54 protein-coding genes and 1 pseudogene (1 of these 55 cut by a window edge) are annotated in these 56,167 nt (G+C 65.7%); 25 read left to right on the top strand and 30 right to left on the bottom strand.

Annotated features, from left to right (window positions below; translation table 11 throughout):
* From MRBLMI1_RS15305 to MRBLMI1_RS15285, 5 genes are all read right to left on the bottom strand, one after another.
* On the bottom strand, positions 1 to 308 hold the start of the coding sequence (locus tag MRBLMI1_RS15305) for a carbohydrate ABC transporter permease (RefSeq protein ID WP_367734316.1). 511 nt of this gene lie to the left of the window's left edge; only the first 308 of its 819 coding nucleotides appear in the window; its start codon is at positions 306 to 308; its stop codon lies off the left edge, out of view.
* The gene (locus tag MRBLMI1_RS15300) at positions 305 to 1,279 is read right to left on the bottom strand and encodes a carbohydrate ABC transporter permease (RefSeq protein ID WP_367734314.1); all 975 of its coding nucleotides are present in this window, start codon (positions 1,277 to 1,279) and stop codon (positions 305 to 307) included. The genes MRBLMI1_RS15305 and MRBLMI1_RS15300 overlap by 4 nt, the downstream gene beginning before the upstream one ends.
* 85 nt (positions 1,280 to 1,364) lie before the next feature.
* Entirely contained in the window at positions 1,365 to 2,624 is a 1,260-nt protein-coding gene (locus tag MRBLMI1_RS15295; RefSeq protein ID WP_367734311.1) for a sugar ABC transporter substrate-binding protein, read from the bottom strand.
* Between the two features lie 89 nt (positions 2,625 to 2,713).
* Entirely contained in the window at positions 2,714 to 3,706 is a 993-nt protein-coding gene (locus MRBLMI1_RS15290; RefSeq protein ID WP_367734309.1) for a LacI family DNA-binding transcriptional regulator, read from the bottom strand.
* A gap of 371 nt (positions 3,707 to 4,077) precedes the next feature.
* Complete coding sequence (locus MRBLMI1_RS15285; protein ID WP_367734307.1) at positions 4,078 to 6,792, bottom strand: NACHT domain-containing protein; 2,715 nt, start codon at positions 6,790 to 6,792, stop codon at positions 4,078 to 4,080.
* Between the two features lie 764 nt (positions 6,793 to 7,556).
* Here MRBLMI1_RS15285 and MRBLMI1_RS15280 point away from each other — a divergent pair.
* The gene (locus MRBLMI1_RS15280) at positions 7,557 to 8,303 is read left to right on the top strand and encodes a GntR family transcriptional regulator (RefSeq protein ID WP_367734305.1); all 747 of its coding nucleotides are present in this window, start codon (positions 7,557 to 7,559) and stop codon (positions 8,301 to 8,303) included.
* A 15-nt stretch (positions 8,304 to 8,318) separates the two neighbouring features.
* Here MRBLMI1_RS15280 and glpX read toward each other — a convergent pair whose 3' ends face one another.
* From glpX to MRBLMI1_RS15255, 5 genes are all read right to left on the bottom strand, one after another.
* Positions 8,319 to 9,314 carry a class II fructose-bisphosphatase gene (glpX, locus tag MRBLMI1_RS15275; protein WP_367734303.1) on the bottom strand — a complete coding sequence of 332 codons (996 nt, stop codon included), beginning with the start codon at positions 9,312 to 9,314 and terminating at the stop codon, positions 8,319 to 8,321.
* Between the two features lie 17 nt (positions 9,315 to 9,331).
* Positions 9,332 to 10,330, bottom strand: a complete 999-nt coding sequence (locus tag MRBLMI1_RS15270) for an alcohol dehydrogenase catalytic domain-containing protein (RefSeq protein WP_367734300.1) — start codon at positions 10,328 to 10,330, stop codon at positions 9,332 to 9,334.
* Positions 10,327 to 11,220, bottom strand: coding sequence for a carbohydrate ABC transporter permease (locus MRBLMI1_RS15265; protein ID WP_367734296.1), 894 nt, complete (start codon positions 11,218 to 11,220; stop codon positions 10,327 to 10,329). The genes MRBLMI1_RS15270 and MRBLMI1_RS15265 overlap by 4 nt, the downstream gene beginning before the upstream one ends.
* Complete coding sequence (locus tag MRBLMI1_RS15260) at positions 11,217 to 12,173, bottom strand: carbohydrate ABC transporter permease (protein ID WP_367734294.1); 957 nt, start codon at positions 12,171 to 12,173, stop codon at positions 11,217 to 11,219. The genes MRBLMI1_RS15265 and MRBLMI1_RS15260 overlap by 4 nt, the downstream gene beginning before the upstream one ends.
* Before the next feature lie 67 nt (positions 12,174 to 12,240).
* Positions 12,241 to 13,605, bottom strand: coding sequence for an ABC transporter substrate-binding protein (locus tag MRBLMI1_RS15255; protein WP_367734292.1), 1,365 nt, complete (start codon positions 13,603 to 13,605; stop codon positions 12,241 to 12,243).
* Between the two features lie 184 nt (positions 13,606 to 13,789).
* On the opposite strand from MRBLMI1_RS15255, the gene MRBLMI1_RS15250 reads away from it, so the two are divergent.
* A complete protein-coding gene (locus MRBLMI1_RS15250; RefSeq protein WP_367734291.1) occupies positions 13,790 to 14,545 on the top strand; it encodes a GntR family transcriptional regulator in 756 nt (251 codons plus the stop codon).
* 105 nt (positions 14,546 to 14,650) lie between these two features.
* Here MRBLMI1_RS15250 and MRBLMI1_RS15245 read toward each other — a convergent pair whose 3' ends face one another.
* The 5 genes from MRBLMI1_RS15245 to MRBLMI1_RS15225 are packed head-to-tail and all read right to left on the bottom strand — an operon-like array spanning position 14,651 to position 21,192.
* Entirely contained in the window at positions 14,651 to 16,033 is a 1,383-nt protein-coding gene (locus tag MRBLMI1_RS15245; protein WP_367734289.1) for an FGGY family carbohydrate kinase, read from the bottom strand.
* A gap of 10 nt (positions 16,034 to 16,043) precedes the next feature.
* Entirely contained in the window at positions 16,044 to 17,492 is a 1,449-nt protein-coding gene (locus MRBLMI1_RS15240) for an FGGY family carbohydrate kinase (RefSeq protein ID WP_367734288.1), read from the bottom strand.
* On the bottom strand, positions 17,489 to 18,967 hold the full coding sequence (locus MRBLMI1_RS15235; protein WP_367734287.1) for an FGGY-family carbohydrate kinase: 1,479 nt from the start codon (positions 18,965 to 18,967) through the stop codon (positions 17,489 to 17,491). Before MRBLMI1_RS15235 ends, MRBLMI1_RS15240 begins: the two co-directional genes overlap by 4 nt.
* A gap of 10 nt (positions 18,968 to 18,977) precedes the next feature.
* Positions 18,978 to 19,817: a class II fructose-bisphosphate aldolase gene (locus MRBLMI1_RS15230; protein ID WP_367734285.1), complete on the bottom strand. Its 840-nt coding sequence runs from the start codon at positions 19,815 to 19,817 to the stop codon at positions 18,978 to 18,980.
* 49 nt (positions 19,818 to 19,866) lie between these two features.
* Positions 19,867 to 21,192: an MFS transporter gene (locus MRBLMI1_RS15225; RefSeq protein ID WP_367734284.1), complete on the bottom strand. Its 1,326-nt coding sequence runs from the start codon at positions 21,190 to 21,192 to the stop codon at positions 19,867 to 19,869.
* Positions 21,193 to 21,556: 364 nt separating this feature from the next.
* Here MRBLMI1_RS15225 and MRBLMI1_RS15220 point away from each other — a divergent pair, with 364 nt between their 5' ends.
* The 4 genes from MRBLMI1_RS15220 to MRBLMI1_RS15205 all read left to right on the top strand — a co-directional run bounded on the left by MRBLMI1_RS15220 (position 21,557) and on the right by MRBLMI1_RS15205 (position 25,087).
* Entirely contained in the window at positions 21,557 to 22,291 is a 735-nt protein-coding gene (locus tag MRBLMI1_RS15220) for a TetR/AcrR family transcriptional regulator (protein WP_367734282.1), read from the top strand.
* Positions 22,292 to 22,412: 121 nt separating this feature from the next.
* The gene (locus MRBLMI1_RS15215) at positions 22,413 to 23,237 is read left to right on the top strand and encodes an NAD(P)H-binding protein (RefSeq protein ID WP_367734280.1); all 825 of its coding nucleotides are present in this window, start codon (positions 22,413 to 22,415) and stop codon (positions 23,235 to 23,237) included.
* 23 nt (positions 23,238 to 23,260) lie between these two features.
* Positions 23,261 to 24,019 carry an SDR family NAD(P)-dependent oxidoreductase gene (locus MRBLMI1_RS15210; protein WP_367734279.1) on the top strand — a complete coding sequence of 253 codons (759 nt, stop codon included), beginning with the start codon at positions 23,261 to 23,263 and terminating at the stop codon, positions 24,017 to 24,019.
* 117 nt (positions 24,020 to 24,136) lie between these two features.
* The gene (locus MRBLMI1_RS15205) at positions 24,137 to 25,087 is read left to right on the top strand and encodes an SDR family NAD(P)-dependent oxidoreductase (RefSeq protein ID WP_367734278.1); all 951 of its coding nucleotides are present in this window, start codon (positions 24,137 to 24,139) and stop codon (positions 25,085 to 25,087) included.
* A gap of 35 nt (positions 25,088 to 25,122) precedes the next feature.
* Here MRBLMI1_RS15205 and MRBLMI1_RS15200 read toward each other — a convergent pair whose 3' ends face one another.
* Positions 25,123 to 26,169 carry an alpha/beta hydrolase gene (locus tag MRBLMI1_RS15200; protein WP_367734277.1) on the bottom strand — a complete coding sequence of 349 codons (1,047 nt, stop codon included), beginning with the start codon at positions 26,167 to 26,169 and terminating at the stop codon, positions 25,123 to 25,125.
* A 185-nt stretch (positions 26,170 to 26,354) separates the two neighbouring features.
* Here MRBLMI1_RS15200 and MRBLMI1_RS15195 point away from each other — a divergent pair, with 185 nt between their 5' ends.
* Complete coding sequence (locus tag MRBLMI1_RS15195; protein WP_367734275.1) at positions 26,355 to 27,383, top strand: helix-turn-helix domain-containing protein; 1,029 nt, start codon at positions 26,355 to 26,357, stop codon at positions 27,381 to 27,383.
* An 83-nt stretch (positions 27,384 to 27,466) separates the two neighbouring features.
* On the opposite strand, the gene MRBLMI1_RS15190 is transcribed toward MRBLMI1_RS15195, so the two are convergent.
* The 3 genes from MRBLMI1_RS15190 to MRBLMI1_RS15180 are packed head-to-tail and all read right to left on the bottom strand — an operon-like array spanning position 27,467 to position 29,141.
* Positions 27,467 to 27,832, bottom strand: a complete 366-nt coding sequence (locus tag MRBLMI1_RS15190) for a DUF2255 family protein (RefSeq protein WP_367734274.1) — start codon at positions 27,830 to 27,832, stop codon at positions 27,467 to 27,469.
* The gene (locus tag MRBLMI1_RS15185; protein WP_367734273.1) at positions 27,829 to 28,251 is read right to left on the bottom strand and encodes a (R)-mandelonitrile lyase; all 423 of its coding nucleotides are present in this window, start codon (positions 28,249 to 28,251) and stop codon (positions 27,829 to 27,831) included. The genes MRBLMI1_RS15190 and MRBLMI1_RS15185 overlap by 4 nt, the downstream gene beginning before the upstream one ends.
* Positions 28,248 to 29,141 carry a helix-turn-helix transcriptional regulator gene (locus MRBLMI1_RS15180; RefSeq protein ID WP_367734271.1) on the bottom strand — a complete coding sequence of 298 codons (894 nt, stop codon included), beginning with the start codon at positions 29,139 to 29,141 and terminating at the stop codon, positions 28,248 to 28,250. Before MRBLMI1_RS15180 ends, MRBLMI1_RS15185 begins: the two co-directional genes overlap by 4 nt.
* Before the next feature lie 127 nt (positions 29,142 to 29,268).
* Here MRBLMI1_RS15180 and MRBLMI1_RS15175 point away from each other — a divergent pair, with 127 nt between their 5' ends.
* From MRBLMI1_RS15175 to MRBLMI1_RS15130, 10 genes are all read left to right on the top strand, one after another.
* Positions 29,269 to 30,318, top strand: coding sequence for a zinc-binding dehydrogenase (locus tag MRBLMI1_RS15175; RefSeq protein ID WP_367734269.1), 1,050 nt, complete (start codon positions 29,269 to 29,271; stop codon positions 30,316 to 30,318).
* Between the two features lie 68 nt (positions 30,319 to 30,386).
* Entirely contained in the window at positions 30,387 to 31,952 is a 1,566-nt protein-coding gene (locus tag MRBLMI1_RS15170; RefSeq protein WP_367734268.1) for a Na+/H+ antiporter, read from the top strand.
* 84 nt (positions 31,953 to 32,036) lie between these two features.
* Positions 32,037 to 33,491, top strand: a complete 1,455-nt coding sequence (locus MRBLMI1_RS15165) for an MFS transporter (protein WP_367734267.1) — start codon at positions 32,037 to 32,039, stop codon at positions 33,489 to 33,491.
* Between the two features lie 32 nt (positions 33,492 to 33,523).
* Positions 33,524 to 33,847: a carboxymuconolactone decarboxylase family protein gene (locus MRBLMI1_RS15160; protein WP_367734265.1), complete on the top strand. Its 324-nt coding sequence runs from the start codon at positions 33,524 to 33,526 to the stop codon at positions 33,845 to 33,847.
* 36 nt (positions 33,848 to 33,883) lie between these two features.
* Complete coding sequence (locus MRBLMI1_RS15155; protein WP_367734263.1) at positions 33,884 to 34,771, top strand: aldo/keto reductase; 888 nt, start codon at positions 33,884 to 33,886, stop codon at positions 34,769 to 34,771.
* Positions 34,772 to 34,797: 26 nt separating this feature from the next.
* On the top strand, positions 34,798 to 35,814 hold the full coding sequence (locus MRBLMI1_RS15150; RefSeq protein ID WP_367734262.1) for an aldo/keto reductase: 1,017 nt from the start codon (positions 34,798 to 34,800) through the stop codon (positions 35,812 to 35,814).
* 19 nt (positions 35,815 to 35,833) lie between these two features.
* Positions 35,834 to 36,259 (top strand): FMN-binding protein, encoded by a 426-nt coding sequence (locus MRBLMI1_RS15145; RefSeq protein WP_367734260.1) that lies wholly within the window; start codon positions 35,834 to 35,836, stop codon positions 36,257 to 36,259.
* Between the two features lie 20 nt (positions 36,260 to 36,279).
* A complete protein-coding gene (locus MRBLMI1_RS15140; protein WP_367734259.1) occupies positions 36,280 to 37,050 on the top strand; it encodes an SDR family oxidoreductase in 771 nt (256 codons plus the stop codon).
* Complete coding sequence (locus MRBLMI1_RS15135; RefSeq protein WP_367734257.1) at positions 37,047 to 37,430, top strand: nuclear transport factor 2 family protein; 384 nt, start codon at positions 37,047 to 37,049, stop codon at positions 37,428 to 37,430. Before MRBLMI1_RS15140 ends, MRBLMI1_RS15135 begins: the two co-directional genes overlap by 4 nt.
* 185 nt (positions 37,431 to 37,615) lie before the next feature.
* Positions 37,616 to 38,056: a nuclear transport factor 2 family protein gene (locus MRBLMI1_RS15130; protein ID WP_367734256.1), complete on the top strand. Its 441-nt coding sequence runs from the start codon at positions 37,616 to 37,618 to the stop codon at positions 38,054 to 38,056.
* Positions 38,057 to 38,228: 172 nt separating this feature from the next.
* Here the strand turns inward: MRBLMI1_RS15130 and MRBLMI1_RS15125 are convergent, their stop codons facing one another.
* On the bottom strand, positions 38,229 to 38,807 hold the full coding sequence (locus MRBLMI1_RS15125; RefSeq protein ID WP_367734255.1) for a TetR/AcrR family transcriptional regulator: 579 nt from the start codon (positions 38,805 to 38,807) through the stop codon (positions 38,229 to 38,231).
* Positions 38,808 to 38,903: 96 nt separating this feature from the next.
* Between MRBLMI1_RS15125 and MRBLMI1_RS15120 the strand changes: the two genes are divergently transcribed.
* Both MRBLMI1_RS15120 and MRBLMI1_RS15115 read left to right on the top strand, forming a co-directional pair.
* A complete protein-coding gene (locus MRBLMI1_RS15120) occupies positions 38,904 to 40,436 on the top strand; it encodes an MFS transporter (RefSeq protein WP_367734253.1) in 1,533 nt (510 codons plus the stop codon).
* Positions 40,417 to 40,992, top strand: coding sequence for a hypothetical protein (locus MRBLMI1_RS15115; RefSeq protein ID WP_367734251.1), 576 nt, complete (start codon positions 40,417 to 40,419; stop codon positions 40,990 to 40,992). The genes MRBLMI1_RS15120 and MRBLMI1_RS15115 overlap by 20 nt, the downstream gene beginning before the upstream one ends.
* A 126-nt stretch (positions 40,993 to 41,118) precedes the next feature.
* Here the strand turns inward: MRBLMI1_RS15115 and MRBLMI1_RS15110 are convergent, their stop codons facing one another.
* Positions 41,119 to 41,556, bottom strand: coding sequence for a DUF4913 domain-containing protein (locus MRBLMI1_RS15110; RefSeq protein ID WP_367734249.1), 438 nt, complete (start codon positions 41,554 to 41,556; stop codon positions 41,119 to 41,121).
* Positions 41,549 to 42,286 carry a type IV secretory system conjugative DNA transfer family protein gene (locus MRBLMI1_RS15105; RefSeq protein ID WP_367734248.1) on the bottom strand — a complete coding sequence of 246 codons (738 nt, stop codon included), beginning with the start codon at positions 42,284 to 42,286 and terminating at the stop codon, positions 41,549 to 41,551. The genes MRBLMI1_RS15110 and MRBLMI1_RS15105 overlap by 8 nt, the downstream gene beginning before the upstream one ends.
* A 292-nt stretch (positions 42,287 to 42,578) precedes the next feature.
* Between MRBLMI1_RS15105 and MRBLMI1_RS15100 the strand changes: the two genes are divergently transcribed.
* From MRBLMI1_RS15100 to MRBLMI1_RS15085, 4 genes and pseudogenes are all read left to right on the top strand, one after another.
* Positions 42,579 to 42,950 (top strand): hypothetical protein, encoded by a 372-nt coding sequence (locus MRBLMI1_RS15100; protein WP_367734246.1) that lies wholly within the window; start codon positions 42,579 to 42,581, stop codon positions 42,948 to 42,950.
* Positions 42,947 to 43,570: an amidohydrolase family protein gene (locus MRBLMI1_RS15095; RefSeq protein WP_367734244.1), complete on the top strand. Its 624-nt coding sequence runs from the start codon at positions 42,947 to 42,949 to the stop codon at positions 43,568 to 43,570. Before MRBLMI1_RS15100 ends, MRBLMI1_RS15095 begins: the two co-directional genes overlap by 4 nt.
* Positions 43,567 to 44,791, top strand: a pseudogene (locus tag MRBLMI1_RS15090) (CaiB/BaiF CoA transferase family protein). The gene MRBLMI1_RS15095 and the pseudogene MRBLMI1_RS15090 overlap by 4 nt, the downstream one beginning before the upstream one ends.
* Entirely contained in the window at positions 44,743 to 46,254 is a 1,512-nt protein-coding gene (locus MRBLMI1_RS15085; protein ID WP_367734243.1) for a carboxyl transferase domain-containing protein, read from the top strand. Before MRBLMI1_RS15090 ends, MRBLMI1_RS15085 begins: the two are co-directional and overlap by 49 nt.
* A gap of 61 nt (positions 46,255 to 46,315) precedes the next feature.
* Here MRBLMI1_RS15085 and MRBLMI1_RS15080 read toward each other — a convergent pair whose 3' ends face one another.
* From MRBLMI1_RS15080 to MRBLMI1_RS15045, 8 genes are read right to left on the bottom strand one after another with little or no spacing between them, the layout of a single operon-like run.
* Positions 46,316 to 47,008, bottom strand: coding sequence for a DUF4913 domain-containing protein (locus MRBLMI1_RS15080; RefSeq protein WP_367734240.1), 693 nt, complete (start codon positions 47,006 to 47,008; stop codon positions 46,316 to 46,318).
* Positions 47,005 to 48,810, bottom strand: a complete 1,806-nt coding sequence (locus MRBLMI1_RS15075; protein WP_367734239.1) for a type IV secretory system conjugative DNA transfer family protein — start codon at positions 48,808 to 48,810, stop codon at positions 47,005 to 47,007. Before MRBLMI1_RS15075 ends, MRBLMI1_RS15080 begins: the two co-directional genes overlap by 4 nt.
* Positions 48,807 to 50,450: an ATP/GTP-binding protein gene (locus MRBLMI1_RS15070; protein WP_367734238.1), complete on the bottom strand. Its 1,644-nt coding sequence runs from the start codon at positions 50,448 to 50,450 to the stop codon at positions 48,807 to 48,809. The genes MRBLMI1_RS15075 and MRBLMI1_RS15070 overlap by 4 nt, the downstream gene beginning before the upstream one ends.
* The gene (locus MRBLMI1_RS15065; protein WP_367734236.1) at positions 50,450 to 51,961 is read right to left on the bottom strand and encodes an SCO6880 family protein; all 1,512 of its coding nucleotides are present in this window, start codon (positions 51,959 to 51,961) and stop codon (positions 50,450 to 50,452) included. Before MRBLMI1_RS15065 ends, MRBLMI1_RS15070 begins: the two co-directional genes overlap by 1 nt.
* Entirely contained in the window at positions 51,961 to 53,538 is a 1,578-nt protein-coding gene (locus MRBLMI1_RS15060) for a hypothetical protein (RefSeq protein WP_367734235.1), read from the bottom strand. Before MRBLMI1_RS15060 ends, MRBLMI1_RS15065 begins: the two co-directional genes overlap by 1 nt.
* A gap of 58 nt (positions 53,539 to 53,596) precedes the next feature.
* Entirely contained in the window at positions 53,597 to 54,349 is a 753-nt protein-coding gene (locus MRBLMI1_RS15055; RefSeq protein ID WP_367734234.1) for a hypothetical protein, read from the bottom strand.
* A gap of 13 nt (positions 54,350 to 54,362) precedes the next feature.
* Entirely contained in the window at positions 54,363 to 54,638 is a 276-nt protein-coding gene (locus MRBLMI1_RS15050) for a hypothetical protein (RefSeq protein WP_367734233.1), read from the bottom strand.
* Between the two features lie 36 nt (positions 54,639 to 54,674).
* Complete coding sequence (locus tag MRBLMI1_RS15045; protein ID WP_367734231.1) at positions 54,675 to 55,286, bottom strand: DUF6668 family protein; 612 nt, start codon at positions 55,284 to 55,286, stop codon at positions 54,675 to 54,677.
* 147 nt (positions 55,287 to 55,433) lie between these two features.
* Between MRBLMI1_RS15045 and MRBLMI1_RS15040 the strand changes: the two genes are divergently transcribed.
* Both MRBLMI1_RS15040 and MRBLMI1_RS15035 read left to right on the top strand, forming a co-directional pair.
* Positions 55,434 to 55,682 carry a helix-turn-helix domain-containing protein gene (locus MRBLMI1_RS15040; RefSeq protein ID WP_367734230.1) on the top strand — a complete coding sequence of 83 codons (249 nt, stop codon included), beginning with the start codon at positions 55,434 to 55,436 and terminating at the stop codon, positions 55,680 to 55,682.
* A gap of 40 nt (positions 55,683 to 55,722) precedes the next feature.
* On the top strand, positions 55,723 to 56,167 hold a 445-nt coding region (locus tag MRBLMI1_RS15035), incomplete at its 3' end, for a hypothetical protein (RefSeq protein ID WP_367734229.1).

Genomic DNA, 56,167 nt, shown 5'->3' with positions numbered 1-56,167 from the left:
TTCAGCGACCGCCCTCCCCGCAGGTTGAGCAGAGCGATGGCGTACGCGGCCGGCGCGGAGATGACGACGGTCAGGATGACGCATCCCAGCCCGATCAGCAGGCTCGTCCCGAGGTTCGGGAGCTGCTGGCGGAAGACCGCCTCGAAGCCTTCGAAGGTCGGGTCGATGGGGAAGATGTGCGGCGGGTTCGCGCGCAGGTCCTGCGTCTTGGTGAGCGAGACGTTCACCATCCAGTACACGGGGAAGAGCATGAGCGCCGTCAGAACGACGCCGACGATCACCCTCCACCAGGAGCGTTGAAGAGTCATGAGTTCACCTCGCGGCGCTGGATGCGCAGGTACAGGAAGCCGAAGATCAGGGCGATGACGATGAGGAGGTTTCCCACGGCCGACGCGGGCGACAGGTCGGGCTGACCCGTGCCGAACGCCTCGCGGTAGGACCAGATGGCCAGAGTGGTCGACGAGTTGGCGGGGCCGCCCGTGGTCATGATCCAGATGATGTCGACGACCTTCAGGGTGTAGACGAGGCCGAGGAGCAGGGTGATCGCGGACACCGGGCGCAGAAGCGGGAACGTGATGCTCCAGAACTTCCGCCACGCGCCGGCGCCGTCGAGTGAGGCCGCCTCGTAGAGGTCGATCGGGATGTTCTGCAGCCCCGCGTAGAGGATCACGAGGTTGAACGGGATGCCGAGCCAGATGTTGGCGATGATGACGGACATCAGGGAGAAGTCGGGCGAGGTCAGCCAGTTGATCTGCGGTCCGCCGAATGCGGTTAGCACCGAGTTGATGATGCCCGAGTCGCTGTTCATCATCCACGACCAGGTGGAGGCGGAGACGATGAGCGGCAGCAGCCACGGCACGAGGAACAGTCCGCGAAGGACGCCCGCCAGGGGGAAGTTGCTGCGGAAGAACACGGCCAGTGCGAGACCGAGCACGTACTGGAAGACGAGGGAGACCAGGACGAAGACGGCGGTGTTCGCCAGAGCCGTTCCGAAGAGCGGCGAGGAGATCACGTCGATGTAGTTCTTGAGTCCGACGAACTCGGCATTGCCCTGCACGAACGCTCGGACCGTGTAGTCGTGGACGCTCAGGTCGATGCTGCGTATCAGCGGGAAGGCGTAGAAGACGAGCAGGTAGGCCACGAGGGGGGCGGCGAACGCGAACGCGGTCCATCGCGAGCCGAGCAGTCGGGCCGGCCGTCGCTTGCGGTCGTCGGGTACGACGATCGAAACGGTGTCGGACGTGGTCCGCTGCGGGTGTGTGAATGATGTTGCGGTCATGGGTCTTTTCGCTTGTCTTCGAGACGACCGGGGTGCTCGGGGCGGGCGAGGTACGCGGGCCCGCCCCGAGCGCGGGGAGCCCGGCTTACTCGCCGGTCTTGGCCGCGGCCTCTTGCTGGGCGGTGTCGAGTGCCGCCTGCGGGGTGGTCGCGCCCGAGAGAGCGCTCTGGACCGCGGTCCACAGCTGCTCGGAGATCACCGGGTACTTGGTGCCGAGGTTGTCGCTCGTGCGCCCCTTGGCCGCCTGCACGGCCGAGACCCAGGTGTCGAGCTCGGGGTGCTCGGCGAGCAGGGCCTTCTGGCCGTCCTCGGTCGGCGGGATGTAGTACGCGAAGGTGTTGGCGGTCTCGACGAAGCCGTCGGAGGTCGTCATGCACTCGATGATCTTGCGGGTGGTGTCGTAGCGCGCGGTGTCCTGCTGGACGGGCGCGATGATGAATTCACCACCGGTCGGCGCGGGGGCGGCTCCGCCGTCTTTCGCCGGCAGGGTGATGATGCCGGTCTTGAACGGCGCCTTGGCCGCGCTGTTGACCTGCCAGGTGCCGTTCTCGGCGAACGCGAATCCACCGGTCAGGAACTCCTCCCAGACGGTGTTCTGCGAGTTTGTGATGACCGAGTTGGGGGCGTACCCCTTGTCGAGCCATCCCTTCCAGAGGTTGAGCGCGTCGACGGCATCGCTCGAGTTGAGCTCGTCGAGATTGGCGCCGGCGCCCCAGAACCAGGGCAGGAACTGGAACGAGCCCTCTTCCGTGTTCAGCGCCGAGAACGTGATCCCCTTGTTGCCGGTGGCCGAGACGGCGGCCAGCGCGGCAGTGAGGTCGTCCCAGTTCTTGATCGACTGCGGGTCGACGCCGGCTGCGGAGAGGATGTCGGCGTTGTAGTACAGCGCGAGGGTGTTCGCGCCGATCGGGATGCCGTACGTCTTGCCGTCGAGCTGGCCGGCGGCGAGCAGGTTGGCGTCGATCTTCGACGTGTCCAGGCCCAGCTCGTCGGTGGTCGAGACCATGCCGGTGTCGGCGAGGGTCGACACCGCGGGGTTGTCGAGCAGGATGATGTCGGGCGAGTTGTTCTCCTGCGCGGCGAGCAATGCCTGGTTGGTGAGCGCGGTGGTGTCGTACGCGGTGCGCTGGATGGTGACTCCAGCCTCTGTGCCGCACGCCTGCACGCGGTTGGCCCAGTCGGAGCCTTCCTCGTGCTGCGGGTACGGATCCCACCAGGTGTAGGTGCCGCCGGCGTCGGTCGAGTTGGCGTCGCCGCCGCCCGTACCGGCGCAGCCGGCGAGAGCACCGACGGCGATGGCCGCGGTCGTCAGTGCGACGAGGCGTCGCAGGGGTCGGTTGATCATCAGTTCCTCCTTGAACGTGCGGCCAGACGGGTGCAGGCCGCGGTGCAGTTGTGCGGTGTGTGGTGGGGTAAGGGGCGACGGCGAAGCCGTCACGCGGGAGGGGCAGCGGTGGAACCGCGGTCCAAGATCTTCGGGGGCGTCAGGTCGACGACGTGTGCGTCGGCCTCGCCCTGGATGTGGGCGACGAGCTGCTCGACGGCGCGGCGGCCGAGCTCAGCCGCCGCGCTGTCGACGGAGGAGTAGGGCAGCGAGAAGGTGCGTGCGAAGTCGTCCGAGTAACGACCGATTACCGACAGGTCCGCGGGAACGCGCAGACTTCGTGCCGACAGCACGCTGGGGAGTGCGGCGGCGGCGGCTTCGTTATTCAGGAGCAGACCCGTGGCGTCGGGGTACGTCTCGAGGAGGTTGGCCAGGTCGCTGCCGACCTCCGGCTGGCTCGACGCGCTGTGGTGGGCGTGAAGTCGGATGCCGAGCTCATCGCCGCGCGCACGGGCGGCGTCTGCGAGGCGCCAGACGTAGGCACCGCCGCGCTCCACGACATGCTCGGGCTGCGACACGAGGATGATCTCCCGGTGGCCCAGGGAGTGAAGGTGGTCGACCATCAGCGCACCTGTCGCTTCGAAGTCGAGGTCGAAGACGTCGAGTCCTCGCGGGTCTCCGGGCAGACCGACGAGAGCGCCGGGCTGGCCGGCCTTGCGCAGCACGTCGAGTCGGCTGTCGTGCTCGGCCACGTTCAGCAGCACGAAACCGTCCACCATGCGGGAGTTGGAGATGCGCCGCAGAGCGGCGACCCCGTCGGGTTCCGTCACCAGCAGCGTGTCGTATCCGAGATCACGCGCCCGGTCGGTGACGCCGAGGATGTACTGCATCATCGCCGGAGCGAATTCGTCCGCGTAGAACTGAGCGAGGAGTGCGATGACGTGAGTCTGCGACGTGGCGAGGGCCCGCGCGCCCGCGTTCGGGGTGAAGTTCAACGACCGGATGACCGAGTCGATCTTGTCGCGGACCTCAGGTGAGATCGGTCGCTTGCCGGAAAGGGCGTACGAGACCGTGCTGCGGGAGACGCCCGCAGCCTTCGCCACATCACCGATCGTTACCACTGTCTGCTCCATCGCTGTCGAACCGGTTCTACTTCGAACCGGTTCGACCATAAGTCACGAATGTCATGAAGGCAAGACCGATATTTCGAGCGCGTCCTCTCGGTTCGACGCGGGTCTTCCAGGGCCGTTTCGCGTAGGTCGGCACTACTTATGTCAGTAACCTGACATAACTTCAATTATCGGCGATGTGACTCGGATCGAAGGGACGCCTCACATCGCCCATGCAACCACTCTTGTTCGCAGCGGAACGCGACTCTTCCTTGGAGATGTCGAGTGCATCATTGCTCTCGCGTTTAAAGAAGAGCGCTAACCCGTCTCGAGAACGCCCGAAGCTGGGGCAGTAGTCAGGTCGGTCAGATGGTTGGCCGAGACATGCGAGTCCGCAGCGCCAACGTTGCGTACCGTGCGACCTCCGGACGAGAGGATTTCAGCCGGCGGATGAGTCGCACGAGGATTTCCCGCGCGTCATCGGCCTCCAAGGCTTGCAAGAGGTCAACCGGCACCCAAACGCCCTCCGTTGAAAACGGTCGCACCCCTTCAAGCGAATCGAGGAGCGCAGTCGCTCCCGCGTTGCCGCCGCGATAAGCTTCTAGGGCAGCTCGTAAGGCGACTACCGACTCACCACCCGTCAAGCTGCGGGGTCTGACATATCTGCGCCCCTCGGAGAGGGTGATGCGAGCCTGCTTCGCAAGGTCGTCCATTCCCGTGGAGTTGTCGCTGAGCACCTTTGCCGCCAGGCTCGAAAGGTCGGCGCGAGCGTGGAGGTGGAGAGCTTCGAGAAGCATCGCTTGTTCTCGCGAGTCGCCGGTCGACTTGACAGCCTCGAGCAGCCGCCTGGGCACCGGTCCAAGTTCGGGACTTGGGTCCGAGAAGAGCGTGAGCGCGCTGGAAAGCAGCGCGCGCCTCAGACGCGGGAACTCAGTTGCGAAATTGTCGAGATACAACTCGCGGGCGAGGTCTGCTCCGACGCACGTGATCGAGGCTTCCACGCTCTCCTGGTCGAACTCGGTGATCATCTCGACCAGGGGTTCTCCGAGGTGCTCGCGTTTGCTGAGCAGCCGCTCAGCTGCCAAAAGCCAAGTGTTGCGCCAGTGACTCACGGGTAGTAACTGGCGCAGACCCGTGATGATGGCCGCGTCTTCCCCCGTTGTGAGCGCACGCGCGGCCATGTATTCCTGGAGCGATCGCACGTCGAACTCGTACTTGCCCGTTCGACGAGACACAAGCAGCACCAAGCGCTCGGTCGAAAGTCGGATCAACTTCTCCGCGAGGCTGTCCGCGTCGCTGTCTTCGAAGCCCGCGGCGCTGAGCCTGCGCGCTAGTAACTTGCGGATCTCACGTTTGGCGACTACGGGGTCAGATCCCGAGGGCCGTTGAGCCGATCGCTGCAGGCGCACTCCCGCCTCCTCGTGCAGATGATCAATGTGGCCCCGCAGCGTCTTCAGCTCGCCGACCGCTCCTGGCTTCGAGACCTCCCGGTCGTAGACGACGCGGTAATAGCGATCGAATAGTTCGAAACGATCACTTGGCAGATCGACCGCGTCCTCAGCGAGCGCTGTCATGATCGTGACTTGCAGGGGCGTCGTCATGAGCTTCTGTGTGACTCGGCCGTGGACGGCCGTAATGAGGCGATCTGTGACCTGATCAGCCAGAAATGGGTCGTCTGCCTGCCGGACTCCGGTAAGCGCCTCTGAGTAGGCCAGGGCCTCGGTTTCGGTCAACTCGACGAGGCGGAACTCGGAGCAGTCCACTGCCTCCCCAAACTCTCCGTTATAGCCCTGGGGACGACTGCTGGCGATGATGAAGAGGTCGACGCCCTCGCCTGCTGCGTCGGTTGCAAAGGCTCCGATCGCGGCTACCAGTTCCGCACGGACCCGCGAATCCGGGACTTCGTCGAGCCCGTCCAGAATGAGGCAGATGGGCCAGCTCTTCATCCAGTCAAGGAGCGAAGCGGGCGGTGTCGTTCTGCCTTTGATGTTGAGTTGCGACGCCAGGTAGTGAAGGAGGGAGAAGGTCCCCTCCTGGCGAGAAATCGCCGCGCCTACCTTGGCGAGTTCCACCAACACCGGCCATCTCCGCTTCACGGGCATACTGATTTCTGCGTGGGCGAGCCGGGACCTCAGCGCGAGGACCGCTTCCTCGGCCTTGGGGCCGAACACCGTGAGGTCCGTCTCGGCGAGAAAGGCGAGTCGGTAGGTATGGGCGACGAGCTGACAGAGCGTGCTCTTTCCCTGTCCAGGCCCTCCAACGAGGACGACCCCGGCGGGTCCTCGACCGGACACCGACGTGTACGTTGCGTTGCCTCGTGCTAGGGCTGCTGCCGCAGCCTTATAGCGCCGAACCTTAGGACCGGTAGACGGCTCTCCGATCGAGCAAGGCAAATCGACCGCGATGTCAGCCAGCCGCATCTTGGATCCGTCACCATAACCCACGTCGCCAGTGCGAACCCACTGACGGGAAGTCAGTTCGGACACCGTGTAGGCGGCAAGCCGATCTATTTCGAGTGCAGAGGGTTGTGGGAGTAGCTGTCGCAGTTCCTCTAGAAGATCTCCCGTGATGATCTGCTCTAGATACCGCTTCCGTATGTCAGTGTTGTTGTCCAGCATGGTGCGGAGCTCGGAGTAGTCCCACACATACCAGCCGCGCAGGCCAAGTTCTTGAGACCACCGCTGCATCGTTGTCTCAAACTGGTCCTTGCCTCCGACCTCCTCGACACCAGACAGCGAAACGTTGGTCGCGAAGAGCAGGTATGACGGCACGTTCTTGCTCTGCAGCTTCTTGAGTTGCCATCTCTTCAACTCTTTCTGCACTTCGCCCAGGAACCATTTGGAGTCGCTGAGGGTTCCGGCATGCTGTTCTCGATACTTGGCCTGTACGACCCCGTGACCGTTCCAGGTGCGCCCCGCCCCCACCGGAAAAGCCACTCGTCCGCGAAAATCGGCTTCTCGTTGACCGTCGCGACCCGACCCGAACGGACGAAGACCGTTCCCCAGAACATCCTTCGCAAAGGACTGCACCATGTGCTCGAACTGCTGCCAGCCCATGCGGTACATGTCGTAGTGCACCATCGCCCCCCCTGATGCGTAGTCAGACCAGCATGCACGAAGCCGTAGGTCTCTGGCGCCTACTCGCCCCCACGGCAACCCGAGTCGGTTGAGGTAGGGACCCTCACGACAGTGTTCCCCTAAGTGTTACAAGACGAGTCCTGCACCGACACGCGCTACTTCATCGCAGCGGCGCTGGGAGACCCCGGTCAGTGGGCGTTCGTCTCGGCGAAGCTTGGATCTATTCGGGGGCGGGACCACCTCGAGCACGGCCCCCCGTTAGAAACCGAGTTTCACGCTGACGAACTCATGAATGGGCGCAGAAGCTGGGGACCCCATGCAGGAAAGCATCGCGAGGCCGCGCATCTCCGGTACTGTTCTGGATGCCGCGGTAGGCTGCGGCATTCAGCTGATCCTTCGTGGACTAGACATCTCGCGGCTGCATGCGCGGTACAGCTACTCGGATCAACCGCTCAAAGTCGTTCTGGGCAACACCCTGAAGCGCATCCATGAGTGCGCACGCTCGTGCTCGACGCAGAGACGCTCGAACCGTCTCGCTGTTAGGCGCCACACCTTCGAAGCCGTAGGGCGCGCCTGGTACGACGTCGAGCTCAACCCTCAACGGTCGCTCCGCCAGGCGACGGGCGTGCCGTACCTCTCCCAGGGCTGCCTAGCGGACGTGTGTGGCGCGGACGCTCGGCGCAGAGCCATCGTTCCTTGGCGCGCCACTTGTAAAGTCGAGAGGCGCCCCCCACGTATCAGACGGGGCGCCAAATGGGAGGCTTACCGTGGCGGACAGCATCGAACGCACGTCCCCCGTTCCTTACTACGAGCAGCTTTTCATGATCCTGCGCGACCGCATCGTATCCGGGGCAGTCGAGACGGATGCAAGGCTGCCCAGCGAGTTGGAGCTGGCGCGAGACTTCGGGCTTTCTCGGGCTACCGTGCGCCAGACCATGTCACGCCTCGAATCTGAGGGGCTTGCTCGCCGGGTGGCCCGACGGGGAATGTTTGCCGCCGCGCAGGACGCCCCCACAGGCTGGACCGTACAGGAGGGGTTCCTGGAGTCTCAGGTTCGTCAAGGGCGCACCGGTGTCACCACCGAGGTCGTCTCCGCCGGAGCCGTTCGTCCACCGCACCACGTCCGCGACGCTCTTCGTCTCTCCGCCGCGGAGGAAACCTTCGCGCTGGAGCGTGTCCGCTCGATGAATGGTCGCCGTGCGATGTTCAGCACGAACTGGTTTCCCCCCTCCGTGGGCGAGATACTCGCCAGCGCTGAGGACGTGCTTGACGGCACCGCCTCAGTGAATGACACCCTTCGACGTCACGGGCTGGTCGCGAGTGGGGCGCGCAGGGTGATTCGGGCCCTGGGTGCCCCCGCATCAGTGGCGGAGCACCTCGAGATCGACCCCGGCACCCCCATCATGCGAGTCCGCTCCCTGAGCTGGGACTCGAACGACGTGCGCTTCGATTACTACGAGACGTGGGTACTCACCGACGTAATTCCGCTCGAGGTCAACGTCTCCGCGAGCTGAGCGCAGTCCTGGCGCTCAGCTGGTGCCGTGCTCCAGCCACTTCTCAGCAAGGTGGTCGGCGCTGATGCGGCGGATCGTGCCCGACCGGGAGCGAAGGACAATGCTCTCGGTGCTGATGACGCGACCGCGCCGACGCACGCCCCTCACCAGGTTGCCGTCCGTCACGCCAGTGGCGACGAAGAGCGTGTTGTCGCTGGTAACTAGCTCGTCAACCTCGTAGACGTGGTCGAGCTTCAGTCCGGCCTTGGCACCGCGTTCCGCTTCCTCCGCGTTCTGTGGGGCGAGCCGGGTCTGGATGAAGCCGCCAAAGGCTTTCACCGCGCATGCAGTGGCAACGCCTTCCGGGCTCCCGCCGATTCCGATGCAGAGGTCCAGCCGACCGTCGTAGCTGGCTGCGTCGATGCCTCCGGCAACGTCGCCGTCGAGAAGGAGCCGGGTGGCTGCGCCCGCGCGCCGGATGCGTTCGATGAGTTCCGCGTGCCGCGGGCGGTCGAGCACGCCGACCTGGAGCTCGCTCGCGTCTTTGCCTGTGGCCTTGGCTAGCAGAGCGATGTTGTGCTCGATGGGGTGACGGATGTCCAGCACACCGACCGCCTCGGCGCCGGCGACGATCTTCTCCATGTAGTAGACGCTGGAGGCATCCAGCATCGACCCTCGGTCAGCGACCGCGATCATTGAAATCGCGTTGCGGCGGCCCGCCGCGGTGAGTGATGTCCCGTCGATGGGGTCGACGGCGATGTCGCAGACGGGTCCGTTGCCGTTTCCGACGATCTCCCCGTTGAATAACATGGGAGCGTTGTCTTTCTCCCCCTCACCGATGACGACCGTCCCCGAGAAGTTGACGGTTCCGAGGAACTTCCGCATTGCATCGACTGCGGCCCCGTCAGCGGCGTTCTTGTCGCCGTGCCCGATGAACGGGCTCGCTCGGATGGCGGCGGCCTCGGTGGCTCGGACCAGTTCGAGCGCGATGTTGCGGTCGGGGTGGAGGTAGAGCTCTGCTTGTTCAGTCATGGTGGTGTGCGGCCCGGTCAGGAGACGACCTGAACCTTGATCTGGTCGGGACGTGTGGCCGCGTCCATGGCCTGCGCGTAGTCCTCCAGCTTGTAGGTGGAGGTCACCAGCGTTGCGAGTTCACCTTGCAGGTCGATCATGCGCTCGGCGGACTCCTCGTACTTCTCGGCGAGCGAGTTGGAGCCGATGATGCTGATCTCCTTGGCGAAGACGTCGTACGGGCTCAGCGCGATGGTGGCGGTGGGCGACGCCACTCCCATCTGGATGAGTCGACCGCGGGGCCCGAGCGACGAGATGGCCTGCGCGATGGCAGCTGGGTGGCCGCTCGCGTCGAGAGCGAGGTCGAATCCATCGACGTTCAGCTCGTCGGCTGAGGCGACGGCCTGCAGGGCTCCGAGGTCGGCCGCGGCCTGACGCCGAGCGGGGTTGGGCTCGACGACCCGAATGCCGCTGACACCCTCCGCACGTCCGAGGATGATGGCCATGAGTCCGATGGAGCCCGCACCGAAGATGACGAGTTCCTGCTTTGACCAGTCGGGAACGCGCTCGAGCGCATGCAGCACGCAGGCGAACGGCTCGATGAGGGGTGCCGCCTGATGGGTGATCTTCTCGCTGATCGGGTAGGTGATCCGGGCGGGTACGGACACGAACTCGGCCACGGAACCATCGACCGCGACACCAACCGGGCGGAGATTGACGCACAGATTGGTCGCTCCACGCTGACACCATTGGCAAACACCGCATGAGACGTTCGGGTTGACTCCGACGTAGTCGCCTTCCTTGAACTTCGTCACCCCCGCACCGACGGCGGTGACGTAGCCCGCGAACTCGTGCCCGGGGACCACGGGGAACCGGCCGTGGGGGTAGTCACCGGACGCGAGGTGCAGGTCCGTTCCGCAGACTCCTGTGCCCACCGGCGCGATGACGACTTCACCTTCGCCCGGGACAGGAACGGGGAGTTCCTTGATGTCGATGCCGCCGGCACCGTCGAGTACTGCTGCGCGCATGGTCGTCATTTCACTGCTCCAAACAAGAGACCACGGACAAGGGACTTTTGTGCGAACCAGCCCGCGATGATGACTGGAATGCTGACGAGGGTAGCCACGGCTGCGACCTGAGCTGTGTACAGCTCCCCGAAGCTCAAGAACTTCTGCAGGAACAGCGGCAGCGTTGAGTTGGTGGTGGTGAGGTTGGCCGCGTAGAAGTATTCGTTCCACGAGAAGACGGCGCACAACAGTGCGGTCGAGGCGATGCCGGGTCGCATGAGCGGAAGGACGATGGAATACCCCACGCGCCACGAGTTGGCTCCGTCGACGGCGGCGGCTTCCAGGATCTCGTTCGGGATCTCCTGCATGAAGGACCGCAGCATCCAAATACCGAGGGGCAAGTTCATACCCAGGTGGAGGATGACGAGGATGGTCGTGGTGTTCAGCAGATCGAGCTGGCTGGCGACGACGTAGATCGGGATGATGCCGGCGGCAATCGGCATCATCTTGGTGGAGATGAAGAAGAACAGCGAGTCCTGCGGGTTCTTGATGGCCCGGACCGAAAGTGCCCACGCGGCGGGCAACGCCAAGGCGACGACGAGGATGGTGGAGACGGCCGTCACGATGAAGGAGTTGAACGCAAACGACCAGATCCCGGCGTCGAACGCCTCGACGTAATGCTCGAAGGTGGGGACGAAGAACAGCTGCGGGACAGCTGATGCGGCCACCGTCTCCGTCTGGAAGCTCTTCAGCACCATGTAGGCGATGGGGAAGAAGAGCACGAGGCTGCAGACCCAGGCGCCCGTTGCCATTCCAATAGATGTCCAGCGCTTTCGAGCGGAGCGCGCCTGCTCGCCCTGGCGGGCTTTCCTCGCGCTCCCGGTGACCACGACGCTTGTGTGCGTCAGTTGCGTCGTCATCGACGTCCCTCCGTCTTGAAGATGCCCGACAGCAGGCGCAGCATGGGCATGACGAGCGCGATGGTGAGGATGAGCGCGACGATGCCGAGGGCCGAGGCCTGTCCGAAGTCGAACGAGTTGAATGCCGTCAGGTACACGTAGTACGTGATGTTGGTCGTGGCGAAGGCCGGGCCGCCGGCGGTGAGCAGTGCGATTTCGCCGAAGGTCTGGATGAGGTTCATCGCGAGCAGCAGCGCGGCGAGTTCGATAAAGGGTCGCAGATGCGGCAGGGTCACGTGGCGGAAGCGTCCGACGATCCCCGCACCGTCCATCTGCGCAGCTTCGAGCTGGTCCTGCGGAGCGCTCTGCAGACCGGCGATGAGGATCAGCATGGCGAAGGGCACGAAGCGCCACGTCAGGAGGATGATGAGCGCGGCCATCGGCTGCTCGGAGAGCCACGACACTGTGGGGAGCCCGAGGGTCCTCGAGACGAAGCCGAAGAAGCCAAAGCTGGGGTCGAACATGGCCGACTTCCAGAAGAGCGTCACGGCGACGGGCATCACGAAGAACGGTGTGATCGCGAGCGTGCGAGCCAGTCCTCGTCCCGGGAATGCGTGGTTGAGAAAGATGGCGATGATGAGGCCGAGGACGAGGCACGCGATGGTCGTGCCCCCCGTCATGACGACGGTGTTCACGACGGACTGCCAGAAGGTGCCGTCGGTGACGACGGAGACGTAGTTCTGGCCCCAGTTGACGGAGGTTTCTCCCGAGCCGAGCAGACGCCAGCGCTGGAAGCTAAAGATGAGCGTCAGCAGGAACGGAATCTGCGTCAGCACCAGCGTGAAGACCAGCGCGGGCAGCAGCGGCCCGCGTCGTCTCCAGGCCTCGGCCCGGGTCATTGGCGGTGCGGCGACCGGCTCGATGGCGACCACGTTCGTGGTTTCCTCGACCGGTGGGGCGGCAGTTGTGCTCATGAGTGCTCTTTCGAGGAAGGAAGGGGGTGGCTGCCCCGGTTGCCCGGGGCAGCCACCGAAAGGGGTGTTACTTCCCGTACCCGGCGTCGGAGATGATGCCGCTGGTGTAGGACTCGCTGTCCTCGAGTGCCTGGTCGACGGTCTGGGAGCCGCTGATCGCGCCGGCGATCTGCTGCGAGACGTAGTCGCCGATCTCGACGAACTCCGGGATCTGGACGTACTGCACGCCGCTGTACGGGACCGGGTTCTCGGTCGGCTGCTGGGGGTTGGCCGCCTCGATGGACCTCAGCGTCAGGTCGGCGTACCGTGCGGCCGCTTCCTGGTACTCGGGGATCTCGTACGTGGACTTGCGCGAGCCCGGAGGAATCGCGTCCCAGCCAGCCTTCTCACCGGCGAGCTTGATGTAGTCCTTGCTGGTTGCCCACGAGATGAACTTCCATGCAGCGTCGGGGTTCTGGCTGGACTTGGTCACGGACAGACCCCAGGACCAGAGCCAACCCGACGCGATGTCCGCGGGCCCGGTGGGCGCCATCGCGAAGGCGATGTTGTCGGCGATCTCGGGCGTGGCCGCCTGGTCGATGGCGGAGCCGGCGAAGACTGTGTCGTCGTACCACATCGCCGACTTGCCCTGGCTGAAGGACTGCAGGCAGCCTTCCCAGCCCTGGGCCGCGGCGTCGGGCTGACCGTAGTCACGCAGGAGGTCCACGTAGAACTGGACCGCGTCTTTCGTCTCGGGCGAGGTGAGTTCGGTGTCCCAATTCTCGTTGAACCACTGTCCGCCGAAGGTGTTAATCACGGTGGTGATCGCGGCGAGGTTCTGACCCCATCCGGGGAGCCCGCGGAGGCAGATGCCCGAGACACCGTCGGCGTCGTCGTCCATGGCTTCGGCCGCGGCCCGGATCTGATCCCAGGTGGGGTTCTCGGGGATGGTGACTCCGGCCGCCTCTGCCAGGTCCTTGCGGTACATGAGGAAGGAGGATGAGCCGTAGAAGGGTGCCGCGTAGAGGGTGTCGTCGGCGGAGACGATGTTCTTGATGGGTTCGGTCAGGTCAGCCTCGTCCCAAGCGGTGTCGGCGCTGGCGTAGTCGTTCAGCGGCACGATCCAGCCGCGCTCGGCCCAGATCGGGACCTCGTAGCTGCCGATCATCGCGACGTCGTACTGCCCCGCGTTGGTGGAGACGTCCTTCGTCACGGCCGGGCGAAGTTCGTTCTCCGGCAGGACGGTGAAGTTGACCTTGATGCCGGGGTTCTTCTCTTCGAAGTCCGAGATGAGGGACTCCGCCGTCTGCATCTGCGGGTTGGCCGCCAGGGCGACGGTGATCGTGACGTCCCCGTCGCCGGACGCGCCGTTGCCGCCCCCGCTGCATCCGGCGAGGACGCCGGCTGACAGACCCACGACGCCGACGGCGGCGAGTCCCTTTTTCCAGTTCACGTGGACCACGTGCAAACCTCCTCGTTTGACTGCTGGATCGCTCTCGGTGCTGAGTGCGATGTGCGTGCGCCGGTGGCGCGAAATTGAAGGTAGCGCACACAGACCGGTATGTCTAGGCTGTACGTACATACCGCAACGATTCGTCGATTTGCGAGGTGTCTCCAACACGCAAAGGAGTGTGACGGTGTCCGACACCATCGAGCGACAATCGCCCGTCCCGTACTACGAGCAGCTCGTGAGCATCCTGCGAGGGCAGATCCTCGAGGGCCACTACCTCGCGGATGAGCGCCTTCCCAGCGAGCTGGAACTCTGCCGCGCGTTCGGCCTGTCCCGCGCAACCGTCCGCCAAACGATGCAAAGCCTGGAGAAGCAGGGGCTAGCGAAGCGCGTGCCCGGGCGAGGCGTCTTCGCCACCGTGCCAGGGGAAGCGCTGGGGTGGACCGTGCAGGACCATCAGGGCTTCCTCGAGAACCAGGTGCGCCACGGCCATACCGGTGTCGCGACAGAAGTGCTCGACGCGGCCTTCGTTTCACCGGCAGAGCACGTCAGAGTCGCCTTCGGCATCGACCCGCGGGAGAAGGTCTTCGCCCTGACGCGCGTGCGCTCCCGGGACGGCAGTAAGGCGATGTTCAGCACGAATTGGTTCCCGCGAGAAGTGAGTCCGGTCGTCACGAACGCCGCGGACGTGTTGAACGGCAACGGATCGGTGAACAGTGCGCTGCGCCAGGCGGGGTACATCCCCCACCGTGCACGTCGCGTCCTCGACGCCCTGGCCGCGCCGACGGACGTGGCCTCGCATCTGGGCATCCCGGTCGCGCACCCCACTCTCCGCATCCGCTCCTCATCGTGGGACCAGAACGGACTGTGTTTCGACTACTACGAGACGTGGGTCCTCACCGACGTGGTGCCCCTCGAGGTCGAAGTCAGCACTGGAGTCTGACGAGCTCCACACAGCGGCTAGACGTTGAACGCCAAGTGCTCCCGGGTCTCAGGCAGCTGGGGTTTGCGCCGGCCAGCCGCGGAGGCTCCGCGGACTGAGTTGGAGCTAGGCGCCGGAAAAGATCATCTTTGGATCGGGCGACCAGCCGAGGGCGGTCGCCGCGAGTAGCGCCGCACTGGCGGCCGTGACTTCCGGCTCGCCGACGGGCACGGCCGCGTAGCCGCTAACTGACTCCTTGATTCGAAGCCAACCCGGCGACCTCGACCACCCGCCTGCTGATCGTACGACGGGCACTGTCGTTGCCTCCGCTCGAACAGCCTCTACCGCTTCGGCGCCGGCAATTGCCAGGGCGCCGAGCACGGCGGACGCTCGCGCATGTGCGTCACGCGGAGCGTCCAGGGAATAGGACGGCCGGCCGCCCCCACGACCACCCGGCCGAAAATGCCTCGCCTGCAAGACGGAGGCGGGCTTAAGGCCCCCATCGATCAGCGCGCGGATACACCGCCCGACGTCTGGATCTTGTGACGCCCATGCCACGTTCCTGCTGAGCTCCTCGACGCGCATCAGCGTCCGGCCGTCGGAGCGAATTCCCGGGGCGAAGTCGACACCCTCTTGTCGATGATGCTGCTGCTCCGGCGCCTGCAGGACGACGACTTCTGCTGTGCCCATGGAGTCCAGCACCGCACCTGGGCTCAGCTGGTGGACACCCCACCCGCCGATGGGATGATCGTGCCCACCTGCCACCACCAGAGCCGAATCGACGACAACCCCGGCGGCCAGCAGCGAAGGTATGCGGAGGTTACCGACAACTTCCCCCGCAGCTAAGACCGGCGGGAGGAGGCTCATGGTGCCGAGTGTCAGCTCTACGCGTTCGCGGTCCCAGCTCCGGTCGCTGGTGCGCCACGCGCCGGTCCGAGAGGCCAGAGTGTCGCTCATGAAGGCTCGACCCGACCATCGGCTGCCGGGGAAGTCTGTCACCGCCAACCAATGTGTTGCGGCTGCGTCGAGCTGCTGCTCACGCGACCATTTCCATCCCGTCATCGTCCGTGCGGGGTCTGTGTAGGCGTCGAAGAGCTCATCGTCGTGCAGTGCCCGCTTGAAGCTGCGGAAGATGCGCTTGCGGCGAGGGTCGAACCACGAAAGCGCGTCCGTGAGTACCCGCATGCTGCCGTCGACCAGGACGCCGTCCTCACCGATGCCGGCAACACTCACTGCGGCGACTGCGTAGGCGTCGCCGCAGGCGGCAAGGATCATCTCCTCGAGGCTTCGCATCAGTGCCGCGGTGTCTATAGACAGGCCAGCGGCGTCTCTCGGTGTCGCCACTCGTGCACGACGAACAATGGTCCCTTCATCGTCAAGGAGCACTACCTTGAGATTGGTGCTGCCGATGTCGACGCCGCAGGCGACCGTTCCGCGCAGTCCGCTTCCCACTGATGCCTTCCTTAAGGGGCTGCTCTTATTCTCGGCATTCTGTTGCAGCCACGCCACTCGCTGCGCTCTACGTCAGCGGCGCTACCTCTCTCGACGACTCGATGTATCCCATCGTCTTCTTCGCATTGCGGTGCTGCAGAGCGATCTGCTCCTGATGCGGCTCCCGCGGAAGCGCGGAGAGATGCGACTCCCATTTCGGGAACTCCCCATCGACAGTGACGGCCGCTTGCATCGCCGCTCCCTTCGTCACGTACTCGTCCGGCTCGGGTACGGAGATGGGGACGTCCACCATTTCGCTCAGGACGCGCTGGACAGCGAGGCTCTGGGCTGCTCCCCCGATGAGAATCAGCTCATGCGTCTCGACGTCCCGCGATGCGAGGGCCTCGAGCATGTACACCTGGCTCGCAATGGTTCCCTCGATCACGGCACGGGCGAAGTTCGCTCGCGTGAGGTTCTCCAGCGACGCCTCGAGAAGCGACCCTCGTGCTCGCGGTAGGTCGGGCGTTCGCTCGCCTTCAAAGAACGGGAGGAGGGTGAGCCCGCCGGCACCTGGTTGAGCTTGAAGGGCGAGCGCGGACAGCTCGGCGTGGCTACATCCGAGGAGACGGGAGCCGACATCGAAGTTGCGGGCGGCGTTGAGGGTCGCCACCAGCGGGAGGTGGTCGCCCGTGGCGTCTGCGTAGCTGCAGACATAGCCGCCGAAGTCGTGGACGGTGTGTGGGGATCTGGCGTACACGACTCCCGACGTGCCGAGGGAGAGGACGGTCTGACCCTCCTCGATCCCGAGGGCGAGAGCCGCCGCGGCATTGTCGCCGCTGCCCACCCCGATGGGGATACCGGCGGGGATACCGGGCAGCCCCCGCGCGGTGAAGCCCGCGGTGTCTTGCGGACCGAGGATGCGAGGGAGGACTGCGGACTTGCCGAGCGCGAGTTCGAACAGGTCGTCGCAATAGTCGTTGGTGTCCCCGGACCAGTAGGCCGTGCCGCTGGCCTCGGAGCGATCCGTGACCAGCCGGTCGATGCCGCCCGTTCCGGGGCCGAAGCCCATCAGCCGCCATGTCAACCAGTCGTGCACAACGGCCACCGCCGCCGTGTGCTGCGCAGCGAGGGGGTTCGTGTCTCGAAGCCACCGGAGCTTCACGACCGTGTCGGACAGGGTGAGTGGAAGGCCTGTGCGGCGAATCCACTCGTCCGCGCCGAGCTCCTCGTTGAGGGCGAGCATGTGGGGGTGGGACCCGACGTCGTTCCATAGCGGCGACGGGCTCACAGCATGGCCGAGGTCGTCCATGAAGATCGGTGTGTGCTGCTGACCGCTGACGGAGATCGCGGAGACGTCTTCGAGCCCGCCAGCGTCTTCGACGGCTGCGAGGAGGGCGTCCCACCACACGTTCGGGTCGACGACGGTGAGCGGCGGGTGCGCGGCTTTCCCGCATCGCACTTCACGGCCGGTCTCGATGTCGCGGACGGAGACCTTGCAGGATTGGGTCGAAGAGTCGATCCCAGCTACCAGCGTCATGTGACCCTCCTCAGCAGGGGTGCGGGCTCGCTGACAACAGGGGTAGCGAGAAGATGGTTCCACACCGGCCGGTGTCGGCGCGCCCAGGACGCCAGCGCTTGGTGTCGGTGTGCGTCGGGCTCGATGTGGAACGGTTGCAGATCGCTCCAGGACACGGTTCGCTGCGTAGCGAGGAGCTGTGCGCCGCGCGACACGACTTCTGGGAAGCGGGACGCGGCGAGTGAGACGCCGAGGAAATCTGCTTTGAGTTGCATCCACAGTCTGTTGCGGCTCGCCGGCCCGATGACTTTCACCAGCCGGGGCTCGATACCGAAGAGGTCCAGGACGTCCGCGAACTGCATGACGAGTCCAAGGAACGTTGCGAAGACGAGGTCGCGTTCCGATGTGTCGGAGTGCACGCCGGCGATAAGGCCGCGCGCGAGAGCGTTCTTGGTCGGCGGCGGCGCGCCGCGGAACTGGGGGACGACGACGGGGATGAGCTCGAGCTCGATCCGTCCTCCGAGGTAATCCTCGAGGAGCTCATCCATTAGGGCGATCAGGTCGCTCTCGCTCAGGTTCGTCAGGCTCTGGAGCGTCGCGAAGGCCGAACCGCCCGTGGGGATGGACGCGAAGAGGGTGTTCGATTCTGCGGTGCAAGCAATGCCGTTGGCGAGCTTGCTCTCCTCGAACGTCTTCTCGAGCGAAGCCCGCTCCTGAAGGACGAGTATCCCCTCTGTGGTGCCCGTCGAGTTGAGAACCTCGCCCCGACTCAGTTCGGCCGCGACGGCTCCGACCATGTGATCATGGCCGGCCACGTGCACGTGGGTCTCAGGGTGCAGGCCGAGCTCGGCCGCCACATGCTCGAGCAGCGGCGCGCCGTAGCTCGCGGGTCGGATCTCGGGGAAGTCAGCAACGGACAGACCGAACAGGGCGCATACGGCGTCAGACCACGTTCGTGTCCGGAGATCCAGTGCCAGGGTGCGGCTAGCGAGCGACCATTCCGACCAACGTTGACCGGTGAATGACGCGGCCATGTACTCGGCCAGATTCATCCACAGGGCACCATCAGCGTCGACGGCGTGCTCGTGGGCCCACGCCGCTTTGGAGATGCCGTAGTTTGCGTTCGCAGGCAGCCCGGTCACCCGGTAGATGAGTGATCGGTCCTGGGGGCGGAGAGTGGCGAGGTAGTCCGCACCGCGGTGGTCGTGCCACAGGATCATCGGCGATGCGAGAGAGATGTCTTCTCGCACCAACCCGCCCGACTCGCCAGTCCCCGCGAAGGCGATCCTCCGCACCTCCGCCCGCAGGGTCGCTCCAAGACCGCCCACGAACACCTCGAGGAGCTCGAACAGTGCGGGGAGGTCGTACACCTCCCCCCACGCGTCTCTCCTTGTGGGAGTGGGGTGACTGTCGGAGGCCAGCACGGCGCCATCTTCTGCGAACACACAGAGCTTGACGCCCGTGGTGCCCACGTCAACGGTGACGGTTGCGGTCATGTCCCTTGCCTCAGGAGATGCGCGGGTTCAGCATGTGGATACGACGCTCGACCACGTCAGTGATCGCTGCAACGGCGTCTTTCGACACCCGGATGAGCGACACCTCGTTGGGGTTAGCAACATAGGCCTCCCCGAACGTCTTGATCATGGCGTTTCGGAGGTCGCTGGCGACGTTGACCTTCACCACGTTGAACTCGGAAAGTCTGCCGAGCTGCTCGACGGGCAGCCCCGACCCGCCGTGGATGACCAGGGGGACGGCGCTCGCATCGCGCACCTGCGCCAGCAGGTCGAAGTCGATACGGGCGTCCGGCGCGAACCCGTGGACGTTGCCGACCGACACAGCGAGCATGTCGGGGCGAACGGCTCCGACAAAGTCGGCTACCTGCGACGGGTTCGTGCTGAGCTCCTGCTCGGGCCCGTGGTCGTCTTCTTTGCCGCCGATGCTGCCCAGCTCGGCCTCGAGCGCGAGGGACCCAGGCGTCAGTTCTCGGGCGATCTGCGAGATCCGCAGGTTCTCTTCGTAGGGCTCCTCGGAGGCGTCGATCATGATCGACGTGAACTCGGCTGCCAGTGCACCCTCGACCGATTCGAGCGTCTTTCCGTGGTCGAGGTGCAGGGCGACGGGCACGTTCGTGTCCGCGAGACGTCGGCTGACCATGTCGTAGATGTACTCGTAACCCGACAGCGCGACATTCGTGGGGGCGACTTGGATGAACGTGGGCACGTTCGTGCGCTCTACGGCTGCGATGATCCCCATCGTCGTTTCGATGTTGGTGGTGTTGAACGCACCGGCGACGAGGCCGCGTGAGGTGCAGTCGTTGATGACGTCGAGTCCGCTGACGAGAGGCATGTGTGTTCCTTGTCGAGTGTGTCGTGGGCGGCTTGGCGAGGTTTGACTCTTAATTGGTGTCGCCGGCGATGGGGGCCTGTAACGGCTGGCCCGCGTCGATGAACTCCTGTGCGTCCTCGGGGACCCTCAGCCAGCGAACGGCGACACCGGCGAGCACGTACAGGGCCGCGAAGATGATGGTCACGCCCGCTCCGCCGACAAGGTTGAGGAAAAGAGCGACGATGAGAGGCCCGACGAAGGTCGCTGCGCCGGCGCCGAGGTTGAGCACGGCGATGGCGTTGCCCTTCTGTCCGGGGGCCATGAGGGACATCAGGACGGAGATGGGGGTGAAGCCCGCGAGGGAGACACCGAACAGTGCCGCGCAGAGGACCGAGACCCAGTACTGGTCGCCGGCGACCTGGGGGAGGAAGTAGAACATGAGCACGCTGACCGCAGAGCCAATGCAGCCGAACCAGCGAAGCGTGCGGTGCCAGCCGAGGCGGTCGCTGAGGACGCCGAAGAAGAGGTTGGCAAAGATGTTCGCTGCGCCGAGGACGAAAACCAGCTGAAGCCAGCCGGACGTCCCGAATCCAAGGTCTTCGGCGAAGATCGTCGGGAAGAAGACGAAGAGTCCGAACTGCGGCGCGGTGTTCACAACGCGCACCAGGCACCCGAGTCCGACGCGCGGGTTGGTGAAGGCGATGGCGACGCTGTTGATCAGGCTGCGTCCGGTCGAGACGTCGGGCGCTGCGAGACGGCCTCCGCCTTCTGCTTTGCGCAAACCGACGAGGGTGATGATGCCGCCGAGGATGACGAGACCGAGCGCCACCCAGAACGTGAGGTACGGCCCGATCAGGGGGACCGACCCGCTGGCGACGAGGGAGCCGAGGGTCGGAAGGCCGCCCGTGAAGGCGAAGTAGAACCAGCCGACGGCGGAACCGAGTCGGTGGGCAGGGCTAGCCCCCAGCACCCAGACGAGGAAGCCGTAGGCGAAGAGCGGGTAGGCGATTCCGCGCAGACCGTAGATGACGAGCATCAGGGTGAAGTTCTGTGTTGGCAGCGCGATGCTGAGGAAGAGGACCTGCAAGACCGCCCACAGGCCGAGTCCGATGATCATCACCCGGCGCGGGCCCCAGACGTCTGAGAGCGCCCCAGCGAGCCAGGAGCCGATGGTGACCAGCAGACCGTAGACGGAGATGATCACGGCCGCATTGGTTGCGGATCCGGCGCCGTTGTCCGCGAGGTAGGGGGCAATGTAGCCCGACTCCACCCCGTCGCCGATCATGAACAGCAGGAGCCCGACGAAGCCCCAGAGGAGAGCGCTCGGCAACCCGAGCTTCTCAATCAGCCGGTTCTCGCGCGGCCGTCCTCTACGGATGGTGGTCGTCGTCGACATATTGTTGCTCCTCGCATCTCCGCGACATCCGCCGTCGATGGCGGTAGCCCGCGCCATGAGGCGCTGGACATACTGTACGTGTTGTACGTACCAGAAGCAACGCCGTCAGTCTAGAACTGCGCCGCCGCAACAGTCATCGAGTCGTTGATCCCCTGCTGTCCTGCGCTCGTAGGCTCAGATCCCGCCCCGTTCGCTGATGAATAGGTCGGGCTGAATATTCGTCCGGGGTGGCGACGGTATGGCAGAGATTGGCCAGGGCGGTTCTCGTCTATGAAGCCCGAGAATGGACCGCCTGGGGGAAGAGTCGCCTTGACAAGTAATTGCACGCGTGCAATATTGCACGTATGCAAATCGGTGTTCTGGGGTGGCGATCTTGACTGGGATGCGCGCGGTCAGGCGCGAGACGACGGCGCTGAGGGTGCAGCAGATTGCCGTTGATATGGCGCTTGCCCGCGGCAGCGACGCTGTCACGGTCGAAGCGGTCGCCGGGCAAGCATCGATCTCAGTCAGAACGTTTTATAACTACTTCCCCTCGAAGGATGCGGCTGTCCTCGGGGACGCGTTGAGTGGCCCCTCCCCGGCCGCAGCGAAGGCGTTCGTCAGCGGAAGTGCGGGCGACCTTCTCACGGAGATCATTGGGATATGTGCGCGGGACGCCCCACAGTCGCCCGAGCTCGCAGAACTCGCCGCGAAGCGCACATTGTTGCTACGCCAGGAGCCAGAGCTTGCGTCGCGCACCTCCCGCAACTTCGCCACCCTGATGGATGACCTAACCGAACTCGTAGCCGCCCGGCTGAAGGCACAAGGACGCGAGGCTGCGGACACGCAGGAGATCTCCGAGCTCATCGTGGCGATCACCGGCGCCGTCATGCATTGGGCGATGCTGAAATACCCGACTGCTGCTTTCGAGCGCGGCGCTGACACGGCGGACATTCGCGCCCGAGCGCGCACCGCCATGCACCTTCTCGCGGGCTTCGATGACGCCCCACCGGAGTCTTCGTCGCCATCGTCGGGGCAACCGTCACCGAGCGATGAGCGGGCACCCCGTCACGAGGTCGAGAGCCATCCTGAGGCAGACCACACCCCGCATCCAGCATGAAAGCCGCGATCCGATTGTTCGCCGGCTGTTAACCCCTAACCGTGCCCATCGCCTCGTCCACTGCGACGGGGCGCTATCCGCGCGCCCAACGAAAACGCACGCTCACCGATTGGATAAATACATGAGCAATCCCGAACACGAACTCACGCTCGTCGTAGGCGGTACCGGCAAGACTGGCGCCAAAGTCGTCGAGAGATTGACATCGAGCGGCACGCCGGTCCGCATCGCGACCCGGTCCTCCTCCCCCGCGTTCGACTGGAACGCTCAGGAAACGTGGACTGCCGTCACCGATGACGTGGCCAGGGCCTACGTCGTTCACCCTGGCGCCGGGGGTCTCGAAGACCAAGAACAGATCGCGGCGTTCATCGCACACCTCCGCAACTCCGGGGTGAAGCGCGTCGTACTGCTGAGCGTGTACGGGCCGGATTCGGTCGCTGAAGAAGCCGTCGTCCGCTCAGGAATGGAGTACACCATCGTCCGGCCGGGATGGTTCAACCAGAACTTCAGCGAGGACTTCTTCTTGAACTTCCGGGAGAGCATTCAGGCGGGCCGGCTCGAACTGCCCTTCGGGAGCACACGGTTCGCGTTCGTCGACGTCGATGACATTGCCGATGTCGCTGTTGCCGCCCTCACGGGTGCGGCGCACAACGGTAAGAGCTATGACCTGACTGGCCCGCGCCAGATGACGTTCGAGGAGGCGACCGGCGAGATCGCTCGTGCCACCGGGCGGGAGATCCCCTACACGAACCTGTCCCCCAATGACTACGCGGCGCTTCTGGTATCGCGGGGAATGTCTGTGGAGGAGGCGCAAGGATTTGCTGCCGCGTCGGACGCTCCTGATGAGCAGCTCCGCAACGGTGTGCAGGAAGCGCTGGGACGCCCCGCGACCGACTTCGGCGACTACGCGGCTCGCACCGCGAAAACGGGCGTCTGGGACGCTCGCTAAGCACTATCAGAAGGAACAGATCCATGAACGACATGAACGGCAAGGTGGCCATCGTCACCGGAGGCAACAGCGGGATTGGGGAGCAGACCGCCCGGCTTCTCATCGATAGAGGTGCGCGAGTCTTTATCACGGCTCGCCGCGAGCAGCAGGGCGTCGCGGTTGCGGCCGACCTCGGTGCAACCTTCATCCGACATGACGTCACGCAGGAGCAAGACTGGGAACGCGTCATCGAGCAGGTGATGACCGAGGCCGGGAAGATCGACGTTCTGGTCAACAACGCCGGGGTCTCGGGGGGCGCACCCATCGCTGAGGAGACCCTCGAGCAGTTCGAGCGGATTATCCGCACGAACCTCTCCAGCGCATTCCTGGGCATCAGATCCGTGATCCCCGGCATGCGGGGCGCCGGCGGCGGTTCGATCATCAACGTGGGGTCAATCACAGGACTCACCGGAGTGACGGGCGTGTCCGGGTACGGCTCTTCGAAGTGGGGTCTTCGGGGCCTAACCAAGATCGCCGCGGCCGAGCTCGGACCGGACCGGATCCGCGTCAACATCGTCAACCCCGGTGTGATCTACACACCAATGACGTCGATCCACGGGGCTCAGCCGGGAGAAGGCTCGTTCCCATTGTCACCGCTTCGGCGCATCGGTTTGGCCGAAGAGGTCGGCGAAGCGATCGCATTCCTCGCCTCCCCGGCGGCGGCGTACATGACGGGCGAAGAGATCACCGTCGACGGCGGCTGGATGGCCACCGAGGTGTCGATGACCAGCCATCAGGACTGAGCGGACCTGTCGGTTCCACCGACATGACCGGCGCGTCTTGGTAAAACGCCTCCGCCCAGGTGCCCGGAACGCACGGCCAGCAATTCACATGCAAACGGACGAGAGAAGGAAGATCCCATGACCACATTTGATGCCACCTCCACCGCCGATGACGTGCTGGCGGGCGTGGACCTGCGCGGAAAGCGTGCCCTGGTGACCGGTACGTCATCGGGGATCGGTCTCGAAACCGCGCGGGCACTCACCGCGCGAGGCGCCGACGTGATCGGCACCGTCCGCGATCTCAGCAAAGTCACCACCGAGTCCGCCCAGATCCAGGCCGCGGGTGCCGTCAACGGGGGGACATTCGAGGCGATGGAGCTGGAGTTGGGATCGCTTGACAGCGTGCGCGCCTTCACGGACCGTCTCCTGTCCGATGCGGCACCGCTGGACATCATGATCGCCAACGCCGGCGTCGGACTCCCACCTTTCGGACACACCGCCGACGGATTTGAAACCCAGTTCGGTGTCAACCACCTGGGCCACTTCGTTCTCGTGAACCGGCTGGTGCCCCTCATGCATGAGGGCACGCGTGTGGTTGTGCTCTCTTCGGTGGCGCACCGTTTCGCCGATGCCGATTTCTCTGACCCGAACTTCGAGAACACTCCTTACGACCCGATGATTGCGTATGCCCGCTCAAAGACCGCGAACGCGCTGTTCGCTGTCGAATTCGACCAGCGCCACCGCGGCGAAGGGATCCGTGCGGTGTCGGTGAACCCCGGATCAGTGCAATCCAACCTCGAACGTCATCTGCCCGCCGACCAGCGAACCCCTCCTCCTGGCGAAGCACCCGAGGGCGTGATCGGCATCCGGAAGACCGCCGCGCAGGGCGCCGCGTCATCGGTATGGGCGGCCGTCGTTGCCGATATGAACGAGATCGGCGGTCGCTACTGCGCCGACTGCGCGGTCTCCCCGGTTAACGACGATCCCAACGACTTCGCCGCTGTGACGTCGGCCGCGCAGGATCCCGACCGTGCCCGCGCGCTCTGGGAGCACAGCGAAAAACTCGTGGGAGAGCGGTTCCCCCGCTGAGCATTCCCGTCAGTTGGCAGCAGCGCGGCCGTGCGTCACTGGGACAAGCCATCCTGGTCGGTGTGCGCCAGGTCCGCGCTGCTGCCACGGCGACGGGACAGATGCACCGCCTCGAAACGCCAGATCTCAGCGGCCAGCGCCGCATCCTCGGGAGTGGTTCCACCGAAGCCCCCGTGCGGCATCGCCTCGAACACGTGGAGCTCCGTTTCCACACCGGATTCCAGCAGGTGGCGGTGCATCCGAACGGTGTTCGACAGAAACACGTCGCGTGTACCGGTCTGCAGGAACGTAGGCGGGAACCCGGTGACGTCAGCGAACAGCGGCGACACGTACGGGTGTCGGAGGTCGACTCCGTTGGCGTACAGCTCATTGACCGCCATCAGCGACTCGAGAGCGTCGATCCCGTTATTGGTAGCGAACGAGTCCCCAGACTCGGTCAGGTCCAGCTCGGGTGAGATCAGCACGAGGGCGGCCGGCATCGGCAGTCCTTCGTCTCTCGCGCGCACCAGCAGGGCGGCGGCAAGATTTCCGCCCGCAGAAGAGCCGCTGACCACGACACGCGACGCACCCACGTCGGCGATTGCAGCCTTATACACCGCGAGCACATCATCCAACGCCGCCGGGTACGGGTCAGTTGGTGGCAGGCGGTAGTCCGGCGCCCACGTGATCCCGCCGCGCCCTACCGCGTACGGGGCCGCTGCCATCCACGCAAGCTCACCCTGCCCAAGATAGAGAGCCCCGCCGTGGATCTCGATGAAGACCGGCAGATCCTCCGCCTCGTCGACGTGCGAGGGGCGGATGACGTAGTTCTTCACTGGACCCACGTCCGCACTGGAGACGACGAAGGTATCCGCCGGCGGCAGGAGCGACTCCAGGTAGGGGCCCACAGCAGCATCCATCGTCTCGGCCAGCGCTAGCCATGCGGCCGTATCCGACGCTGCCGGATAAGCGGCTCCGAAAGACTGGGCTTCCACGTTCAGGAAGCGTCGCGCCTGCTCACTCACGCTCTCCGGAGCCGGCGGTTTCACCTGCTTGAGGCGGGTCTGGTTTTTGTCCGTCTCGCTCGGCTGGCTATCGGTCATGATCTCTCCTTGCCACGACACTGTGGTTTCGCAATAGTTTGCCCGCGCGTTTGCGCCCGGGCATCCGACAGATTCAACCTGTACCGAACTGCCCATCCGACATTTGTCGGGTGTTCGGTGTACTGTCGCTGCGTCGGCGCACTCCCGAGCCGGGGATCGCCATTTCGCTGACCCGAGGAGGTGTTATGCGTGAGCTGGCGGGGCGGCTTGCCGCCCTGGATCCCACATCACGTCGGGACATCCTCATCATTGAATATTTCGACCGGCTCACGACGTCGAAGGCGCCCATCGTCACATTAGTGCGGGAGGCAGCACTGCTGTCGAAATCAATCGTGGGTTATGATTCCGCCGCACAACGCTACTGTTACCTTCCCTCCGGTGTCGCTGCCGCGACCGAACCCCCACCCGCGACCCAGGACCGGACCGTCGTGGGAGCGCGAGGAACTGTGTGGCTGACGCTCACACCCGCATCCGTCCCTACCGCGCCGATGATCCTGGACAGGCTTGCGGTGGCCGTTGAGCTGGCCGACGATACCCTGCTCCGCGGTGACCCGGCACCGTCAGCCGTTGAAGTTCTGCTCACCCCGCCCCTCCCCAACGACCCCCCCGAGCAGCGACGGGGCGCAGCAGCACGACTGCGGTTAGAGCCAGAAGGCTACTTCAAAGCAGTGGCAGTTCCCCTGTCTCAGGCGCCCCCACTCGCCGGCCCACACGTTCTCATGAACACCCTCCACGGCCCGGCGTGGGGCGCCATCATCCGAGACGAGGGCGGCTGGAAAGCCGTCGGTGGGGTCGGAACCCGAGCACGGGCATCCTCCCTCCACATCTCCTGGCGGCACGCGCTAATCGCGATGCGCCTGGGAGGCTCGCAGAGCGCATTCTCCGCGGATGACCTCGGGTCGCTGCTTCTGGCCGTCGACGGTGCCTCTGAAACCACCTCGGACGTCACCAGCCTCGAAGTGAGCCGGGTGCGTCGCGCGCTCGATCACGGGTGGTCGATCAGCCAACTGAGGGCTCTCGCAGACGGCGATAGTCTGCGAAAGATCGCCTCTGCGGCACGACAGCATCATTCAACGGTCGACGCGCGACTGACGAAGCTGCCCGGGCTCCTCGGGTACGACCCACGAACACCATTAGGACGGCACCGGCTCGCCGTTGCCGTGATGCTCTACCACGTTCACACGCCCAAACCCGGCGACCGACCCTCACCCTAACCGCCTCGCGTCCTCACGTCTCGCCGTCACTGACGCGTTGTGGACAAGGCAGCCGTGCTCCGCCCCACATCGGTCAGCAGCCGTCAGCGCGGGGTGACGCGCAACGTGGTCTGTCGTGCCAGAGCACTCGTGATCGCCCGGGTCGCCGAGCCCGTACCATACTTCTGCTCGTAGGCAGCGTCGATTACGCCGTCACGCGTGGAGTCGAGTGAGAAAGTGACAGCGCGTGTCGACGATCCCCACCGCAAGAAACCCTCGAAGGAGCGGGCAACACCCTTGTACCACTGACCATCGGGGCCGTTGACCGATCGGAGGTAGAGCTGACCATCGACGACGACGTGCCAGACGATGACGAGAGTGCGTGAGGAGCCGTCGCCTCGCCGGCCCGCCACGCGCACCTCGTACGCCTGGGCCAGGTTGGACAGCTCAGCACTGGTCCACTCGGTCATCGCGTGGCCCCGTCCGCGCTGCGGCCGGCGTATTGGTCCTCGGTGATGTGTTCTTTCCAGACGGTGGTGCCCGCCGGGTCGTCTGCCGATTCGAGCATGGCAATGTGTTCCATGAAACAGTCCGGCGCCGCAGCGTGCCAATGGTCCTCGCCGGGAGGCGTGTACAGGGTCTGTCCGGGGTACACCTCGAGGACGGTACCGTCCCGCTGACCGAAGCGGGCCACTCCCTCAGTGACACGAAGGTACTGCCCCCGGGCGTGTGAATGCCATGCGGTGCGGGCGCCGGGCGCGAATCGCACGGCGGCGACCGTCATCCGCTGGTCGTCATCGTGGGGTGCGGCGATGACATCCACCCACACGTCCCCCGCGAACTGTTCGGGAGGATTCTTCACCGTCGGTGCTGCGGGCTCGATCTTCATTCGGGGCTCTTTTCTGCCGTGACGGGGAAGGTGGCGGGACCATTTTCGGGGGAGGATGCCGCCCAACTTGCGAGCATTCTTAGACCGTCAGCCGACGGTGACCCAGGTTCGGCCGTGTAGGTCGCGAGCGAGAGACCGGGATCAGCGGGCAGCTCGAATGCTTCATAGGTGAGCTCGAGGTCACCGACGACCGGATGGCGGAGGCGTTTGATGCCGGTGCGGTGGTAGCGGACGTTGTGGGCCGCCCAGAGGGTGCGGAACCGTTCCGACCGGGTGGAAAGTTCACCGACAAGATCGGTGAGGCGTTTGTCGTACGGGTTCCGGCCCGCCTCCCCCCGCATGGTTGCCACCAGCTCCTGCGTGTTTTTCTCCCAATCCACGTAGAAATCGGGTGCAGCCGGATTGAGGAACGTGAAGCGGGCGTTGTTCGGACAGGGTTCGGCGAACACCGGCGAGTACAGGGCGCGGCCTAGGGGGTTGGCAGCGACGTAGTCGAAGTAGTTGTTGCGGATCATCGCTGGCGCGTCGGTGATGGCGTCCAGCAGGCGCAAGATGCTCGGGCGAACGCTCTCCGCCCGCTTACGGGGCTTCCGTGTTCCCGGTGACGTGTTTGCGGTACGGGCGAGGTCGAACAGGTGAGCTGTCTCTGCGTCGTCCAGTCGAAGAGCGCGCGCCAGGGCGTCCAGCACGCTTTCGGACGTTCCGGAAAGATCGCCTCGTTCCAGGCGGGTGTAATAGTCCACGCTCACTCCCGCAAGGAGAGCGACCTCTTCTCGGCGCAGCCCCGGCACGCGCCGGTTCCCACCGAACGCGGGCAGTCCGGCCCGGTCGGGGGTGATGCGGTCTCGGCGCGTGGAGAGGAACTCGCGCACTTCGCTGCGGTGATCCATGTCCCTGACGGTACGCGCCCCGCAACCCGTGCGGGAGGGTCTGTCAGTACCGGGCACACTGGCCACTCCCCCACCCGTCCCGACAGCGGTTGTCTGGAACCACCCCGAGAACCGAGGAGCTCATCACATGCTTGCCACTTTCATGTACGGCGCCGGCGACGTGCGCGTCGAGACCGTCCCCGACCCAACCATCAAGAACCCGACCGACGCGATCGTCCGCACGGTGCGGTCCTGCATCTGCGGTTCCGACTTGCACCCGTACCACTTGATGGACGCCACCAGCGAGGCAAGCCCGATGGGACACGAACTCATCGCCGTCGTCGAAGAGATCGGTGCGGAAGTCACCACGGTGAAGCCAGGCGACTTCGTCATCGCGCCGTTCGCGTTCCAGGACAACACCTGCGTGTTCTGCCGCGAAGGCCTCCAGACCGCGTGTATCCACGGCGGCTGGTACGGCTCGGCCGAGACCGGCGGCCTGCAGGCAAGCCTTGCCCGCATCCCCCTGGCCGACGGCAGCCTCGTTAAGGTCCCGGACCTGAACCCCGCTACCGCAGACGACAGCATGCTGGCGTCCTTGCTCACCCTCTCCGATGTGTACCTCACCGGGTACCACGCCGCCCACATGGGTGACGTGCAGGCTGGGAAGACGGTCACCGTCATCGGGGACGGTGCGGTGGGACTGTCCGCGGTGCTCGCGTCCAAGCAGCTCGGCGCGGAGCGGATCATCCTGATGGGCCGCCACACGGCCCGCACCGACCTGGGTGTCGAGTTCGGTGCCACCGACGTTGTTGCCGAACGCGGAGACGACGGCATCGCCAAGGTCATGGACCTCACCAACGGTGAAGGCTCCCACATCGTCCTCGAGGCGGTCGGTCACATGCCCGCCTACGAACAGGCCTACGGCATCGTCCGCCCCGGCGGCATCATCTCCCGAGTCGGTGTCCCGCAGTACGAAGAAGCCCCCATCGGCTTTGGATCGCTGTTCGGCAAGAACGCCCGCCTCGCCGGCGGCCCCGCGCCCGTGCGTGCCTACATCGAGGCCGCGATCCCGCAGGTGCTGTCCGGACAGATCAACCCGGGCCGCGTGTTCGACCGCACCGTCACCCTCACCGAAGTGCCGGCGGGATATCAGGCGATGGACGACCGGACAGCCCTCAAGGTGATGGTCACCCCGTAAGCCGACCCTGCGCTCAAGGCCCGGCCGTCCCCTTCGGCCGGGGCCTTGAGCTCCGCGACGGAGAAACCATGGATGCTCTTGAAGTCATCGTGCTGGTCGGCGCGCTGGTTCTCAGCGGCGTATGGCTCAGTCCACGAATCCGGGTACCGGCTCCACTTCTCCAACTTGCCCTGGGGCTGCTGGCGGGGTTCATCCCCCTCGTGCGCGAGATTCACCTGCCCTCTGAAGCCGTGCTGGTGCTGTTCCTGCCCGCTCTGCTGTTCTGGGAAGCTCTCACAACATCGCTCCGTGAAATCCGGCGAGATCTGCGCGGCATCCTCATCCTCAGCACGCTGCTCGTTGTGGCTAGCGCGTTCGGTGTCGCCGGTATTGGCGTCGCCCTCGGCCTGGGATGGGGAGCCGCTCTGATTCTGGGAGCCGCACTCGCCCCCACCGACGCCACCGCCGTCGGTGCAATGGCGCGCACCCTGCCACACCGGAACATGACCATCCTCCGCGCGGAAAGCCTGATCAACGACGGCACCGCCCTCGTGATCTACTCGATCGCCGTCGGTGCCGCTGTCAGCCATATCGCCTTCACCGGGTGGCAGATCACCGGCCTGGTCGCCATCGCTTACCTCGGCGGTGGGGTCATCGGCGCCATCACCGGCTGGGCCGGCACCCGACTGCTCCGGCGCATGGCAGACCCCATCGTCAACAACACCGCGCTCATCGTCATCCCGTTCGTCGCCTTCCTTCTCGCCGAACTCATCCACGCGTCCGGCGTGATCGCTGTCGTGATCGCCGGGCTCATCCTCAGCCAAACCGGCCCGCGTATCAGCACCCCCCAGTCGCGACAGCAAACCTTCGCGTTCTGGTCGTTGAGCACGAACCTTCTCAACGGCGCACTATTCGTGCTCATCGGGATCGAAGCGCAATCGGCGATCCGCGCCGTCCCCACCACGGAGATCCCCGCTCTGGTCGCACTGGCTGTGCTGGCGTGGGGCGCCATCATCACAATCCGGTTCGTCTTCCAAACGGTGACGATCTACGCAATTCGGCTACTAGACCGCCGCCCGTCTCAGCGAGCACGCCGAATGTCCTACCGCGCCCGCGTGGTCTCCGCCGTCGCCGGGTTCCGCGGCGCCGTCTCCCTGGCCGTCGCCCTCGCCGTCCCCGCCGCCCTTGCCGGACGTGCAGAAGTCATCTTCGTCGCCACCGCGGTAGTGATCCTCACCCTTGTCGTTCAAGGTGTGCTACTGCCACCGGTGGTCCGGTGGGCCGAGTTCGCGCCAGACACGGCCCTTGGCGACGAACTAGCAACCGCCGAGCACACCGCGACCGAGGAAGCCGTGAACGCCGCTGCCGCCCTCGCCGCGCAGCTCGGCGTCGACGATCCGGTTCGGGACCGCGTCCTCGACGAATACCGGGAGCATCTGCAGGTCATGGACGCCACTGACCACGACGAGAGCAGCGCCGTGGCGATCCGCGATGAACAGTACACACGGTTGCGGTTGGCCATGCTGGAACGCAAACGCAGCGTGGTTATCCGCCTTCGAGACGAAGCCACGATCAATGACACGACATTACGGATCATGCAATCACGGCTCGATCGTGAAGCGCTGCGGTTAAGCCAACCCGAACTCCTCGAATAGGAGGGGGGTTCCGGCAGTACCTGGGACACCCGCCACTGCCACCGGCATACTGCCGGTGCTGACATAGGTGTGGGAAGGAAACCGATGACCTCCACAAGCGGTGCGATCCGCACCACACCACTCCATAAGGGCGCGATCCTGACGATCATTCTCGTCAGCTACTTCATGATCCTGCTGGATAACTCCGTTATCTTCACCGCGCTGCCCAGTCTGCAATCCGATCTTCAGCTCACCGGCACGGAGCTCGCCTGGGTACAAGACGCCTACACTCTCGTCTTCGGAGGCCTGCTGCTACTCGGTGCCCGCGCCGGCGACATCCTCGGCCGCAAGCCCGTGTTCATCTTCGGGCTCATCGTCTTCTCCGTCGCCTCCCTGCTCATCGCCCTGTCCCCCGCGGGCTGGTGGATCATCACCGCCCGAGCCATTCAGGGCATCGGCGCCGCGATCGTTGCCCCATCTGCCCTGTCGCTGATCACCGCGACCTTCCAAGGCGAGGAACGCTCCCGCGCGGTGGCCTGGTACTCCGCCACCGCCGGCATCGGCGCGAGCCTGGGCCTGGTCGTCGGGGGTGCGATGGCGTCCTGGATCTCCTGGCGCGCCGGGTTCTTCATCAACGTCCCCATCGGACTGGCGATGCTGATCCTCGCCCCCCGCTTCCTGCCCCGCACACCGAAACTGCCCGGCCGATTCGACATCGCCGGTGCCATCACCTCCACCAGCGGCGTCGGCTCGCTCGTGTTCGCGATCCTGTACGCCGCCGAATTCGGGTGGGCCAGCATCCCCACCCTCACCGGCTTCGGGGTCGCCGTCGTCGTGCTCGTCCTGTTCGTCGCCGCGGAGGCCAGGGCCGCGCAGCCCATCATGCCGTTGCGGCTGTTCGCCAGCCGGGTGCGCACCGGCGCGTACCTCACCCGGCTGCTGTACCTCGGCGCGATGATCGGGTTCTTCTTCTACACCAGCCAATACCTGCAAGAAGCTCTCGGGTTCACCCCGCTGCAGGCGGGACTCGCGTTCCTGCCCATGACGCTCGTGAACTTCGCCGTCGCCTTGGCAATCCCCCGCCTCACACGCCGGTTCGGGAACACCCTCCCCCTGCTGGCCGGAGTTGTGCTGACCCTCGCGGGAATGTTCTGGCTCAGCGGCATCACCCCCACCAGCGACTACCTCACCGCCGTGGCCCTGCCCATGCTGTTCATCGGCGCAGGCCAAGGCCTCGCCTTCGCCCCCCTGACCACCTACGGCATCAGCGGCGCCACCGCCTCCGACGCAGGCGCAGCGTCCGGCGTGGTGAACACCTTCCACCAGGTCGGCTCCTCGCTGGGGCTGGGCATCATCGTCGCCGTTGCCGGCACCGCCGTGTCCGGAGCCACCACCACGACAGCGGTCACCGTCACCGCCGAGGCGAGCGCGGCACTCACCACGGGAAGCACCTTCCTGCTGGCCGGCCTCATCCTCGTGCTGGCGCTGGTCGCCCCCGGCGCCGCCGCCCTCCGTCGTCGCTCAGCCGCACCCGACGATGCGATAACTCGGGCCAGCTAGATCACAGCCCATCCCACGAAAGGACCGCAGTCATGTCTGAGCCCACCCCCGCACAACGCGCCATCGGCGACTTCGCCCCCAAACTCGTCGAACTCACCGATGAGGTGCTCTTCGGAGACATTTGGGAACGCCCCGGCCTGACGCCCCGGGATCGCAGCTTGATCACCGTCGCCGCCCTGATCACCAACGGGTCTACCGAGCAGCTCGTCGGGCACCTGCGCATCGCCCGTCAGAACGGTCTCAGCGAGGCCGAACTGAAGGAAGTGATCATCCACCTCGCATTCTACGCCGGCTGGCCGCGCGCGATGAGCGCCATCACCGTCGCCCAGCAGGTGTTCGCCGAACCCACCCACTGAAGCCTCCCGCAAAGACCGCCCACGAAGGAGTCACTCATGATCGATTTCACCCTCAACAATGGCGTCACTCTCCCCGCACTGGGCCTCGGTGTGTTCCAGAGCCCGCCAGAGGAGACCGCAGCCGCAGTCGAAACCGCCCTGCGTGTCGGCTACCGGCACATTGACACCGCCGCCGCCTACGGTAACGAACGCCAGGTCGGGGAAGGCCTCCGCGCCTCCGGCATCGACCGTGACGCTGTGTTCATAGAGACCAAGGTGTGGGTCACCGACTACGGGCACGACCAGACGCTCCACGCGTTCGACAAGGCCACCGGCAAGCTCGGCATCGACACCCTCGACCTGCTGATCCTGCACCAGCCCATGCCCCCCCGATTCGACACCACCATCGCGGCGTACAAGGCTCTCGAGCAGCTCCTCTCAGACGGCAAGGTGCGCGCCATCGGCGTCAGCAACTTCATGCCCCACCACCTGAACCGCCTCCTCGCCGAGACCGAGATCGCGCCTGCCGTGAACCAGGTCGAGCTGCACCCCTACTTCACCCAGCCGGCCGTTCAGGCCGCGAACGCCGAAGCCGGCGTTCTCACCCAGGCATGGTCACCCATCGGCGGGATCACCTTCTACCCCGGGTGGGGTGGCGACGAGCGCCGCAGTGTTCTCGGCGATCCCACCATCGCGGACATCGCCCGTGCACACGCGAAATCACCCGCCCAGGTGATGCTGCGCTGGGGCATCCAGCAGGGCCGGTCGGTGATCCCCAAATCCACCAATCCGGCACGCATCCAGGAGAACTTCACCGTGTTCGACTTCGAACTCACCCCCGGCGAGCTCGCCCGCATCGACGCGCTCAACACCGGCGTGCGCGGCGGCCCCGACCCCGACCAGCCCAGCGACTCGTACTACGACCGCGAAATCCCCGAAGCCTGACCCTCACGCACCGAAGGAGAACCCCAATGGACTACCGCCCACTCGGACGCACCGGCGTTCAGGTCAGCCCCCTCTGCCTGGGCACGATGATGTTCGGCCCCTGGGGCAACCAAGACGAAGCCGACAGCATCCGCATCATCCACCGCGCCCTCGACGCCGGCATCAACTTCGTCGACACCGCCGACGTCTACTCCAACGGCACCTCCGAGGAGATCACCGGCAGAGCCCTCGCCGGCCGCCGAGACGACGTCGTGCTCGCCACGAAGTTCTTCATGCCCATGGGTGACAACCCCAACCACCGCGGCGGGTCCCGCCGGTGGATCATTCAAGAGGTCGAGAACTCACTGCGACGCCTCGGCACCGACTGGATCGACCTCTACCAAGTGCACCGCCCCGACCCCGCCGTCGATATCGAAGAAACCCTCGGCGCCCTCAGCGACCTCGTCCATCAGGGCAAGATCCGTTACATCGGGTCCTCGTCGTTCTCCGGCTCGCAGATCGTTGAAGCCCAACGGGCATCCCGGGAACGCAGGCTCGAACGTTTCGTCACCGAACAGCCGCCGTACTCAATTCTCGTCCGCGGTATCGAAGAAGACATCCTCCCCACCGCCCAGCGGTACGGGATGGGCACCCTCACCTACAGCCCCCTGTCCGGCGGGTGGTTGTCCGGGAAGTGGCGCAAGGATGCCGCAGCCACCCCCGCTTCCTCAGCGCGACCCAGTGCCCGGTTCGACATGAGCAGCCCCGCGAACCAGCGCAAGCTCGACATCGTCGAAGACCTCGCTCAACTCGCCGAACGCAACAGCATGACGCTGATCGAAATGGCCATCGCGTTCGCAATCAACCATCCCGGTGTCACCTCCGCAATCGTCGGCCCCCGCACGATGGAGCAGCTCGAGTCCTACCTCCCCGCCGCCGAAATCCACCTGCCCACGGACATGCTGGACCGCATCGACCAGCTCGTAGCGCCCGGCGTCACCATCAACCCGGACGACAACAGCTACGGCACCCACGAGCTGCAGCCAGCCGCTCGCCGCCGCTGACCAGGCAGAGAATCCCGCCATGTCGTTGCGTTCTGTCTCTGTCGGCTCCGCAGTCGTCGGGGTCGCGCTCACCAGCGCGGCCCTGACCGGCTGCACCGAAAACACCCACTCCCACACCATCACCACCCCAGGCCCCGGAAGGCAGTCCGTGAGTGAATACACGGATGGCACCTACTCGGCGACCGGCTGGTACGGCTCTCTGCCCTCCCATCACGACGTCACGCTCACCCTCCACGACGGCACCGTCACCGACGTTGAAATCACCACACCGGCGACCGACCCGACGTCGCTGGAACATCAGCAGCGGTTCGCGTCCGCGCTGCCCGCCGCAGTGATCGGCCGCGACATCGACACCCTGAACATCGACCGCTTAGCCGGCGCCTCCGGCTGCTCCGAGGGCTTCATGAACGCCCTCGATCAGATCAAGAACCACGCCACAACCTGAACCCGTCAGGAAGCACACCCATGAGCACCCACACTCCCCTCACCATCCTCCTCGTCGGTGGCACCGGCAGCATCGGCCGCCACGTCGTCGCCGCCGCCACCCGCGCAGGCCACCAGGTGCGCATCCTCACCCGAAGCGCGTCATCCGCTGACGCGGTGACCGGCGATCTGACCGATCCGACCACCCTCAGTGCTGCGGTGGACGGGGTAGACGCGGTGATCTTCACCCACGGCACCCACGGCGGCGAGCCGGGCGTCCGTGACGTCGACTACGGCGGAGTCCGCAACATCCTCACCGCAATTGGCTCACGCCCCGTCCGCATCGCGCTGATGACAGCGATCGGTGTCACGGTCCGCGATGGGTCCTACAACCGTTCCAGCAAAGCCCACGACTGGAAGCGCCGCGCCGAACGACTCGTCCGCGCCAGCGGCCACCCCTACACGATCGTCCGTCCCGGCTGGTTCGACTACAATGACCCCGACCAGCACAAGCTCCATTTCCTGCAAGGCGACACCCGACGCGCCGGCAACTCCTCCGACGGCGTCATCGCCCGCACGCAGATCGCCGACGTCCTCGTCGCATCCCTTACCTCACCCAGTGCCGACCGCAAGACGTTCGAACTCGTCGCTGAACGAGGCCCGGCCCAGGCGGACCTTGAGCCGCTGTTCGCCGCCCTCACCCCCGACACGCCGCTGGACGGGCCCGGCGACCTGGACAACCAGCCCCTCGCCGCCGAACCCGCACAGGTCCGAAGCGATCTCGACGAGCTCACCGGGATCGCTCAACCATGACCGCGGACGACGAGCGAGAGATCTCTGAACAGCTCCGCGCGAACTACCAAGCGCAATGCGACGCTATGGTCAGCGCCGACGTGGGCACGCTCCGCGACCTCCTGGCAGCAGAATTCACCCTGACCCACATGACCGGGTACCGGCAGCCAAAAACCGAGTGGCTCGACGACATCGCGACCGGACGCATGGTCTACCACTCCATCCACAACATGGAGATCACCACCGACATCTCCACCGGCCAGGCCACGCTCACCGCCCGCTCACACACACACGCCACCATCTGGGGCGCCGACGGCACCTGGCCGCTGCAGCTACGCATCGACTACAGCCGCACCCGCACGGGATGGACCGCGACCCACACTGTTGCCAGTACCTGGTGACATGCCTCAGCTGCCGCGACGACCGGCCACGTCGGCGTTAGACGTAGTGCGTTTAGGAGGTCTACCGGTACCTGGGCCCGTAACACCGGGAAAAGCGGCCCCTGCCGTCGCCGGCCAAACGGCGGTTGCATGGGAAGAGAAGGCCGGCCTGATCCGGTCCGCCACCGACACGAAGGAAGTTCCCCATGTCTCTTGCAATCCTCGAGGCCAAGACCCAGCTCCGCGAGCTGGTCGATGAGTTCGCCAACCTCGCCGACGAAAAGCGCATCAGCGACCAGATGCCGCTGTTCACCCCCGACACCAAGGTGAAAGTGTTCATGGGCGACACCCTTGTCTTCGACATCTCCGGCACCACCCAGCTGGAAGAGACGTTCACCGGGTTCACCGCGAACGTGAAGCGCTCATCCCACATGAACGGCCAGCACGACGTCCAAGTCGACGGCGACACCGCCACCGGCATCGCCTACTGCCAGGTCAAGCTCGTCAGCGACGAAGATGGCCATGAAGTCATTCAGGACAGCAGCATCCGCTACGACGACACCTACGTCCGCGAAAACGGCATTTGGCGCATCGCCACCCGCATCTCTCACTTCACCATCAACGAGAAGCGAACCCTCCGGAGCTGACCACCCGCAGCGCCCCACCGGGGGCGATGATCAGCACCATCCCCTATGTCAGGCCAGCGGTCCGTTGCTGGGATGGGCACGATGTACGGCAACGGGCCGCCCAGCTCGCACGAGTCTTCCGCGCGCGCAGCGCCCGTCAGAACTCAGCAGGACCAACATGTGATGATCGACGTCATCCCCCCGTCAAGTTGCCGTCGACCAGAGTGAGCTGCAGCAGCACAGCAATCGCATGATCAAGCGCTCCAGGGGCTGGATCGAGATCCCACTGCAGACTCATTGACAGGCCCTCCGCTGCGTGCCGGGCCACCAGGATGCGGTCCGGATGCAGGCCGTCTTCGGCGAAGCCTGAACGCCAGAACATCGCGTCCGCCTCGAGCTGTGCCTGCACACCTGGCACGACACTGAGTGTCGCCCACAGCCCGGGATAGTCATAGGCGGACTCGGTGCGCCAATCCTCGCCGAAGAGCGCGCGGATGTAGCCGCGCAGAAGCTTCCCAGGCTGCGTCTCGGAGAGGTCCACAAGAGCGAAAACGCGTCGACGGAACTCTTCGAGGACGTCACTGGCCACTGCTCGCAGCAGAGCGTCACGACTGGGGAAATGATGCATCAGCCCACCCTTAGTCACTCCAGCTGCGGTCGAGATGTGGCTGAGGCTGGCGCTGGTCCCGCGGTCCCGGATCACCTGCAGTGCAGCGTCTAGGATCGCCCGTCTCGTTCGCTCCGGGTTGCGGGTCGACGTTTCGTCATTCATCCCCTCATCCTTTCCCACCGGCTGGCCGTGGTCAGTGCTAACATACCAAATGGTTTGTTGTAGAGACTGGTCGTTATCTAGAAGAGGGGATCGCCCATGACGCAGCAGGGATCAACCACGACGGCGCCCGCACGAGCAGGAGCGCGCGAATGGATCGCACTCATCGTGCTCACCCTTGCGGTCACTCTTCTCGCCGTCGACGGAACGGTCCTGGCGCTAGCAGTGCCCGCCTTGACGGAGGCACTTTCGGCAACCTCAACGCAGGTGCTGTGGATCGGCGACGTCTACTCGTTGGCACTCGCCGGGCTCCTGGTGACCATGGGGAACATGGCCGACCGCATCGGCCGCAAACGTCTGCTGCTCATCGGCGCGATCGGCTTCGGTCTGTCATCCGCCCTCGCGGCGTTCGCCCTCAACGCCGAGATGCTCATCCTCGCGCGCGCCGTCCTCGGCATCAGCGGGGCAACCATCATGCCCTCAACCCTTGCGATCATCCGCTCGACCTTCCTCGACGCGCGTCAGCGCACCCGCGCGATCGCCATCTGGTCGGCCGGAGCCACAGCGGGAGCTGCCCTTGGCCCGCTCGTCGGCGGTGCGCTCCTGGAGAACTTCTGGTGGGGATCGGTCTTTCTCATCAACATCCCCGTGATGCTGCTCGTGGTCGGCCTGGGCATCCCGCTACTGACCGAGTCGCGAAACGAGGCGCGCGCGCCGATCGACCTGGTGTCGGCGCTGCTGTCGTTCGCGACCATCGTGCCGATCGTCTATGCCATCAAGACCGTCGTCAAGGACGGGCTCACCCTCACCGTCGCCATCGCCGCCATTGTCGGAATCGCCGCGGGGGTCGTCTTCGTCCGTCGTCAACGCCGACTGACGCACCCGCTGATCGACGTGCGCCTGTTCGGTAATCCGGCCTTCAGCGGCGCGGTTGTCGCAAACGCCGTCGCGATCTTCGCGCTCAGCGGCCTGCTGTTCTTCTTCTCGCAATACCTTCAGCTCGTCCGGGGATACTCGCCGCTGGTCGCCGGTCTGGCCGAGCTGCCAGCCACCATCGCGTCAATGCTGGCCGCCGTCGCCGTCGGGTGGGTCCTCGGCCGCCTCGGTCGAGGCCGCGCCATCGGCATCGGTCTGCTCGTGACAGCACTGGCCATGGTCCTGCTAGCGCTGGCCGAGGGGCTCCCGAACTACATATGGCTGGCGCTCGCACTCGCGCTCGCCTCGGGCGCGCTCTCGATCTCCTCGGCGGTGTCGGTCGACACGATCGTCACCGTCGTGCCGCGATCACGCGCCGGAGCGGCCTCATCAATCTCTGAAACCGCCTACGAGCTAGGAATCGCGCTGGGCATCGCGGTGCTCGGCTCAGTACTTAACGCGGTGTACCGGGGCTCCGTTCATGTGCCCGATCACCTCGTCACCGACGACCGCGCCGCGCTCACCGACTCACTGGCGGCCGCGAATCAGGCCCTCGCGGAGCGGCTCCCCGAGGTGTTCGCCGCCGCGCAAGAAGCGTTCACGACCGCCATGCAAATCACCTCCGTGGTGGCAGCGGTCATCATCGCCGCCGCCGGCATTCTCGCTCTCATCCTCATCCCCAACACGAAGATGCAGGATGCCGACTCAGCACGTTGACCCCACCGCGCGCTCATCGCGGGTAGTGATCTTCGGAACCGCAAGAGCACGCCGCGACAAGATCGCCAAAGCGCTGCACGCCGAAGGGATCGGCGTCACCGTGCTCGACGACATGCACGAGACGGAGACGAGCAGCTTCAGCGGGCTCGTCATCGTCGAGGAATTCCCGCCGCTCATGGACTGGGACCACTGGTGGGAAAGGGAAGCCGACACCTGGGAGACGTTCGAGGCGATCCTCCCCCGATTGCGCGCCTCATCGCGAGGGCTGCTCGTTGCCTTCAGCATGACCGACCGCCCCCGCAAGCGCGCGCACATGCGCGGCGGCATTGCACACCTCATTTCCCAATTCGAGGCGACGGCGGCGATGGAGCGCGGGATAGATTTCGGGATCAACGCGCTCGAGGTGCCCCCGTCGGCCGATGCCAAACTTGTCGATGACCGAATCACCGCCCACATGCGCACACAGCATTCCACGCTCGCCAATAGAGTCGTCGTCAAGTACGAACAGCTCCGCAAAGCATCGATCGCCGAGGCTACCACCGCCGAGTTCATCTGAGGCGTGGCAGTACACATTCAGCCACGATGCCCTCACCGATGGGTGCAGTGAGCCGCGCCGACCGTCACGCGCGGCTGCCTCGAGGGCGGGAGCAGGTCCCCTCCACCATTCAGGTAGGAAACAGCATTATCTCTTCGTGTCAGGGAACCAACCCGCTGGCGGCTTAGCGTACGGCAACGGCTCCCCGGGCTCGCACGAATCCTTGGAGCGAGCGAACGGCCCATCGGGGCTCAATAACACAGACATGTGATGGTCGGCGTGATCGCGCCACCAAGTGCTTGCTCCTGTCGCGGCATCCTGGCGAAGGTGCTCCCAAGAGCGCCAGAGAGCTTCGAGACGCGCGATCGCTTCCGGGTAATGCCACCACTGCGCGGCCCACCTGTAACGGGCGTTTCCCGGTCCCGCAGGCCGCGTATAGACGTGGCGCAGGTACTCGCGCACAAATTCGTCAACGGAGCTGTAGAACAACTCGGGCAGCTCGGCGGGCGTATCAAGTGACGCCGAAGCATCGTCACTGACGATCACGTCCTCATCGTCGCGGAAAGCGTCGATCGCATCACTCATCGTTCGTCCTCTCCGTCTGGGCTTGTGCGACCCACGCGGGCGCCGGCGCCGATGTCTTCAAGGGATCGTGCGCTGCGATCGAGGCGCGCAGCGCGTCAGCGTGCGGGCCGTTCATCCACGGCACCGTCTCTACGAGAGTCGCCGGGGCGCCTGAGGCGAGCACCACGGCGCGGCCGCGAGGCAGCGACCCCAGATCCGCGACGTCTAAAGTGCGCTCACGCTGCACCCCGTGGGACGTGGAGCGGGTACCGCGGCCGACGCTCGTCGACGTCGTGCGGCGGTCGTAGTCACCGATCATCTGCGACAGCTCGTTCAGGAACTCCGGTTCCTTCACACCGCCGCCGTAGATCGCGACGTTCGAGGCGCTCCAGAGCTTGCGCATCCCGTCGCGACCCCACACCTGAACGCCCTGCGACCACGACTGCAGAATGGTCATCAGGACGATTCCTCGGGAGCCGTAGTGGCTGTAGAGGTCCGGGAGGTCGTGCCACCTGCAGACGTTCGCGGCCTCGTCGAGGATGCCAAGCATGGGCGTCTGCAAACGCCCGCCCGGCAGAGTCGTCGCGTACTCCTCGGCCGCCTCGACCGTTGCCGCGGTCAGAGCGGTCACGAGAGGGCCGGCGGTGCCCTTGCCCTCCTTGGACAGGCTGTACAGCGTGTCCGAGCTGCGCACGAACGCGTGCGGGTCGAACTGCGGCCGCGGATCGTGGCCGTCGCCCTGCGGGGTCACCCACTGCGCGATCGCGCGGACCTACAAGCACGACGCCATTTGCGCCGCGGTGCCGTACACGCTGTCACGACGGCGAGACTCGCCGTTGACCTGCCCGGAGACGGCATTGGCCATTTGCTCGTACCCGTGCCGGCGGAGGATGCGCACCGGCTCATCGTCGCCGGGCGTCGTCGTCCAGGTGAACGCCGTGGTGATCGGGAGACCCCCCAGCGCGGCCGCGAGCAGGAGCCGGCAAGGAGGTCCTGGCCGGCGTTGTCGAAGTAGGCATCCCCGCGGCTGTCGCCCGAGAGGGGTGGACAACTGCTCATACGAAGCGGCCATCGCCGGCCTGCGTGAGTCAGGCATCCGTGCAGTATTCGGCCACGGCTGGCCAACCTCGTTCGACGACTCCTGGACCGAGAAGACGAGCACCAAGCCTCACCCCGCCGACGTTCGACGCGTGCACGCGGAGTACTTCAGCGCCGGAGCGTTGGATGACCGGATCACCCTCGCCATGGCCGTGCGCGGTCCAGAAGAGTCCGCGCCGGAGACGAGGAAGGCGGATGTGGAACTGGCCCGCGAGCTCGGCGTCCGCATCTCCGTGCACACGGGCGCCACCCTCCGCACCGCACAGACCACGCGGTCAAGCAATACGCCGACGCGGGGCTGCTCGGCCCGGATATGACGTTCGTGCACTGCAACCACCTCTCCGACGAAGAGCTCGACCTCATCGCGGCCGCGGGTGGGACGGTGTCGCTCGGCATCCAGTGTGAGATGAACTCTCGCGGGATCGGCCCCATCCCGCTGTTCCGTCTCCTCGAGCGGGGCATGCGACTCTCGCTCAGCGGAGACACCGAGACGAAGTGCACGGGCGACATGTTCACCCAGATGCGGATGCTGTGGGCTTTCTACCGGTCGCAGCTCACCCAGATGGGGCTGGAGAGGGCGGCCACCATGCCGGTGATGACCCTCCGCGACATCCTCGGCTACGCCACCCTCGACGGTGCCCACGCTGTCGGCATGGGTGACGAGATCGGTTCGCTCACCCCCGGCAAACGCGCCGACATCACCCTCATCGACCGCAACGCGATGAATTTCGCACCCATGCAAGACCCCGTCGCCTCCCTCGTCCTCGCCGCGCACGAAGGAAACGTCCACGACGTCCTCGTCGGAGGCGAGTTCGTCAAAAGGGACGGCCGGATGGTGCACCTGAACCCCGCCGAGCTCGTCAGCCGTGCCCGCGAAAGCCAGCACGATCTCCTCGAACGCGCATCCCGCAACCGCTCGAACGGAGCAGCGCAATGACCAAGCCCACCACGACCACACCGGCCCTCCCGCTGGATGGGATCACCGTCGTCGACCTCAGCCGCGCCCTGGCAGGACCTCACTCCGCCATGCAGCTCGGCGACATGGGCGCCCGCGTCATCAAGGTCGAAGTCCCCAACACCGGCGACGACACCCGCGGATGGGGCCCGCCCTTCGTTGGGCCCGAGGACGACCTGCAGTCCACATACTTCCTCTCCTGCAACCGCAACAAGGAATCCATCGCCCTCGACCTCAAATCCTCCGACGGTGTCACGTCCTCCGCCGCCTCATCCTGAGCGCTGACGTGCTCGTTGAGAACTTCCGCCCCGGAGTCCTCGACCGCCTCGGGTTCTCCATGGCGGAACTCGAACGGCTCAATCCGCGCCTCATCGTCCTGTCCATCACCGGTTTCGGTCACGACGGCCCGGAAGCCGCACGCAGCGGCTACGACCAGATCGTCCAGGGCGAAGCGGGCCTGATGTCCCTCACCGGACCGGACGCCGACAACCCGCAACGTGTCGGCGTTCCCATCGCCGACCTTCTTGCCGGCATGAACGGCGCCCAAGGTGTACTCGCTGCCCTTTTCGAGCGCACCCGCTCAGGACGCGGCAAGGTCGTTCGCACGTCCCTGCTGTCCTCGGTGGTGGGCGTGCACGCCTTCCAAGGCACCCGCAACACTGTCGCGGGTGAAGTCCCACCACGCGCAGGGCAACCACCACCCCTCCATCGCGCCGTACGGGCTCTTCCACTGCAAAGACGGCCAGGTGCAGATCAGCGTGGGCAGTGAGGGGCTGTGGCGAAAATTTGCCGAGGCTTTCGCCATCCCGGACATCAACGGACACTTCAGCACCAACGCCGATCGCGTGCGCAACCGCGACGAATTGCGCGGAGTGATCGAGACTGTCCTCGCGTTTTGCGAGCCCGCACGCCTGCTCAACACGCTCGACGTCGTAGGCATCCCCGCCGGCCGTGTCCGCACCCTCGACGAGGTCTACGGCTGGGAGCAAACCCTCTCGCAGGGTCTCGTCGTCGACGTCGAACACAAAGTCCTAGGTCGCATCAGCATCCCCGGCCCGCCCGTCCGCTTCTTCACCGCCGGGGACACCAGTGAGACCACCCGCAGTGAACACGGCCCCGCCCACCCTGAACCAACACGACACCGCCATTCGCCGGTGGCTGCACGCAGAAGCGGTTCTCGACACGTTCGGGAGTCTCTCGTGAGCACCGCAGCTCCCCCAGCGACGCGTTCCGCGCTGGACTACATCGAGTTGCTGACCGACGACGGGTCCTTCCGAACCTGGGATGCAGAACCCGACTATAGCGACGTCAGCATCTCCTACGGTGAAGAGCCGCAGCGAGTGAGGGCAAGCCCCGGGCAGAACGAGGCGCTCCTCACAGGTGAGGCCATGATCCGGGGAACAAGGGTCGCTCTGATCGTTAGTGAGTTTGCGTTCCTCGGCGGTTCGGTGGGGGTGGAAGCAGCCCATCGGTTGGCGGCGGCATTCGAGCGCGCGGGGAAACAGCAGCTGCCGGTCGTGGCACTTCCGGCATCCGGGGGCACACGCATGCAGGAAGGCACACGCGCCTTCCTCGCCATGATCGATGTCGCCGCAAGCGTCGCGGAATACCGAGAACTCGGCCTGCCCTACATCGTCTACCTCCGCCATCCGACAACGGGCGGGGTCATGGCATCTTGGGGCTCGTTAGGACACGTGACTCTCGCTGAACCGGGCGCCCTCCTCGGCTTCCTAGGCCCACGCGTGGTCCGAACCCTGACCGGGGCGGAGATACCCGACGCGGTGCAACGAGCTGAAAATCTACTCGGCCATGACCGCCTGCACGCGGTAGTGCGCGTCGACGACCTGGCCGAGTACCTGGCCAAACTTCTGCAGACGCTCAAGCCCGCATCTGATTCGCAGCAGCTGGAACCAGTTGCAGAATCCGCAAATCCCGAACCGGACGGGTGGGAGGCTGTGCTCGCGACCCGAGAGCGCTCTCGACTCACACCAGAAGCGGCACTCAGACTAGGCGGCGTTGAAGTGCTGTGGGTGATGGCTGATGACGCGGAATGCCATGGTGTTGTAGTAGGCCTCGCACGCATCGCTGACACCGCCTGTCTCATCGTCGCGCACACGCGGCGAAGCGTGACAGCGGCGGATCTCGCCCGAATCCAGAGTGCTATCCGGATTGCCACGGGGCTTCGCATCCCCCTTGTGGCCATGATCGACACCGTCGGGGCTGAGCTGTCTCAGGCTGCTGGGGAGGCGGGCCTTGCGCAAAATATCGCATCGGCAATGAGCGCTCTGCTCACAGCGGACACCCCGACTGTTTCGGTGCTGATCGGCCAAGGTAGCGGAGGTGCAGCGATCGCACTTCTCCCTGCGGATCGAACCGTCTGCTTACAGAACGCATGGCTTGCTCCACTGCCCCCGGAGGGAGCGAGCACCATCCGCTTCCGAACGCCTGACCACGCGCCCAAAATGTCGCGGGATCAGGGCATACGAGCCGTGGATCTGAACGCGCTAGGAGTAACCAATGAGATCGTTGCGGAGGGGACCGCGGTGTACGAACCTGCGACGTTCGCACACAACATAGTGCGCGCCATCGCTCGACAGGTTCGTTACGCACGTGCCGTGAACGGCGACCGACTGAGCCAGCGGCACTCGCGCTATTCCGGTCTGTAAGGGGCAGGCGCGAGCGACAGAGTCGCTGTCTATAGGCGCGTCGTTTCTTCGTCCTATTCCCCTAGCGGTTGCGTACGTCGGGGAATAGACCCCCAGGAGGGGCCATATAGGGCAGTTGCTGCCCCTTCTCGTTCGTGTTCTCGTGGTTCTTCCCCTCGCCGGCCGCAGCGAAAGGACCGTCCGCGCTGAGCAGGATCGACATGTGGTGCTCGGCGTGATCGCGGAACCACACCGACATGCCCATTTGCGCGTCCTGGCGCAGGTGCTCCCACGCTCGCCAGAGCGCATCGAGACGCGCGACCGCTTCGGCGTACTTCCACCACTCCGCAGCCCACATGACGCGCTGGCCGTCGACACGGCGCTTGTAGTTGGGTAGCAGATAACCGCGCACGAAGTCGTCGACCGACCCGAAATATAGCTCGGGCTCCTCGTCGGCCAGCTCCTCATCCAGCTCGTCGAGAGCGGCGCCGACCGATCCACGCGCAGCGGTGGCCGCTTGCGCTTGCAGCTCCTCGATCACAGAAGGGTCGAGCTGTTCGGCCACCTCCGCCTCGACAACCTCTTTTATGACGTCGCGGACTGCCTTTTGCAGCGTCTGCGCGATCGTCGGCCGCACCATACTCTCGACGACCTCCGCGACGTCGAGCCCGAACATGCGTCCGGGCTCGCGCTCCTCGCGCTCCGCGGTCGGCTCCTGGTCGACGTCGAACGGCTCGGCCTCGATCCCGTCGTCGTCGCCCCAGTTGTCGCTCATCTGGCGGCTTCGCTTTCGTTTCCCGCGAGTGTCACGGCGCGCACGGACTCCTGAGCCTCGTTGATCGTCCGCTGCGCCGCCGGGTCGTGCGCGGCGATCGACGCCTTCACCTTCTCGGCGTGCGGGCCGGTCATCCACGGCTGCGTGCGGATCAGCGTCGGGCGGTTTCCCGACGACAGCACCACGGCGCGACCCTTCGGCATCGCGGACAGGTCCGCGACGTCCAAGATCCGCTCACGGTGGAGCTGCTGGTTCACGCTGCGCCCACCGCGACCAGACGACACTGACGACGCCTGGCGGTCGTAGTCACCGATCAGCTTGGACAGCGACTCGAGGAACGATTCTTCGGCCACTCCCCCGCCGTAGACCTTGACGTTCGAGGCCGACCAGAGCTTGCGCATGCCCGACTCGCCCCATACGTCGATGCCTTGGGACCACGACTGCAGGATGGTCATCAGGATGATGCCACGCGAGCCGTAGTGGCTGTAGAGGTTCGGCAGCTCACGCCACCGACAGACGTTCGCGGCCTCATCGAGCACCCCGAGCAGGGGCACCGCGAGACGGCCCCCCGGGGATGCCGCGGCAATCTCCTCCGCGGCCTCGACGACGGCCACCGTCAGCGCCGTTACGAGCGGGCCGGCGGTGCCCCGGCCCTCCTTGGACAGCGAGTACAGGGTGCCGCCGCCGCGCACGAACGCGGCGGGGTCAAACTGAGGCCGCAGGTCGGACTGCATAAGTGGGTTCACCCACGACGCCACCTGGCGGTTTGTGAGGCACGACGCCATTTGCTGCGCAGTGCCGTAGATGCCGCCGCGCTGCTTCTCGGGGGCGGTGATGACACCGCGCACCTGGTCGGCGGTGAGCCGATAGCCGTGCCGGTTCAGTATCGACACCGGCTCGTCCTCCGTGGGGCGTGTCAGCCAGGCGTACACGCCGGTGATCGGTCGACCATCCAGCGCCGCGGCGAGCAGGAGACCCGCAAGTAGATCCTGCCCCGCGGGGTCGAAGTAGGCATCCGTCTTGGCTCCGGTATCGCGCGAGCCTGAGGCGAAGTGATCGGCCAGTTTGGCCGCTCTCACCTCGTCGGTGACGTAGCTGAGCGGGTTCCACCACCACGACGGATTCTCGAGCACGATCCCCTGGGGATCGAACACCCACACCGGGCCGGCGTCGGCGCGGACGTCGCGGGTGGCATCCACCACGTCGCGCTTGTTCGAGGTGACCAGGACGCCGCCGGGGGCGTCCAGGATCGCCGGCACCGCGCGCGAGGTCGTCTTACCAGTGCGCGGCCCCCAAATGTCGATGTGCATGTCCTCCCACGTGCCCCACAGCGGCATCCCACCGATCGTCTTCCCGATCGGTACGCCCAGCACCGGCTTGCCGTTGACGCCTCTCACGCCGAGACGCTCGGCAGACTGCACGGCGTTCTGTCGGCTCAGGCCGGCGACGTCCTTGCCGCGGCCCATGTACGAGCTGGCGCGGTCGACGCGGGTCCAACCCTTCCGGTAACGCACGACACCGACGATCACGAGGACCGTCAGCACGAGCAGGACCGCGCCGAGCACCGCGACGATCAACGTCGCGGATGCCGGCCACGCCACGCGCCCGAGGATGAGTCCGAGGGTGAGCCCGAACGGGTCGGACGGCAGCTCGGCCGCGGTGCCGTCGAGCTGCGCGCCCAGTCGCACCGCGATGTTGGTCACGACCAAGCCGCCGACGACGACGACGATCAGGACGAGCAGCATCAGCGTCTCGCCGGCGAAGCCGCCGGGATCGCGGCGACGGTTGTTCGGAGTGCTCACAGCGCTGGCTCCTTCTCGCGCTCTTCGTGCCCCTCCACCAGTTCCTCCACCGCGCGCACGGCACGGCGGGCGGTGCGGGACTGTTCGTACCACCGCTGATTGGTGTCGCGGATGGAGCGCTCAGCCTCCGTGAGCTGCACCTGCACCGGGATGCCCGGTCGGGTGCCGACCTTCACGAGGAACTTGCCGCGGCCCGGAGGATCGACCTCACGGCCCGTCGCGGCATCCCACGCGGGCGGATCCTGCCACCCAGTCAACAGTTCTTGCTCGGCCTCAGAGAACGGCACGACCGTCGTGAGCTCCGGCATTTCGGTGTACGGCAGACCCGCGCACATGACCATGCCGGCGCGCTCGACGAAGCCCTTGGCCTTCAAGCGGTCCTCCTCCGGAAGGGCGCTCAGGTCGGCCATGGTGTGTGAAATCATCGCCGTGCCGACGCCCACCTGGCGGTTGAGCCGGGTGAGGAAGTCCACGCGGTCGACGATGCCGTTACCGGCACGGAGGGCACGCCACAGCTCATCCATGATGACGAAGTAGTGCCGGCGCGGTTCCAGGCCAGCATCCGCAAGGACGTTGGCGATGTTCACCGTGGCGAAGCCGTTCGACCAGCACGCGAGTAGCGTCGCCGCACGCAGATCGCCCTCAGCCTCTCCGATCGCGGAGATGTCGTAGACCACGGGCCGGTCGAGCGCCATGGGGTTCGTCGTGTGGTGGGAGAACACGCCGCCGAGGCGCCCGCTTCCAGTCGCCAGGGCCATCAACGACGCTTCGAGGCCGCGCGTGATCTCTTGGTACTTCGTGAAATCGCCGCGGTCGACGGCGACCTGACGCAGCTCGGACGGACCTTCCTCCACCACCGCCAGCAGATCGGCCAGCACCGGGATGTCCTCCGCGCTGCGATCGAGGACGCGGAGGGCCTGGTCGATGATCGACTCCTCGACGTCGGTCGGCGCGGATTTGCGCTGGATCGTCAGCAGGGACGACACCATCGCCAGGCGGCGACCGTGGGCGTCTTCCAGTACCTCGCCTGCCTCCTTCTGAAAACCGGCGTCGATGAGGCGCTGCGCGGCCTCCTTGGCCTCGCCGGGGTCGAGCACGTTAAGGTATCCGCGCCCGCGGCCGAGGGTGATGACCTGACCGCCGAGCGCGCGGATGACCTCCACGTAGTCGGGGCGCAGATCACCGAGCACGAGGGGCTGGACGCCGTAGCCGGCGAGCCCGGTCGCCATGCGGGCGATGACCGTCGACTTGCCGAGTCCGGGTTTGCCGAGCACGAACACGGACGGGTTGCTGATGAGTTTCGCCCGCTGGAACCACGAAATCGGGTCGGCGCAGAGCGTCGCGCCCGTGTGAATGTGACGGCCCAGCGGCACGCCCACCATCGGCGTCCCGGCACCGATCGCGTACGGCCACAAGCCGCAGGTCTGCACCGTCGTGCCACGCCACTCCGGGACGGGTTGCAGGTACGTCGACAAACCGCCGCCGGGGCCGCTCCACCCGCGAGAGGTGAGCGACCCACCGGACGCGGACGCGCCCGTGGCGATGTTCTTTCGTCCGGTACCGACAAAGACGAGCGCGCCCAACACGACGAGCACGACCAACCCGCCCAGCGCGAGCAGCGCTACAAGGTCAGGGCTCATCAGATTCCCTCTCTCAGCATCGCCGGGACGGCTACGTGCTTGGTCAGCACGAGCCCGAGAGGCAGCGCCGCAGCGAAGGCACTGTCCTGTGATCCGTACACCGGTCGCAGCCGCAGACGCGCGGTCGCGCCGAGGTTGTCGACCGCCGCGCGAGCGTCGGCCTCCTTGCCCGGGTCGATCACGGTCGCGGTCACGAGGATGCCGAAGTTCACCAGGCCCGCGCCCGATGCTTCCTCGGACTCTGTGGCTTGAGCCGATCGCAGCGCGAGTGAGTCGCGCGCCGCGGGCTTCCGGCTGGACGTGGCCTTGAACTCCGCAGCTCGTACGTCCGCCTGCACAAGCGCCGCCGCCCGCGCGGGATCGATCGGCTTATAGAGCAGCGTCACCCGCTTGCGCGCGATATCGCGGTGCGGGGCGAGCAGACGCGCCAGCACACCCGACTGAACCAGGCCGCGAGGGGCCTGAGTCATCTGCCACGTGATCGACGTTGCCGAATCGTGCCGGTAGCTGTCCCAGTTCGCCTGAGCAGCCGTGGGGCCGACGTCGGACCAGCTCAGATCGGGAACGTCGCCGTTCGCGTGAGCGTCGTCGATCAGGGACGCCGCGGCCGGGTCGTAGGCGACGAGGATCGTCTCGCACAACTCCTGAGCGGTCAGCGGGTGCGCCGCTCCCGCCCCGGTCGCTTGCAGCGTCGCGGTGAGGCCAGGAAGACGAGCAGCCAGCTCGCGCCCCATGTCCTCAGGCGTGCGCGGCTTCACACCCTTGCGGGGTGCCGCCGCAAACGTCAGCGCCACATACGCCTTCACCGTCGACGAGCCAGCGGGGTAGTTCATGACCACCTCACCGAGCATTGCCTTCGCGAAATCCGGTGCGTCGGGATCGGTGTTCGTCTCTACCTCACGGCGCAGACGACGGCCCGAGTCGGGGGCCGTCTCGATCGTCACCTGAGCGGCCTCCATCCCCGGCTCATCGGCCAGGTTGCGCAGCCAGTGACCCCAGTCGGCCACCCAGAGGTCGACCTGTTCCTGGTCGACGAGAGCTGCACCGTCAGGCTCGGTGCCGAGGACGATCGAGTACGTCTTCGCGTGGGGGTTGTAGATCATCGCGAACGGGCGAGCGTAGGAGTCTTCGTGCTCGGAGAGCCGGGACTGCGCCGCCAGACCAGGGAGCTGGTTCGATCCCCACTCGGAGCGCCCCAGGGGGCCGGAACGGTAGAGGTTCGCTTTCCGCCGCTTCGTCGACGACCACGCAATACGGTTAGCCGTGCGCGAGAGCACGCTGCGACCGTCCGCGTCGCGGATGGTCAGCAGCAGGATCATGCCGCCGAACACCGCCGCGGTGATGAAGGCGTTGATGATGTTCGTCGTCATCAGGACGACGATCACGATCAGCAGCGCAGCGAACATCAGGCCTGTGCCGACGGTGCCGAGACCGAGGAGCCCCGGCGACGTCGGCTGACGCCAGTTCCCGTACGTGCGGACGCCCTTACGACTTGTCTCTACGGTTGCCATCAGCTCCCGCTCCCCTCACCCGTTGCTTGATCGCCCACGTTTTTCGCGGCTCCCGTGGCTGCTTGCACGCCCTGAGCCGCTGCGCCGATCGCGACGCCCGCGGTCATACCGACAGGGCCACCCGCAGCGCCGGCAGCAGCTCCACCTGCAGCACCGCCGCCGGCAGCAGCGCCGCCCGCGGCAGCTCCACCACCCGCAGAGGCCGCAGCAGCGCCCGTGCCGCCGCCAGCGGCACTTGAGGACGCCGCGGCCCCTGTCGTGCCGCCGCCGCCGCCACCAGCGGCGCTAGAGGCCTGTGCGGCCTGAGGGGCTGAGCCCCCGCCGCCGTTCGAGCCAGACGGCCCGTTTGCGCCGGTCGAGCCCGGGCCGCCCGTTGCGCCCGGTCCACCCGCCGACGACGAGCCACCGCCTGAGCCGGTAGCGAGGCGACCAGCAGCAGTAGCGCCGGAAGGCAGCGCCATAACCGCCGCAGCTCCCAGCGCACCGCCGGCACCGGCCGAGAGGGAGCTGACGAGAGGTGTGACGAACCGCATCAGAGCGGGCATCGCGAACAGCGCGAGCACCATGAGGATGAGGCCCGTGAGCACGGCGATAAAGCCCGTTCCGTCGTCCTGGAAGATGTTCGTGCCCACGAGCTGGAATGCCGCGGCGTATACGATCGCCGCGGCCGGCTTGTAGAGGATGAATGCCGCCAGCCAGCCCACGTTCTTCTTGAACCAGCCTTTACCCATTTCGGTGTTGGTGGCCGCCGCTGACAGCGGCAGGATGCCGGTCAAGATCACGAGCATGCCGCCGCGGGCGATCATCAAGACGATCTGGGCAGCTGTCGCGAGAATCGCGATGATGCCGAGGATGATGACCAACAGCGCGCCCAGACCACCCGTGTTCGGGTTCGTGGTGAGGGCGAGCAGGTAGGCGATGTTCTCTCCGAAGCACGCGGAGTCGGCGCCGACGTCGCAGCTCAACGCCCCGTTGAGAATCCAGACGGAGAACGAGTCGAACGCCGACACGAGAAGGCCAACGATCGTCACCCCGGACCCGGCGACGACGATCAGCGTCAGAAGGCTTTTGATCGTCTCCTTACCGGGTTCTGCGCGTTGCTCCCACACCATGCGGACGCCGCCGATGATGACGGACACGACCGCCGCAGCCCCCATGTACCACCACAGCGAAGACTGCAAGAACAGCACCGCCCCGCCGGCCCCCTGAGGCCCGCGCGGCAGCAGCCCCGAGACAAGCGCTGTAGCGCCCGACATGAGGAAGATGCCGCCGAGCACGAAGCCGAGCGGGCCGACCGCGCGGAAGCCCTCGCCCGCGCGCATCCTCGTGGCTACGAGGATGCCGAGCAGGATGATCGAGATTGCCGCGAACACGATCGCGATCCAGGTCACCCAGCCGAGCACCTGAATGATGCCGTCCGAGTTTGGAGCGGTCGTGCCGGCAGCGATCGACGAGCTGCCGCCGGTTCCCGTGAGGTTCGGCGTTCCCACGTTGACCCACAGGGTGCCGAGCGAACCGACAGCCTTACCGAACGCTTCCAGTACGGCGTTCGCCAGGTTCTCGATCGCGTCACCCACGGCCCCCTCGACTATGTCGCCGACGCACTCCGATGGAGTGAGAATGTTGCAAGCCATATCAAGCAGCCCACGTGACGTATCCCGAGGTGTCAGGGATTGAGGAGAAGTCGAACGGGTTCGGGACGTTCGCGTTGATCTTCCAGTCCCCGTCCTCCCAGATCAGTTGGTACACGACTGATGCCGTGACGGTCTGGCCCTGAGTGGAGCCGCGCACGGCGAGGTCGATACTCGCCGTCTTTCCGTCGTACGACAGCACCTTGAAGCCGACAAGCTGCAACCGCACACCCGAAGTCTCCGAGCCGCTGACGGCCTGAGAGAGGAGCTGGCTTCGGTACGTGCCCGAGCTGAGCGCCGTATCGATCCAGGCATTCGCCAGGGCGGGATCGGCAGGAACGGCCAGAGCGGTCGCGGCGGCGAACAACGCGCCCGTAGGCGAGTGCTGGAAGCATGTCGGCACGCCCTCCGAGCTGGTCGCCCCGGGGCCGTACGTCGTCGACGTCGGGTAGGCGACCGTACGCACGTAGGCCCACTCCGCGGTCGGCGGCGTGGTCACCTTTCCGGAAAGTTCCACACCGTCGAGCCCACACACGCTGACGCCGCCCGCGACCGCCAATTCACTCGAGGTCGGGGCGGCGCTAGCGGCCGAGATGGACGACGGAGTGCCCTGAGGGGGCGCGGCATCATTCCCGCGGTTGAGGTTCAATACCGTCAGGAAGATGGCGGCAACGATCAGCGCGGCCACCACCACCGCCCCGACGATGAAGCCGGGACGGCTAAACGGGTTCTGCGTGGAGTCGTTGTCGTCAGCCATGACGGCTCCTTCCTTACGCTCCGGCAAGAATGCCGATCAGGGCGGCACCGCCGCCGATGACGATTGCGCCGGCCATGGGCCAGATGACCTTGGGGAGGGCGTCGTGACCCTCACCGCGGCGGAAGCTGACGGCGATGAGGATTCCGCCGACGATGATCGCGCCGCCGACGACGACGTAGCCGATCCACTTCAGCCACGACAGGATCGTGGTCACGCCCTCGGTGCCCGGCGGCTGCTGCGGCGCGGGGTTTGGGATGACGCCGGCCAGGACGTTGGCCGTCTCGTTCACGGAGTGAAGCATTTCGATCGCGGACATGTTTGCCTTTCAGTTGAAGTTGCTGGCGGCACCGATTCCGGGGAGTGCGCTCAGCTCGTCGATGACTCGCTGGACTTCGCGCGGGGTGGGTGACGCGCTGGGCTCGTCGAGCCGCCAGGCATCAACCCACGGCACCACCCACGTGCGAGGGCCACCGCCACCGACCACGGTGAGCAGGTCCCGCAAAGCGCGAGGCATCCGACCGGGCGCGTCAGCCATGACGACAAGCCCGAGAACGTTGGAGGGTGTCAGCCCTGCCCCCCACTGTCGGAGGGCGTTCTGTGCGGCACGCAGGCCAACGGCGTTCGATCGGGCAACAATGACCACGGGCGTCGGCTCATTCGTCGAGCTGCGCGGCCAGGCGTGGCCGGCCGCGGCTGACCACCTCGGCGCGAGAGCTGCCAGCGTGGACTCCCCCGAGCCGCCATGCGCGCCCAGCCACCAGAGCGCGGGAGTCGCCCGCTGGTCTTTGATCGGGAGTTGGTCGGCCTGATCGGGCGCGGGGACGCCTCGCTGCGGTGCTACAGGTCCGAATGTGGATGGAACGACCGCGATCGGGCCGTTCGTATCCGGTGTTGGCGTCGCCGGCCGCGACAGCCACGGGTTGATTGGATCGCTCATCGTGCCCCCAACGAACTGACGATTATTGGTCCATTCACGCTAACTCGACACATGAAGGATCATGAAAAGCGCGACGTTAGAAACCTTTAATGTTCTTTCTCGCGCGTCCCTGTACCCTTCTTGTGGGGGCTAGGAAGGGATGCCGCCGTGGCAGACGCACTTGACCGGCTATTCGAGCACGACCCACCCACAATCGGTCCGACCGAGGTCGCTGCGCGACTAAACACGACCACGCGAACCGTCTACACCTGGCTCAAAGAAGGAACCATTCCCGGCTACAAGCTGGGCACCTCGTGGTTCGTCATCGTGGACGAACTCAAGGCCGAGCTCCGGAAAGGCGCGAACAACAGGCGCGATACCGGACATACGGCCAAGCCTGGATCGGAGACCGTCTGAGGGGGAACTAGTTGTGAGGAAGATCGGGACCGTCATCGTCGTGATCACCGCCGCCGTCGTACTTGCTGGATGCACGGGGACCACCGAGCCCCCCAAGCCCGCGTCGACGCCCAGTGCGAGCACGTCAGGCCCGATCTTCCCCGACTCCTCCACATTCACCCCCGCGCCTCAGGGGGCGATCGACGAGGACTCGGGGGAAACCCACGGCCCACGCACCGTCCCGACGTGGGATGACAGCTCGCGCCAGAGCGCGATCGCCGCCGCTCAGACCGTCATGCTCGCGTACGCACGTCCCGGTCTTCGATTCGACGAGTGGTGGGCGAATCTACAACCCCTCCTCGATCAAAAGGCCACGCAGGACTACGCCTACATGGACCCCTCCCGGATCGTCGCAACGACGATCACGGGGCCGCCCGTCATTACCGACGAGACGAGCGCGTACGTCGCCTACGTCGACGTCCCCACCGACGCTGGCATGTACGGGC

The organism is Microbacterium sp. LMI1-1-1.1 (assembly GCF_040815675.1).
In the GTDB taxonomy this organism is placed as follows: Bacteria; Actinomycetota; Actinomycetes; order Actinomycetales; family Microbacteriaceae; genus Microbacterium.
This window is presented reverse-complemented; position numbering and strand designations above follow the sequence as displayed.

What these genes read in the sequence shown, in the direction of transcription:
- MRBLMI1_RS15300 (WP_367734314.1), bottom strand. Translation starts at nt 1,279, where the DNA reads ATGACCGCAACATCATTCACACACCCGCAGCGGACCACGTCCGACACC.
- MRBLMI1_RS15295 (WP_367734311.1), bottom strand. Translation starts at nt 2,624, where the DNA reads ATGATCAACCGACCCCTGCGACGCCTCGTCGCACTGACGACCGCGGCC.
- MRBLMI1_RS15285 (WP_367734307.1), bottom strand. Translation starts at nt 6,792, where the DNA reads ATGGTGCACTACGACATGTACCGCATGGGCTGGCAGCAGTTCGAGCAC.
- glpX (WP_367734303.1), bottom strand. Translation starts at nt 9,314, where the DNA reads ATGACTGAACAAGCAGAGCTCTACCTCCACCCCGACCGCAACATCGCG.
- MRBLMI1_RS15270 (WP_367734300.1), bottom strand. Translation starts at nt 10,330, where the DNA reads ATGACGACCATGCGCGCAGCAGTACTCGACGGTGCCGGCGGCATCGAC.
- MRBLMI1_RS15265 (WP_367734296.1), bottom strand. Translation starts at nt 11,220, where the DNA reads ATGACGACGCAACTGACGCACACAAGCGTCGTGGTCACCGGGAGCGCG.
- MRBLMI1_RS15260 (WP_367734294.1), bottom strand. Translation starts at nt 12,173, where the DNA reads ATGAGCACAACTGCCGCCCCACCGGTCGAGGAAACCACGAACGTGGTC.
- MRBLMI1_RS15240 (WP_367734288.1), bottom strand. Translation starts at nt 17,492, where the DNA reads ATGACGCTGGTAGCTGGGATCGACTCTTCGACCCAATCCTGCAAGGTC.
- MRBLMI1_RS15235 (WP_367734287.1), bottom strand. Translation starts at nt 18,967, where the DNA reads ATGACCGCAACCGTCACCGTTGACGTGGGCACCACGGGCGTCAAGCTC.
- MRBLMI1_RS15230 (WP_367734285.1), bottom strand. Translation starts at nt 19,817, where the DNA reads ATGCCTCTCGTCAGCGGACTCGACGTCATCAACGACTGCACCTCACGC.
- MRBLMI1_RS15225 (WP_367734284.1), bottom strand. Translation starts at nt 21,192, where the DNA reads ATGTCGACGACGACCACCATCCGTAGAGGACGGCCGCGCGAGAACCGG.
- MRBLMI1_RS15215 (WP_367734280.1), top strand. Translation starts at nt 22,413, where the DNA reads ATGAGCAATCCCGAACACGAACTCACGCTCGTCGTAGGCGGTACCGGC.
- MRBLMI1_RS15210 (WP_367734279.1), top strand. Translation starts at nt 23,261, where the DNA reads ATGAACGACATGAACGGCAAGGTGGCCATCGTCACCGGAGGCAACAGC.
- MRBLMI1_RS15205 (WP_367734278.1), top strand. Translation starts at nt 24,137, where the DNA reads ATGACCACATTTGATGCCACCTCCACCGCCGATGACGTGCTGGCGGGC.
- MRBLMI1_RS15200 (WP_367734277.1), bottom strand. Translation starts at nt 26,169, where the DNA reads ATGACCGATAGCCAGCCGAGCGAGACGGACAAAAACCAGACCCGCCTC.
- MRBLMI1_RS15195 (WP_367734275.1), top strand. Translation starts at nt 26,355, where the DNA reads ATGCGTGAGCTGGCGGGGCGGCTTGCCGCCCTGGATCCCACATCACGT.
- MRBLMI1_RS15190 (WP_367734274.1), bottom strand. Translation starts at nt 27,832, where the DNA reads ATGACCGAGTGGACCAGTGCTGAGCTGTCCAACCTGGCCCAGGCGTAC.
- MRBLMI1_RS15185 (WP_367734273.1), bottom strand. Translation starts at nt 28,251, where the DNA reads ATGAAGATCGAGCCCGCAGCACCGACGGTGAAGAATCCTCCCGAACAG.
- MRBLMI1_RS15180 (WP_367734271.1), bottom strand. Translation starts at nt 29,141, where the DNA reads ATGGATCACCGCAGCGAAGTGCGCGAGTTCCTCTCCACGCGCCGAGAC.
- MRBLMI1_RS15175 (WP_367734269.1), top strand. Translation starts at nt 29,269, where the DNA reads ATGCTTGCCACTTTCATGTACGGCGCCGGCGACGTGCGCGTCGAGACC.
- MRBLMI1_RS15170 (WP_367734268.1), top strand. Translation starts at nt 30,387, where the DNA reads ATGGATGCTCTTGAAGTCATCGTGCTGGTCGGCGCGCTGGTTCTCAGC.
- MRBLMI1_RS15165 (WP_367734267.1), top strand. Translation starts at nt 32,037, where the DNA reads ATGACCTCCACAAGCGGTGCGATCCGCACCACACCACTCCATAAGGGC.
- MRBLMI1_RS15160 (WP_367734265.1), top strand. Translation starts at nt 33,524, where the DNA reads ATGTCTGAGCCCACCCCCGCACAACGCGCCATCGGCGACTTCGCCCCC.
- MRBLMI1_RS15155 (WP_367734263.1), top strand. Translation starts at nt 33,884, where the DNA reads ATGATCGATTTCACCCTCAACAATGGCGTCACTCTCCCCGCACTGGGC.
- MRBLMI1_RS15150 (WP_367734262.1), top strand. Translation starts at nt 34,798, where the DNA reads ATGGACTACCGCCCACTCGGACGCACCGGCGTTCAGGTCAGCCCCCTC.
- MRBLMI1_RS15145 (WP_367734260.1), top strand. Translation starts at nt 35,834, where the DNA reads ATGTCGTTGCGTTCTGTCTCTGTCGGCTCCGCAGTCGTCGGGGTCGCG.
- MRBLMI1_RS15140 (WP_367734259.1), top strand. Translation starts at nt 36,280, where the DNA reads ATGAGCACCCACACTCCCCTCACCATCCTCCTCGTCGGTGGCACCGGC.
- MRBLMI1_RS15135 (WP_367734257.1), top strand. Translation starts at nt 37,047, where the DNA reads ATGACCGCGGACGACGAGCGAGAGATCTCTGAACAGCTCCGCGCGAAC.
- MRBLMI1_RS15130 (WP_367734256.1), top strand. Translation starts at nt 37,616, where the DNA reads ATGTCTCTTGCAATCCTCGAGGCCAAGACCCAGCTCCGCGAGCTGGTC.
- MRBLMI1_RS15125 (WP_367734255.1), bottom strand. Translation starts at nt 38,807, where the DNA reads ATGAATGACGAAACGTCGACCCGCAACCCGGAGCGAACGAGACGGGCG.
- MRBLMI1_RS15120 (WP_367734253.1), top strand. Translation starts at nt 38,904, where the DNA reads ATGACGCAGCAGGGATCAACCACGACGGCGCCCGCACGAGCAGGAGCG.
- MRBLMI1_RS15115 (WP_367734251.1), top strand. Translation starts at nt 40,417, where the DNA reads ATGCCGACTCAGCACGTTGACCCCACCGCGCGCTCATCGCGGGTAGTG.
- MRBLMI1_RS15110 (WP_367734249.1), bottom strand. Translation starts at nt 41,556, where the DNA reads ATGAGTGATGCGATCGACGCTTTCCGCGACGATGAGGACGTGATCGTC.
- MRBLMI1_RS15095 (WP_367734244.1), top strand. Translation starts at nt 42,947, where the DNA reads ATGACGTTCGTGCACTGCAACCACCTCTCCGACGAAGAGCTCGACCTC.
- MRBLMI1_RS15080 (WP_367734240.1), bottom strand. Translation starts at nt 47,008, where the DNA reads ATGAGCGACAACTGGGGCGACGACGACGGGATCGAGGCCGAGCCGTTC.
- MRBLMI1_RS15070 (WP_367734238.1), bottom strand. Translation starts at nt 50,450, where the DNA reads ATGAGCCCTGACCTTGTAGCGCTGCTCGCGCTGGGCGGGTTGGTCGTG.
- MRBLMI1_RS15065 (WP_367734236.1), bottom strand. Translation starts at nt 51,961, where the DNA reads ATGGCAACCGTAGAGACAAGTCGTAAGGGCGTCCGCACGTACGGGAAC.
- MRBLMI1_RS15055 (WP_367734234.1), bottom strand. Translation starts at nt 54,349, where the DNA reads ATGGCTGACGACAACGACTCCACGCAGAACCCGTTTAGCCGTCCCGGC.
- MRBLMI1_RS15045 (WP_367734231.1), bottom strand. Translation starts at nt 55,286, where the DNA reads ATGAGCGATCCAATCAACCCGTGGCTGTCGCGGCCGGCGACGCCAACA.